Annotated in this window: 51 protein-coding genes and 1 pseudogene (2 of these 52 cut by a window edge); 19 read left to right on the top strand and 33 right to left on the bottom strand. The window is 70.2% G+C overall.

Annotated elements, in window-relative coordinates:
- From ACIOC0_RS31805 to ACIOC0_RS31780, 6 genes are all read right to left on the bottom strand, one after another.
- Positions 1-839, bottom strand: partial view of an ABC transporter ATP-binding protein gene (locus tag ACIOC0_RS31805; RefSeq protein WP_402159203.1) — the 5' portion only. The gene continues 898 nt to the left of window position 1, outside the view; the window shows 839 of its 1,737 coding nt (coding positions 1-839); it begins with the start codon at positions 837-839; the stop codon falls past the left edge of the window.
- A gap of 796 nt (positions 840-1,635) precedes the next feature.
- Positions 1,636-1,851 carry a hypothetical protein gene (locus tag ACIOC0_RS31800; RefSeq protein ID WP_402159202.1) on the bottom strand — a complete coding sequence of 72 codons (216 nt, stop codon included), beginning with the start codon at positions 1,849-1,851 and terminating at the stop codon, positions 1,636-1,638.
- A gap of 618 nt (positions 1,852-2,469) precedes the next feature.
- Positions 2,470-3,297, bottom strand: coding sequence for an ABC transporter ATP-binding protein (locus ACIOC0_RS31795; protein WP_402159201.1), 828 nt, complete (start codon positions 3,295-3,297; stop codon positions 2,470-2,472).
- A 14-nt stretch (positions 3,298-3,311) separates the two neighbouring features.
- Complete coding sequence (locus tag ACIOC0_RS31790; protein ID WP_402159200.1) at positions 3,312-4,277, bottom strand: FecCD family ABC transporter permease; 966 nt, start codon at positions 4,275-4,277, stop codon at positions 3,312-3,314.
- Positions 4,278-4,333: 56 nt separating this feature from the next.
- A complete protein-coding gene (locus ACIOC0_RS31785; RefSeq protein WP_402159199.1) occupies positions 4,334-5,371 on the bottom strand; it encodes an ABC transporter substrate-binding protein in 1,038 nt (345 codons plus the stop codon).
- Positions 5,372-5,621: 250 nt separating this feature from the next.
- Positions 5,622-6,224, bottom strand: coding sequence for a DJ-1/PfpI family protein (locus ACIOC0_RS31780; RefSeq protein WP_402159198.1), 603 nt, complete (start codon positions 6,222-6,224; stop codon positions 5,622-5,624).
- Between the two features lie 175 nt (positions 6,225-6,399).
- Here ACIOC0_RS31780 and ACIOC0_RS31775 point away from each other — a divergent pair, with 175 nt between their 5' ends.
- From ACIOC0_RS31775 to thpD, 5 genes are all read left to right on the top strand, one after another.
- Positions 6,400-7,317 carry a GlxA family transcriptional regulator gene (locus ACIOC0_RS31775; protein WP_402159197.1) on the top strand — a complete coding sequence of 306 codons (918 nt, stop codon included), beginning with the start codon at positions 6,400-6,402 and terminating at the stop codon, positions 7,315-7,317.
- 1,081 nt (positions 7,318-8,398) lie between these two features.
- Positions 8,399-8,941: a diaminobutyrate acetyltransferase gene (ectA, locus tag ACIOC0_RS31770; RefSeq protein ID WP_402159196.1), complete on the top strand. Its 543-nt coding sequence runs from the start codon at positions 8,399-8,401 to the stop codon at positions 8,939-8,941.
- Positions 8,938-10,227, top strand: coding sequence for a diaminobutyrate--2-oxoglutarate transaminase (gene ectB / locus ACIOC0_RS31765; protein WP_402159195.1), 1,290 nt, complete (start codon positions 8,938-8,940; stop codon positions 10,225-10,227). The genes ectA and ectB overlap by 4 nt, the downstream gene beginning before the upstream one ends.
- A complete protein-coding gene (locus tag ACIOC0_RS31760) occupies positions 10,224-10,622 on the top strand; it encodes an ectoine synthase (protein ID WP_402159194.1) in 399 nt (132 codons plus the stop codon). Before ectB ends, ACIOC0_RS31760 begins: the two co-directional genes overlap by 4 nt.
- Before the next feature lies 1 nt (position 10,623).
- Positions 10,624-11,481: an ectoine hydroxylase gene (gene thpD / locus ACIOC0_RS31755; RefSeq protein ID WP_402159193.1), complete on the top strand. Its 858-nt coding sequence runs from the start codon at positions 10,624-10,626 to the stop codon at positions 11,479-11,481.
- Positions 11,482-12,028: 547 nt separating this feature from the next.
- Here the strand turns inward: thpD and ACIOC0_RS31750 are convergent.
- Both ACIOC0_RS31750 and ACIOC0_RS31745 read right to left on the bottom strand, forming a co-directional pair.
- Positions 12,029-12,274 carry a hypothetical protein gene (locus tag ACIOC0_RS31750; RefSeq protein ID WP_402159192.1) on the bottom strand — a complete coding sequence of 82 codons (246 nt, stop codon included), beginning with the start codon at positions 12,272-12,274 and terminating at the stop codon, positions 12,029-12,031.
- Positions 12,275-12,445: 171 nt separating this feature from the next.
- Entirely contained in the window at positions 12,446-14,239 is a 1,794-nt protein-coding gene (locus ACIOC0_RS31745) for a chloride channel protein (RefSeq protein ID WP_402159191.1), read from the bottom strand.
- 976 nt (positions 14,240-15,215) lie between these two features.
- On the opposite strand from ACIOC0_RS31745, the gene ACIOC0_RS31740 reads away from it, so the two are divergent.
- The 4 genes from ACIOC0_RS31740 to ACIOC0_RS31725 all read left to right on the top strand — a co-directional run bounded on the left by ACIOC0_RS31740 (position 15,216) and on the right by ACIOC0_RS31725 (position 19,851).
- The gene (locus ACIOC0_RS31740; protein ID WP_402159190.1) at positions 15,216-15,932 is read left to right on the top strand and encodes a DUF1775 domain-containing protein; all 717 of its coding nucleotides are present in this window, start codon (positions 15,216-15,218) and stop codon (positions 15,930-15,932) included.
- Between the two features lie 95 nt (positions 15,933-16,027).
- The gene (locus ACIOC0_RS31735; protein WP_402159189.1) at positions 16,028-17,797 is read left to right on the top strand and encodes a copper resistance CopC/CopD family protein; all 1,770 of its coding nucleotides are present in this window, start codon (positions 16,028-16,030) and stop codon (positions 17,795-17,797) included.
- 530 nt (positions 17,798-18,327) lie between these two features.
- Positions 18,328-18,876, top strand: a complete 549-nt coding sequence (locus ACIOC0_RS31730; protein ID WP_402159188.1) for an STAS domain-containing protein — start codon at positions 18,328-18,330, stop codon at positions 18,874-18,876.
- 234 nt (positions 18,877-19,110) lie between these two features.
- Positions 19,111-19,851 carry a DUF4142 domain-containing protein gene (locus ACIOC0_RS31725; RefSeq protein WP_402159187.1) on the top strand — a complete coding sequence of 247 codons (741 nt, stop codon included), beginning with the start codon at positions 19,111-19,113 and terminating at the stop codon, positions 19,849-19,851.
- 866 nt (positions 19,852-20,717) lie between these two features.
- On the opposite strand, the gene ACIOC0_RS31720 is transcribed toward ACIOC0_RS31725, so the two are convergent.
- A complete protein-coding gene (locus ACIOC0_RS31720) occupies positions 20,718-21,254 on the bottom strand; it encodes a MarR family winged helix-turn-helix transcriptional regulator (RefSeq protein WP_402159186.1) in 537 nt (178 codons plus the stop codon).
- Between the two features lie 34 nt (positions 21,255-21,288).
- Positions 21,289-22,377 carry a PP2C family protein-serine/threonine phosphatase gene (locus ACIOC0_RS31715; RefSeq protein ID WP_402159185.1) on the bottom strand — a complete coding sequence of 363 codons (1,089 nt, stop codon included), beginning with the start codon at positions 22,375-22,377 and terminating at the stop codon, positions 21,289-21,291.
- A 170-nt stretch (positions 22,378-22,547) separates the two neighbouring features.
- On the opposite strand from ACIOC0_RS31715, the gene ACIOC0_RS31710 reads away from it, so the two are divergent.
- The 4 genes from ACIOC0_RS31710 (at position 22,548) to ACIOC0_RS31695 (ending at position 24,637) form a co-directional block, all read left to right on the top strand.
- Positions 22,548-23,069: a nitroreductase family deazaflavin-dependent oxidoreductase gene (locus ACIOC0_RS31710; RefSeq protein ID WP_402159184.1), complete on the top strand. Its 522-nt coding sequence runs from the start codon at positions 22,548-22,550 to the stop codon at positions 23,067-23,069.
- Positions 23,070-23,409: 340 nt separating this feature from the next.
- A complete protein-coding gene (locus ACIOC0_RS31705; protein WP_402159183.1) occupies positions 23,410-23,823 on the top strand; it encodes a hypothetical protein in 414 nt (137 codons plus the stop codon).
- Between the two features lie 35 nt (positions 23,824-23,858).
- Positions 23,859-24,506, top strand: a complete 648-nt coding sequence (locus ACIOC0_RS31700; protein WP_402159342.1) for an SLC13 family permease — start codon at positions 23,859-23,861, stop codon at positions 24,504-24,506.
- Positions 24,503-24,637 (top strand): hypothetical protein, encoded by a 135-nt coding sequence (locus tag ACIOC0_RS31695; protein ID WP_402159182.1) that lies wholly within the window; start codon positions 24,503-24,505, stop codon positions 24,635-24,637. The genes ACIOC0_RS31700 and ACIOC0_RS31695 overlap by 4 nt, the downstream gene beginning before the upstream one ends.
- Positions 24,638-24,752: 115 nt before the next feature.
- On the opposite strand, the gene ACIOC0_RS31690 is transcribed toward ACIOC0_RS31695, so the two are convergent.
- The 3 genes from ACIOC0_RS31690 to ACIOC0_RS31680 all read right to left on the bottom strand — a co-directional run bounded on the left by ACIOC0_RS31690 (position 24,753) and on the right by ACIOC0_RS31680 (position 26,910).
- A complete protein-coding gene (locus ACIOC0_RS31690) occupies positions 24,753-25,289 on the bottom strand; it encodes a copper resistance protein CopC (RefSeq protein WP_402159181.1) in 537 nt (178 codons plus the stop codon).
- Between the two features lie 32 nt (positions 25,290-25,321).
- Positions 25,322-25,960 (bottom strand): superoxide dismutase family protein, encoded by a 639-nt coding sequence (locus ACIOC0_RS31685; protein ID WP_402159180.1) that lies wholly within the window; start codon positions 25,958-25,960, stop codon positions 25,322-25,324.
- A gap of 176 nt (positions 25,961-26,136) precedes the next feature.
- Entirely contained in the window at positions 26,137-26,910 is a 774-nt protein-coding gene (locus ACIOC0_RS31680; RefSeq protein ID WP_402159179.1) for a hypothetical protein, read from the bottom strand.
- 93 nt (positions 26,911-27,003) lie between these two features.
- Between ACIOC0_RS31680 and ACIOC0_RS31675 the strand changes: the two are divergent.
- The 3 genes and pseudogenes from ACIOC0_RS31675 to ACIOC0_RS31665 form a co-directional block, all read left to right on the top strand.
- Positions 27,004-27,481: pseudogene (locus ACIOC0_RS31675) on the top strand (hypothetical protein); the annotation flags it as partial.
- 704 nt (positions 27,482-28,185) lie between these two features.
- Positions 28,186-29,412 (top strand): lactonase family protein, encoded by a 1,227-nt coding sequence (locus ACIOC0_RS31670; protein ID WP_402159178.1) that lies wholly within the window; start codon positions 28,186-28,188, stop codon positions 29,410-29,412.
- 650 nt (positions 29,413-30,062) lie between these two features.
- On the top strand, positions 30,063-31,505 hold the full coding sequence (locus ACIOC0_RS31665; protein WP_402159177.1) for a DUF1996 domain-containing protein: 1,443 nt from the start codon (positions 30,063-30,065) through the stop codon (positions 31,503-31,505).
- 528 nt (positions 31,506-32,033) lie between these two features.
- Here ACIOC0_RS31665 and ACIOC0_RS31660 read toward each other — a convergent pair.
- The 13 genes from ACIOC0_RS31660 to ACIOC0_RS31600 all read right to left on the bottom strand — a co-directional run bounded on the left by ACIOC0_RS31660 (position 32,034) and on the right by ACIOC0_RS31600 (position 44,282).
- Positions 32,034-32,426: a DUF2267 domain-containing protein gene (locus ACIOC0_RS31660; RefSeq protein ID WP_402159176.1), complete on the bottom strand. Its 393-nt coding sequence runs from the start codon at positions 32,424-32,426 to the stop codon at positions 32,034-32,036.
- A 266-nt stretch (positions 32,427-32,692) separates the two neighbouring features.
- Complete coding sequence (locus ACIOC0_RS31655) at positions 32,693-33,193, bottom strand: Hsp20/alpha crystallin family protein (protein ID WP_402159341.1); 501 nt, start codon at positions 33,191-33,193, stop codon at positions 32,693-32,695.
- A 48-nt stretch (positions 33,194-33,241) separates the two neighbouring features.
- The gene (locus ACIOC0_RS31650) at positions 33,242-35,056 is read right to left on the bottom strand and encodes an FAD-dependent oxidoreductase (protein ID WP_402159175.1); all 1,815 of its coding nucleotides are present in this window, start codon (positions 35,054-35,056) and stop codon (positions 33,242-33,244) included.
- On the bottom strand, positions 35,056-35,319 hold the full coding sequence (locus tag ACIOC0_RS31645) for a UBP-type zinc finger domain-containing protein (protein ID WP_402159174.1): 264 nt from the start codon (positions 35,317-35,319) through the stop codon (positions 35,056-35,058). The genes ACIOC0_RS31650 and ACIOC0_RS31645 overlap by 1 nt, the downstream gene beginning before the upstream one ends.
- Before the next feature lie 5 nt (positions 35,320-35,324).
- Positions 35,325-35,771 (bottom strand): thioredoxin, encoded by a 447-nt coding sequence (gene trxA / locus ACIOC0_RS31640; RefSeq protein ID WP_402159173.1) that lies wholly within the window; start codon positions 35,769-35,771, stop codon positions 35,325-35,327.
- Entirely contained in the window at positions 35,768-38,407 is a 2,640-nt protein-coding gene (gene clpB, locus ACIOC0_RS31635; RefSeq protein ID WP_402159172.1) for an ATP-dependent chaperone ClpB, read from the bottom strand. Before clpB ends, trxA begins: the two co-directional genes overlap by 4 nt.
- Positions 38,398-38,772, bottom strand: coding sequence for a chaperone modulator CbpM (locus ACIOC0_RS31630; protein WP_402159171.1), 375 nt, complete (start codon positions 38,770-38,772; stop codon positions 38,398-38,400). Before ACIOC0_RS31630 ends, clpB begins: the two co-directional genes overlap by 10 nt.
- Entirely contained in the window at positions 38,769-39,707 is a 939-nt protein-coding gene (locus ACIOC0_RS31625) for a DnaJ C-terminal domain-containing protein (protein WP_402159170.1), read from the bottom strand. The genes ACIOC0_RS31630 and ACIOC0_RS31625 overlap by 4 nt, the downstream gene beginning before the upstream one ends.
- Positions 39,708-39,713: 6 nt before the next feature.
- Positions 39,714-40,298: a nucleotide exchange factor GrpE gene (locus ACIOC0_RS31620; RefSeq protein WP_402159169.1), complete on the bottom strand. Its 585-nt coding sequence runs from the start codon at positions 40,296-40,298 to the stop codon at positions 39,714-39,716.
- Between the two features lie 10 nt (positions 40,299-40,308).
- Positions 40,309-42,213 carry a molecular chaperone DnaK gene (gene dnaK / locus ACIOC0_RS31615; RefSeq protein WP_402159168.1) on the bottom strand — a complete coding sequence of 635 codons (1,905 nt, stop codon included), beginning with the start codon at positions 42,211-42,213 and terminating at the stop codon, positions 40,309-40,311.
- Positions 42,214-42,294: 81 nt separating this feature from the next.
- Positions 42,295-42,822 (bottom strand): general stress protein, encoded by a 528-nt coding sequence (locus tag ACIOC0_RS31610; RefSeq protein ID WP_402159167.1) that lies wholly within the window; start codon positions 42,820-42,822, stop codon positions 42,295-42,297.
- A gap of 226 nt (positions 42,823-43,048) precedes the next feature.
- Positions 43,049-43,615, bottom strand: a complete 567-nt coding sequence (locus tag ACIOC0_RS31605) for a type 1 glutamine amidotransferase domain-containing protein (protein WP_402159166.1) — start codon at positions 43,613-43,615, stop codon at positions 43,049-43,051.
- Positions 43,616-43,832: 217 nt separating this feature from the next.
- Entirely contained in the window at positions 43,833-44,282 is a 450-nt protein-coding gene (locus ACIOC0_RS31600; protein ID WP_402159165.1) for a DUF1931 family protein, read from the bottom strand.
- Positions 44,283-44,946: 664 nt separating this feature from the next.
- Here ACIOC0_RS31600 and ACIOC0_RS31595 point away from each other — a divergent pair.
- Positions 44,947-45,999 (top strand): LLM class oxidoreductase, encoded by a 1,053-nt coding sequence (locus ACIOC0_RS31595; protein ID WP_402159164.1) that lies wholly within the window; start codon positions 44,947-44,949, stop codon positions 45,997-45,999.
- 41 nt (positions 46,000-46,040) lie between these two features.
- Here ACIOC0_RS31595 and ACIOC0_RS31590 read toward each other — a convergent pair whose 3' ends face one another.
- The 3 genes from ACIOC0_RS31590 to ACIOC0_RS31580 all read right to left on the bottom strand — a co-directional run bounded on the left by ACIOC0_RS31590 (position 46,041) and on the right by ACIOC0_RS31580 (position 48,205).
- Positions 46,041-46,649 (bottom strand): NADPH-dependent FMN reductase, encoded by a 609-nt coding sequence (locus tag ACIOC0_RS31590; protein ID WP_402159163.1) that lies wholly within the window; start codon positions 46,647-46,649, stop codon positions 46,041-46,043.
- Positions 46,650-46,662: 13 nt separating this feature from the next.
- A complete protein-coding gene (locus ACIOC0_RS31585; protein WP_402159162.1) occupies positions 46,663-47,508 on the bottom strand; it encodes an aldo/keto reductase in 846 nt (281 codons plus the stop codon).
- 316 nt (positions 47,509-47,824) lie between these two features.
- Positions 47,825-48,205 carry a DUF2267 domain-containing protein gene (locus ACIOC0_RS31580; RefSeq protein ID WP_402159161.1) on the bottom strand — a complete coding sequence of 127 codons (381 nt, stop codon included), beginning with the start codon at positions 48,203-48,205 and terminating at the stop codon, positions 47,825-47,827.
- A 261-nt stretch (positions 48,206-48,466) separates the two neighbouring features.
- Between ACIOC0_RS31580 and ACIOC0_RS31575 the strand changes: the two genes are divergently transcribed.
- Positions 48,467-49,891 (top strand): NAD-dependent succinate-semialdehyde dehydrogenase, encoded by a 1,425-nt coding sequence (locus tag ACIOC0_RS31575; RefSeq protein ID WP_402159340.1) that lies wholly within the window; start codon positions 48,467-48,469, stop codon positions 49,889-49,891.
- A 175-nt stretch (positions 49,892-50,066) separates the two neighbouring features.
- Here ACIOC0_RS31575 and ACIOC0_RS31570 read toward each other — a convergent pair whose 3' ends face one another.
- The 4 genes from ACIOC0_RS31570 to uvrA all read right to left on the bottom strand — a co-directional run bounded on the left by ACIOC0_RS31570 (position 50,067) and on the right by uvrA (position 55,750).
- On the bottom strand, positions 50,067-51,851 hold the full coding sequence (locus tag ACIOC0_RS31570) for a PucR family transcriptional regulator (RefSeq protein WP_402159160.1): 1,785 nt from the start codon (positions 51,849-51,851) through the stop codon (positions 50,067-50,069).
- A 188-nt stretch (positions 51,852-52,039) separates the two neighbouring features.
- Positions 52,040-52,204: a hypothetical protein gene (locus ACIOC0_RS31565; RefSeq protein ID WP_358933873.1), complete on the bottom strand. Its 165-nt coding sequence runs from the start codon at positions 52,202-52,204 to the stop codon at positions 52,040-52,042.
- A 242-nt stretch (positions 52,205-52,446) separates the two neighbouring features.
- Entirely contained in the window at positions 52,447-53,109 is a 663-nt protein-coding gene (locus tag ACIOC0_RS31560) for an SDR family oxidoreductase (protein WP_402159159.1), read from the bottom strand.
- A 175-nt stretch (positions 53,110-53,284) separates the two neighbouring features.
- Positions 53,285-55,750 (bottom strand): excinuclease ABC subunit UvrA, encoded by a 2,466-nt coding sequence (uvrA, locus tag ACIOC0_RS31555; protein ID WP_402159158.1) that lies wholly within the window; start codon positions 55,748-55,750, stop codon positions 53,285-53,287.
- Positions 55,751-55,924: 174 nt separating this feature from the next.
- Between uvrA and ACIOC0_RS31550 the strand changes: the two genes are divergently transcribed.
- On the top strand, positions 55,925-56,766 hold the 5' portion of the coding sequence (locus ACIOC0_RS31550; protein ID WP_402159339.1) for a hypothetical protein. It continues 280 nt past the right edge of the window; only the first 842 of its 1,122 coding nucleotides appear in the window; the start codon lies at positions 55,925-55,927; its stop codon lies off the right edge, out of view.

Raw genomic sequence — 56,766 nt, 5'->3', positions numbered from 1 at the left:
AGGATGACGAAGAGCCCGGCCACGCTGATCGAACCCCGGGCCGCGTGCCAGGCGCCGAGCGCGACCGCCGCGGTGGTACCGATCGGCACCAGCAGCTGCGCGACGCTGGAGGAGGCGGCCCAGGACCACATGAGCCGGATCGAGTCCACGCAGAACGCCTCGGCCCGGTCGGCCAGTTCCCGTCCGCGGCGCCCGCTGGCGTTGAACGCCTTGAGCGTCGCCATGCCCTGCACGGCGTCGAGGTTCTCGGCGTACAGGCCGCGGTAGGACTGCATCCATCGATCACCGCGATCCTTGATCCACCGCGCGCCGAGCAGCTGGGACAGCGGCGCCAGCAGGGCGCACACCAGCACGATGACACCGACCGGCGGATCGATCACGATGATGCATGCCGATGCCGCGCCGGCTCCGAGCATGGACGCGTACACCGACGGCACGAAACGGCCGATCAGGGGATCGAGCAGCTCCACCGAGTCGACGACGGTGGACTGCAGGTCCCCGGTGCGCAGTTGCTGAGCCTGCCCCGGCCCGATCTCGATCAGCTTCGCCGTGAGCCGCTGTCGCACCGTCTCCTTCACCCGGCCGGAAACGCGGGGCGCCCAGCTGTCGCGGAGCACGATCACGGCGATCCGAGCGAGCTGCAGCGCCACGATCCCGACCACCGGCCCCGCCAGCTCGCCCATCGCGGCGCCGTCGAGCACGTTCGCCAGCAGTCTCGCGATCAGCAGCCCTTGACCGATGTAGGTCGCGGTGACGAGCAGGAGCAGGACGACCAGCCCGGCGACCTCGATCCGGGCGCGCCGTGAGAAGGACAGGAAGAGGCCGACAGCCGATCGCACGAAGGATCCTCTCCGCCCGGGCGGGCTGGCATCGTGGGACGCTCAGCCCCGGACGGAGGCTTATTGCAACCTCTTGGCAATAAATAGTCCAGCGCGCGTGGCACCGTCAAGACTTCGGGATATAAAGTTAAATGGTTGTCATTTTCAAATCAAGTGTCCGGCAGTCCGGTGACCGGCGACAGCGCGACGTGCGCTCCGGGCCCACGTCGCGGGCCGGTGGCACGCTTGCCTTTGCGCGCGGGTGGGCCGTCACCTCGCAGGCCCGTCGGCCCCGACTCCCGTGCCGGGTACGGGAGTCCGGGCATCGGTCACTCGCCGGCGCCCCCTTCCGGTGCTCCGCGGCGCCGCAGGGCGCGGGCGGCGAGGAATCCGCCCCCGGGCTGCGGCCGTGGCACCGATCGCGGCCACGGCGGCGCGTTCACGACCGGTGAGCCACCAACCGGCCGAAGCAGTCCCCGAGAACGCCACGCTCAGCGCCCACCATGGCAGCGAATCGCCGGACGTGAGCGCGTGCCCCAGCGCAGTCGTCACCACGCATACGGCCGCGAAGACACCGGCCGACAGCGCACGCGGGCTGCCGACGCGCTCTTGGGCCGACGTCAGCGGCTCGCCCGACGCGTTACGCCGAGCCGGCTCCGGGACACCAGTCAACTCCTCGTACCGATGGGCTCATCGCCTCTTGCGGACGGGAGTGCTGATTCATTCAGCTGCGCGGCGCCTCGCCGTGAAGTGCCGGCAGGCAGGCGGAGCGACCGCAGTGGGCAGCGGGCAGCTCCCCCCAGTCGGGCGGGCGGCCTCAGGCGCCGGCTATGCCGTCCAGCTTTCCGGCCTTCGCCTCCTCCACCAGAGAGGCGAACTGGTCGGCGCTCATCTGGACACGCTGTCCGAAGTCGTCGGTGAGCAGGACGCGGCGCTCGGCCGGGGCGCCGGGGTCGACGAACAGCTGCGGGCAGCCGCAGTTGCAGTTTCCGCAGAAGGTGGCCAGGGGCTCCAGACCGGTGATCTCGTTCATCGTGCACTGCCTTTCAACGGGAAGTAGGGCCGCCAGGTCCACGCCGTCACCTGGCGTCCCGTAGTGGCCGAGACATACCCCCGGTCGCGCGGCGCCACGCGCCCGCGCGCGCAGCGACTGAGGCACGGTCAAGTGCGCCTGTGCGCCGTTTCGCACCCGGTGCTCCATGTGCCCCTCAACCTGCGGGAACCAGACCGAACGACTCATCGACTACCTGGGGAGGGATTGTTCCGGCCTCGCCTGGCGCGACGGCATCCGTGCGCGTCCTGGCCGTCGGCCCGCGTGCGGGAGTGGTGCGGCTTTTCAAGAGCCTCCGCATGGTCACCAGCACGCGGCGCGGCAGCGCCGGACGGGCCAGGGACCTGGGGCTCCCGGAGTGGCTGCGCACCCTGCACGCCCGCGGCATGGTGTGGCGAGCGTGTGCACCGGTTCGCTCGTGTTCGCCGCTGCCGTATGCCGATGACGGGACCGTCGTGACCAGTGCCGGGGTGTCGGCTGATATCGACGCCATGGCCATGCGCCTGGGCCCGCTGCGGCGGAGCCGCGTCCACCTGGTTCCAGTACGAGGTCCAGAACCCGTGCGGGTCTCAGGGTTGCTGACGCGCGCTCACCGCCGTCTCACCGGTCGGCGGTTTCGGCAGGGTGGGCGGCGGCGTCCTCGCGGCTCCCACTGGTCGCCAGGGGGCGGGCGGCGTAGGTGATGCGGATGACGCCGTCGGGGTGCCGTTCGGTGCGCGCGTCGACGCCGAAGACGTCGGCGAGAAGATCCGGGGTGAGTACCTCCAGGACCGGTCCCGCCGCCGCGACGCGTCCGTCGCTCAGGACGACGAGGTGGTCGCAGAGGCGGGCGGCGAGGTCGAGGTCGTGGAGGACGGCGAGGGTGGTGATGCCGGTGGTCCGGATCAGGTCCAGGAGTTCGAAGCGGGCGCGGATGTCGAGGTGGTTGGTGAGCTCGTCGAGGACGAGGAGCCTGGGGTTCTGGGCCAGAGCGCGGGCCAGCAGGACGCGCTGGCGTTCGCCACCGGACAGGGACGCGTAGTCGCGGTCCGCGAAGGGCTGCACGCCGCAGCGGTCGATGGCGTCGGAGACCGCGTGGTGGTCCTCGGGTCCGTCCCGGCCGAGCAGGCCGTGGTGGGGGGCGCGGCCGAGGGCCACGATCTCGGTGACCGTCAGGCCGGTGGTGTTGCCGCCGGCGTCCTGGAGTACGGCCGCGGTACGGCGGGCCGCGGCGCGGGGGGACAGTTCCCACACGTCGTCCTCACCCACGCGGATCGCCCCGTCCGCCGGGCGCAGTGAGCGGTAGACGGTGCGCAGCAGGGTGGACTTGCCGCTGCCGTTGGGGCCGACGAGGCCGACGATGTCGCCCTTGCGGGCATCGAGGCTCACGTCCCTGAGGATCGGGTTGCGGTCCAGGGTGACGTGGAGCCGGTCCACGGTGAGTTTCATGTTGGCAGTCCAAGTCAGTCCAAGCCCTTGTTGCGGCGCAGCAGCCACAGGAAGAAGGGGGCGCCGAGCAGGGCGGTGAGGATGCCCAGCGGCAGTTCGTTGGGGCGGTCGAGGGTGCGGGAGAGCAGGTCGACGAGGACCAGGTAGACGGCGCCCAGGAGCGCCGTCAGGGGCAGCAGCCGCCGGTGGTCGGCTCCGATGGTGAGGCGTACCAGGTGCGGGATCATCAGGCCGACGAAGCCGATGCTGCCCGCGACCGCGATGACCGTACCGGTCAGCAGCGCGCTGAGGACCAGCAGCACGGCACGGAGCCGGTTGACGTCGACGCCGAGGGCGGTGGCGGACTCGTCGCCGGCCAGCAGCACGTTGAGGCGGCGGCCGAACAGGGTCATCAGCGTGGTGGTGACGAGGACGACCGCGGTGACCGTGGGGAGCTGGTCCCACTGGGCGCCCGAGACGCTGCCGAGCATCCAGAACATCACCGTCCGCAGCTCGGTGGGCGTCGCCTGGAGCTGGACGTAGCTGGTCGCGGAGAGGAAGACGTAGCCGACGGCGACGCCCGCGAGGACCAGCCTGGTCGGGGCCATCCGCCCCCGGCGCTGTCCGAGGGCGAAGACCAGCGCGCCTGCGGCGACCGCGCCGAGGAAGGCGGCGGCCGACACCCCGAGGCCCGCGAGCGCGGCGCCGCCGCCCAGGGTGATGACGAGGACCGCGCCGAGCGTGGCGCCGTAGGAGAAGCCCAGCACGATGGGGTCGGCCAGCGGGTTGGACACCACGGTCTGCAGTACCGCGCCGGACACGGCCAGGCCGGCGCCGACCACGGCCGCCAGGACCACGCGCGGGGTGCGGAAGTTCCAGACGATCTGGTCGAGCGCGGGGTCGGAGGGCGCCGTCCCCACGCCGGTGACGTGGTGGAGGACGATTCCCCACACGTCACCGACAGGGACGTTGACGGCGCCGATGCTGATCGCCACGATCATGGTGGCGGCCAGCGCGACGGGCAGGAGCGTGAACGCCAGCGGGACCTTGACACGGCTCAGAGCGCGTCGGGGTGCAGCATCTTCGCGACCTTCTCCACGGCCAGGTCGTTGCTCGGGCCGAGGTACATCGAGTCGGACAGCGTCACGTACGTGTTGTTCTTGGCGGCCGGCCACTGGGGGAACTCCTTGAGCAATTTCTTGGCGTAGGCCGCCGGGTTCGGGTCGTTGTAGGCGATGACGACGAGGGCGTCGACGTCGGTGGCGGCGACCTTCTCCTTGCTGAGGTCGGCGAAGGTGGTCTTGGCGGCGTCCTCGAAGGCGTTGGAGCCGCCGGCCCTGGCGAGGATGTCGTTGATGATGCCCCTGCTGACGACCGAGCTGAAGTCGTTGCCGCCCATGGACATGTTGGAGAAGAGCACCATGACCTTCGGCTTCTTCTCCCCCTTGACCTTTTCGGAGACCGCCGCAATGTTCTTCTCGGAGGCGGCGATCAGCTTCTCGGCCCTGTCGCCGACGTTGAAGATCTTTCCCATGTCGCGCAGCAGCCGGTAGCTGTCGGCGACGGTCATCTTGGAGGGGTCGTCGTCGCAGCCCTGCGGAGAGATGTAGCTGCCCGCGCCGACCTGCTTCAGCTGCTCGCGGGTGGCGAAGCCGTTCTTCTGGTCGAAGCCGTACCTGGTGACGGACAGGACGAGATCGGGGCGCAGGCCGAGCATGGCCTCACGGGGGATGTCGTACGCCTCGTTGAGCTTGACGTCGCCGGTGGGCAGCTTCTTGATGGCGGCTGCGCGGCCCGGGACCTCGGACATGCCGTAGCCCTGCTGGTTGGCGACGATCTTGTCCTGGAGGCCGAGGGCGAGGAGCGTGGAGACCTCGGCCACGGAGGCGCCGTTCATGACGACGACCCGGCTGGGGGCCTTGTCGAAGGTCTGCTTCTGGCCGCAGTTGTCGAGGGTCACCGGGTAGCCGGCTTTCGAGGCGGCCGCCTCGGTCGTCTCGTCGCCCGCCTTGTCGACGGGCGAGGAGCCGCATGCCGCCGTGAGGAGACACAGGGTTGCGGCCAGGGCGGTGGCGGCCGGCCGTTTCATCGACATGCGGGCTCCTTGCGTGCTTGACGCACTTGTGGGCTCAAGGGTTCTGTTGCAGTAGTCGGAGTGAAGCAGCCCTGGGTTCCCGGCAGTTGCGGCGTCTGTCGCGGTGCCCCGGGTCCCTTGCTCACGATGGCGCACCGGACGACGCGAAGAGCGGGTCATCCGCGTCGGCTGGTCAGGTGAGCTGGGTGCGGCCGCGCAGAACGCGGCCTTCTCCGGACCCGGGTCCTCCTCTGAACCAGCGAGTACGCGGTCAGGGGGTCTCCGGCGGCCACGGATACTCCATCACGTGAGCCACCCGCCGGGCCATCTCCGCCCCTTCGAGGCGCTCGACGAGGTGAAGGGACATGTCGATGCCGGCGGACACGCCCGCGCTGGTCACGACGTGTCCGGCATCGACCCATCGCCGCCCGGAGCGCACATCGACGTCCGGATACCGCGACGCGAGGTCGTCGAGAACGCTCCAGTGAGACGTCGCGCTCAGCCCCGCGAGGAGTCCCGCCGCCGCGAGGACCAGGGCGCCGTTGCAGACGGACGCCATGAGCGTGCCTTGGTCCGCGAGGGCCCGCAGGCGTGACAGGTGCTTCCGGTCGGTCTGGAGGAGATCTGTTCCGGCACCGCCGGGGTGAACGAGGAGGTCCGGCCTCGGCTCGTCGTCGACGGTGCCGTCGGGCGTGACCGTCAGCCCCAGGCCGCACCGCACCGGTCGGCCGTCGATGCTCGCGCTGCGGACGACCACGTCCCGTTCGGTCAACTCCTGCCAGAGCCGGAAGACCTCCCACGGGCCGACGGCGTCCAACGGCTCGACGTCCTCGAAGAACAGCACGGTGACTCGATAGGGCAGTACGTCAGTCATGGTGTGGGGCATCTCCTGGAGAGCGAGCGGGACGGTTCGACACGAGGTCGGACCACTCGATCGTTCCGGCCCTCGATCACGGCCCACAAGTGGCAGAAGACGCGACTACCGATAGATTTCTGCCGTGGCCGTTCCGATCACCTCGCCTCGCGCTGTCCGGCGGCATCGTGTCGCCGTGCTCGCACTTGACGGAGCGCTGCCGATGGAGGTCGGCATGCCGTTCCACATCCTCGGTCTGCCGGAACTGTCCTACGAGCTGCTGCTCTGCGGTCGCGTCCCGGGCCCCGTCGAAACGGCCAGTGGATGGCCTTTGATCGCCACGCACGGCCTCGACGCGGTCCGCACCGCGGACACCGTGATCGTGCCCGCCTTCCGCGGACATCTCGACGGCGCACGGGACGAGGCGGTGGCCGCACTGCGCCAGGCACACCGAGGCGGCGCCCGCACCGCCTCCATCTGCACAGGAGCCTTCGCGCTCGCTTCCGCGGGGTTGCTCGACGGGAGGCGTGCGACGACCCACTGGCGCTACGCAGGCGAACTCGCCCGCCTCCACCCGAAGGTCGAGGTCGACCCCGACGCGCTCTACGTCGACGCCGGGGGCGTCCTCACCTCCGCGGGCGTGGCCAGCGGCATCGACCTGTGCCTGCACCTCGTGCGCCGCGACCACGGAACGGCCGTCGCGAACGCGGTGGCACGCGAGATCGTCGCCGCACCCCATCGGGAGGGCGGACAGGCGCAGTTCATCAGAAGGCCGCCCGCGCCGCCGAACAGGACGGGTATCGGCCCGACGCTGGAATGGGCGCTGACCCGCCTCGACAAGCCACTCACGGTCGCCGATCTGGCCGCACACGCCCGGCAGTCCACCCGGACCTTCGTGCGCGGCTTCGCGGCCGAGACGGGCACCACCCCGATCAAGTGGCTCAACACCGCGCGCGTCGACCGAGCACGCGAACTCCTCGAAACCACCGATGCCACCATCGGGCACATCAGTGAGGTCTGCGGCCTCGGCACCCCGGCGAACCTCCGGCAGCACTTCCGTCGCGCCACCGGGACCACACCGAGCGAGTACCGCCGGGCTTTCGCCGTGGTCTGACCCCTCACCACCGACTCCAGTTCGGCCAGGCGGCAGGACGCCGGCCAGTGCCGGACCGCTGTGCAGGTGCCTGGGACGGACCGGGTCGCCCCTTGGCGCCGGCTGCGATCCGCCGGACCGGTCGGCGGACGCCGTCGGGTCCGCGATCAGGAATTCCCTCCCAGAGCAAGGTGGGTGGTCGGACCGGCTCGGGCCGCGGCGACGCGGAGCTGCGCGTCGGCTCCGGTGAAATCGTCTGCGAGGCCGGCGAGCCGGTGAGGATCTGGAACTCGCGATGAAGCCGCAGAACCCGGGAACGCCGAGGCCCTCGAACGCAGTTCCGCGAAGACGCCCGCCGGGACGGCGCCCACACAGGCCGTGGCTTCGGCCTCGGTTCGATAACAGTGAAGGACGGACAATGGTTCTACAGAGCAAAGATTGCATAGGCTCAAGATCAGAGCGTTCCAGCGGTCTCAGCCCGAGCCACCGAGGGGGCCTCCCGTGCGGATGGCCGTCCGGGAGCGGTCCACCTCTCGGCATACCGGCAGCACATCCGGCGGCACGCTCGGATCAGCGTCGCGAAAAGGCTGCCGACAGCCACAAGGACGGCGAAGGCACCCTCGGCGAGGCGTCGACACGCCCACCGGACGCGGTTGGAGCGGGAACGCCGCGACGAGTTCACAACGCCAGAGGCGGTCGCAGCAACGAGCCGAGCCCATCGGAGGAGTTTTTCAGGAATTCGGAACAGGATAGCAAGCTAGGCAATCCAGGGCGGTCCCACAAGAAGTCGAAGAAAGCACCGACATTCACACCTTCACGGCTCCCGCGAGCTCCGACGCCGGAGCCGTGAAGGTATGCGCTCATTTTAATCGGAACTGAAATTCTGAATCTCAGACCTCCCCTTCCCCCGTAACGCGACTGTCAAACCAAGGGATTTCCGGATTGTTATCCCGGCGTGACTCGGTGCCGTAATGCCCGGAACGCCCTCTCCCCATGCCATAATTTCATCCGATTTACTCCGGATCGGAGTCGTCGCGCACAGGCCTCTTGCGAGAAGTTCGTGCGCTGCAAAATTCAACTTCTCCATCTAGGTTTGTCACCCATGAAATCCAGCATGGAGACGGATTCACCCTCGGTACCGAGTATCGACCTCCCCGATATCGCGGACGGCGCAGCTGTGTGGCGCATCGCCCGTGACACCGGGGTCCTCGATCTCAATTCGACCTACTACCTTTTGTGGTGCCGTGACTTCTCCCGCACCTCCGTCGTCGCGCATGACGTCCTCGGCCACCCCATCGGATTCATCACCGGATACATGCGGCCCGGTCACACGCAGACCTTGGTCATCTGGCAGGTGGCAGTGGACCGCGCGCATCGAGGTCGCGGGCTGGCCGGCCGGATGCTCGACGACCTCGCGGTACGCAGCGTGGGCGCCGGGGCTCGCCGCGTCGAGACGACGATCACACCCGGCAATGAACCCTCGCACCGGCTGTTCGCCTCGTTCGCCCAACGGCGTGGGGCGTGCATCGAGCGCGAAGTCCTCTTCGGCGAGGGCCTGTTCCCGACGGCGCACGGGCACGAGCCCGAGATCCTCCACCGCATCAGCCCGCTGACACGAACCGCACCCAAGGACCTGCCTCAGTGACTGTCACTCCGCCTTCCTCCTCCATCTTCGAGACTCTGGAATCCGAGGTCCGCAGCTACTGCCGCAGTTGGCCTGTCGTGTTCGACCGCGCCCGAGGCAGCCGCGTCCATGATGAGGACGGGCGGACCTATCTCGACTTCTTCTCCGGTGCAGGAGCGCTCAACTACGGGCACAACAACCCGGTCCTCAAGCGCGCCCTGCTGGACTACCTGGAACACGACGGCGTCACGCACAGCCTGGACATGAGCACGACCGCGAAGCGGACCTTCCTGGAGCGCTTCCAGGAGGTCGTGCTGCGCCCGCGCGGCCTGGCTCACAAGGTGATGTTCCCCGGCCCCACCGGCACCAACGCCGTGGAAGCAGCGTTGAAGCTGGCCCGCAAGGTCAAGGGCCGGGAGGCGATCGTCTCGTTCACCAATGCGTTCCACGGCATGTCTCTGGGCTCGCTGGCCGTGACGGGCAATTCCATGAAGCGGGCCGGTGCGGGGATTCCGCTCGTGCACGGCACCCCCATGCCGTTCGACAACTACTTCGACGGACGCGTCGCCGACTTCCTCTGGTTCGAACGTCTGCTGGAGGACCAGGGTTCCGGACTCAATCAGCCCGCCGCTGTGATCGTCGAGACGGTTCAGGGCGAGGGCGGGGTCAACGTGGCCCGGCCGGAGTGGCTTCGCGGTCTGGCCGATCTGTGCGAGCGGCGCGACATGCTGCTGATCGTCGACGACGTTCAGATGGGCTGCGGGCGGACGGGCTCGTTCTTCTCCTTCGAGGAGGCCGGCATCGTCCCCGACATCATCACCCTCTCCAAGTCCATCGGCGGCTACGGCCTCCCCATGGCCCTGACCCTCTTCAAACCCGAACTAGACGTCTGGGAGCCCGGGGAGCACAACGGCACCTTCCGCGGCCACAACCCCGCCTTCGTCACGGCGACGGCAGCCCTGGACACGTACTGGGCGGACAGCGACAGCATGACGAAGCAGACCATCGCCCGTGGCGAGCAGACCGAGGCCGTCCTGCGCGAGATCGTCGCCGAGCACCCCGGCACCGGCGCCCGCCACCGCGGGCGGGGGCTCGTGTGGGGCCTGGAGTTCGACGACAAGGGATGGGCGTCGCGGGCAAGTGCCCGCGCCTTCGAACTGGGCCTGCTCATCGAGACTTCGGGTCCCCAGGACGAGGTCCTCAAACTTCTGCCCGCATTGACCATCACCGCCGACGAGCTCGACGAGGGGCTGCGCACTCTCGCCCGGGCAGTACGCCAGACCGCACAGGGAGAGACGAACACATGATCGTTCGATCACTGACCGACATCGAGGGCACGGACCGTGATGTGACCGCCGAAACCGGAGCCTGGCGCAGCAGGCGTCTCGTCCTCGCCGGGGACGGCGTGGGCTTCTCGGTCCACGAGACCGTGATGTACGCGGGCACCACGACTTCCATGTGCTATGCGAACCACGTCGAGACTGTCCTGTGCGGCGAGGGCGAGGGCGAGCTCACCGACGACGAAACCGGCGAGACATACCGGGTCTCCCCCGGCACGCTCCACCTTCTCGACGGGCACGAGCGGCACACCACGCGCCCCCGCACCGATCTGCGTTTGGTCTGCGTCTTCAATCCGCCGGTCACCGGCCACGAAGTGCACGACGAGAACGGCGTCTACCCCCTGCTCACGGAAGGAGCCTGAGATGACCGACCTGTATCCGACACGCGGTGCGGCCGAAGTGACGACGCCCCGCCGGGACCCGGTGCTCTGGGGCGAACCGTCCGCGGAACTGCGCGACTTCGAACGTGACGGCTTCCTCACCGTGGACGAACTGCTCACCCGGAGGCAGGTCCTGACCTACCGGGCCGAACTGAAGCGGTTGATCGCCGATCCGGCGGTACGCAACGACGAGCGTGCCGTCATCGAATCCTCCTCCCAGGAGATCCGCTCGATCTTCGAAGTCCATCGCATCAGTGAGGTATTCGCCCGACTCGTCCGGGACCCGAGGGTTGTGGACACCGCTCGTCGGATCCTCGGTTCCGACGTCTACGTCCACCAGAGCCGCGTCAACGTCAAACCGGGCTTCGGGGCCGGCGGGTTCTACTGGCACTCCGACTTCGAGACCTGGCACGCCGAGGACGGCCTGCCCCGGATGCGCACCGTCTCGGTGTCGATCGCTCTCACCGAGAACCGTGACACCAACGGCGGCTTGATGATCATGCCGGGCTCACACCGCACCTTTCTCGGCTGCACGGGAGCCACGCCCAGGGACAATTACAAGAGATCTCTGCGGATGCAGGAGGCCGGCACCCCCTCGGCGTCGGCGCTGACCGAGATGGCACTGGAGCACGGCATCAAGCTCTTCACCGGCCCCGCGGGCTCGGCGACCTGGTTCGACTGCAACTGCATGCACGGTTCCGGGGACAACATCACGCCCTACCCGCGCAGCAACGTGTTCATCGTGTTCAACAGCGTGGAGAACCAGCCGGTGGAGCCCTTCGCCGCCCCGGTGCGCCGACCGGAGTTCATCGCGGCCCGCGACTTCCTGCCGGTGGGATAGGTTTCCGCGGTCCGGCCGAAGCGGAGGCGCACGGCCGGGCCGCGTGGACAGCCTCGAACGCCCGCAGGTACCGCCCGACCACCGCCCGCACCTCGGGATCGTCCGGCTCGCACCCCGCTTCGAGGTCGCGCGTACCCGCCGAGGGAGGCACGGGCACGTTGCGTGCTGTTGACCGCCGCGACCGTGGTCCCCAGCTGCTCGGCGACCTCGGCCGCGGTGAACTCCAGCGCCTCCCGCAGCATCACGCTGTCTCGCCGGAACGCTCTGCACCGCCGCCACCCGCGCCGGGCGCAGGTCGAACCGCACGCCGGGAAACGGCTCCATCCAGAGGACGCCGGTTGCCGGCGCCGGCAACGCCTCAGGATCGTCGCTCGGCGCGCCCGGCCCGGACGGCGGCGGATGCCCGCAGCGCCCGTCCACCGCGGTCAGGCAGGCGTTGGCGGCGATCCGGTAGGGCCACGTCCGTAGCGACGCACGCGCCGGGTCGTACCGTTCCCCAGCCTTGCAGGCGGGCAGCAACGTCGACGCGAGCCCGCCGCCGCGCCGGTCACGTCTCGTGCAGATGCGCCGAAGCCACACGCCCCGGCCGCATGATGCGTATCTTGTGCCTCTCGCAGGAAGGGCACTGCGGTGACTGCAGCGGGGACGGCACGCGTTCGCCGTCGAGTTGGTAGTCCGCGGTGATCCGGGCGTGCTCGTCCACGGTCACGTCAATGTCGTATGTGCCCTCCCAGCCGTGTCCACAGTCGAGGCAGACGAACGAGTACGCACGTCGGACGTGGTTCGTGGGCATGGGCGCCTCCTGGTAGCGGTGGGTCGGTCTACGTCGCCACCACCCAGTTTTGCACAGTGCAATATATAGGTGCCGCGCAGTCTTCGTCCGAGATGACGGAGCGGCGGTGTGGCGGCAGGAACTTGTCCGGCACCCCCTGCGCAGAGGCTGCGTGCGGGAGGAGGCCGCGTCTTATGCGGCCGCTGTGTGCACCGCGCGCAGGGCGCTTTGGTGACTGAGCCAGCCGACTGGCTCGCCGTGCGGGTGGTCAAGGACCGGGACCCCGGTTCCCCCCGCTGCGAGCAGGGCGTGCAGCGCCTGCGCGAGGGGCTGGTCCGCGGTGACGGACGCGGGTGGTTCGGCGAGTTGACCGACCCGGGCGGGCGCGGCTTCCGGCTGTTCGGCGAGAGCCTCGGCGACCGCCTGGGCGGTGACCACCCCGGCGTACGCGCCTGCCTCGTCCACTACCGGCAGCGCACCGTGGCCGGAAATGCTCAGCAGGTCGGCGGCGTCGGAGAGCGGTGTCGACCACGACAGGGGCGAGGGCAGGGGCTCCATGACGGCGTCGACCCGTTGCGTGCCGATCTGTGCGCCCCGTGTGGCGCCTTCGATGTCGATGCCGCGGCGGCGCAGCTTGAGCGTGTAGACGGTGTCGCGGGACAGCAGGCGGCTGGTGGCGGTGGCGAGCACGATCGCCAGCATCAGCGGCAGGATGATCGAGTACTCGCCGGTGAGTTCGAAGAGGATCACCACGGCCGTGATCGGCGCGCGGGAGGCGCCCGCGAAGACGGCGCCCATCCCGACCAGGGCGTACGCGCCCACCGCGCCGGCCGTGCCGGGCAGCAGGTCCTGCGCGACGATGCCGTACGCCGCGCCCAGCATCGCCCCGATGAACAGGCTGGGCGCGAAGACGCCGCCCGAGCCGCCGATGCCGATGGTGAGGCTGGTCGCCAGCATCTTGCCCACAAGCAGCAACAGCAGGAAGCCGGTTGCGTAGCCGCCCTCGGTCGCCTTCTGCAGCACCGGGTAGCCGACGCCGTACATCGCGGGCAGGGCGAGCAGTACCAGGCCGAGCGCGAGGCCGCCGACCGCGGGGCGCAGCCACTCGGGGCCGCGCCACAGCCAGTCGCAGGCGTCCTCGACCAGGTACAGGAACCGCGAGAAGCCCACGCCGACCAGGGCGGCCACGACACCCAGCGCGGCGAACAGGCCGTATTGCGCGAGATGGTCGACGTGGAAGTCCGGCAGGCTCAGGAAGGCCATGTCACCGAAGGCCGCCCGGCCGATGACGCTCGCCGTCACGCTGGCCAGTACGGCCGCGCCGAACGCCTCGGTGCTGAACGTGCCCAGGATCAGCTCCATGGCGAAGAAGACGCCGGCGAGGGGGGCGTTGAAGGTGGCGGCGATGCCGCCTGCCGCGCCGCAGGCGACGAGGAGCTTCATCCGTCCCTCGGTCACCTTCGCCAGACGGCCGAGTGTTGAGCCGAGTGCCGAGCCGATCTGCACGATTGGCCCCTCCCGGCCCACCGAGCCGCCCGAGCCGATGGTCAGCGCGGAGGCCAGCGTCTTCACGACGGCCACCTTGGGGCTGATCCGCCCACCGCGCTGGGCGACGGCCACCATCACCTCGGGCACCCCGTGCCCGCGGGCCTCCCTGGCGAACCGGAACACCAGCGGCCCGTAGAGCAGGCCGCCGAGGACGGGAGCGAACAGCACGAAGTACGGGCCCAGCCATGGCACGTGCGGATTGCCGGAGCCCGGGGACGCGGCGTAGTCGCCGTGGCCGGAGAAAAGGTGTGTGAAGGTGGTGATGCACCAGCGGAAGACGATCGAGCCGGCTCCCGCCCCGGCGCCGACCACCACGGCCAGTACCGGCAGCCCCCAGGGCGCGGAGCGCAGATCGGTGACTCTCCGCGAGAGTGGGAGACCGTTCGGCGCCTTCTGCGCCGCGGCCGGCCTGTTCTTGACCGTTTGGACGGCACTCATCACTGCCCCTTCCCGTACTTTTGCATTATGCAAAGTATCTCAGGTGGGGCGATGCGAGCATGTGCGCTGGTGACGGCCTCCGGTGAGGACGACGTGGGCGGCACTGCGGGGGCCAGGAGAGTGAACGCTGGGGGATCCGCCGCCGTACCCGCACCATGACGGGGCGTGCCGACGCACCGGATCCGGTCGGGCCTGGGAGGAGACGTGCGAAAGGGGGCCTGCGTGTCCCTCTCGGAGAGGGGAGAGAAAGAGCGGGTGAACACGTCGGGCGCCTGTGCCCGGGCGGGTGTCCTCGCCCTGGCGGGCAGCGTCCTCGCCGCCCTCGGCCACCACGCGGCCGGCGGCGCGGCAGAGCCGTGGCGCCTTGTGGGCACCCTTGTGCTGCTGCAGTTCGCGGGTGTCTGGCCCGCCGCCCGCCGTCGCTTCTCTCCGCTGGCCACGGTCGGATGCACGCTGGCGGTGCAGGGCGCGCTCCATCTGGCTCTCGCCTGGGCGGCCAACGGGCACTGGAGCACGGCGGCCCGCGCCGGTCCCGCCGTACATGGGATGAACGGCGGCTCGGTGACGGCCTCCGGCGACGGCCACTCCTGGCACCAGGCGTCCGACGCTATGACCGCTGTCCACATGGGCGCGGCGCTCGCCGTGGCATGGCTGCTGCACCAGGCCGACGCGGCCGTCGCGGCCGCCTTGGTCGACGCCCGCACGGCACGACGTGTGATCGTGGCCGCGCGTGGGCGGCTGAGACGGTTGTGGCTCAAGCTGCTGATTCGCCCGGTGCGCCGGGCACTGCCGGTCTTGCGGCGAGTGGCGTGCCGAGGGACTTGCCTGCCGATGGGATTCGGAGCGCCGGAACGTGCGCTGCCGCGCCGGGGGCCACCGGAACATCTCGCTGGTCCGGTCCCTTCGCCATCATCCCGGCCGGGTCGAAGCCCGCCCGGTCTCCCGCTTCCGGAGTTCGTTCGTGCCCCTGTGTTCCGTGCAATCCCTGCATCCCTCTGCTCGCGAGTTCGGCCGCTTCGCCGTGTCCGGCGCCCTCGCTCTGACATCCGCTTTCGTCCTGGCCCGCCCCGCATCCGCCCACGCGGGGGTCGAGGCCGACGCTCCGAGGGCTCTGGCCCGCAACGTCACCCTCACCTTCACCTCCGAGGCCGAGTCCGACACGGCCGGCTTCACCCGGGTGCGCGTCGTCCTGCCGAAAGGCATCGAGCCGGGCGAGGTGACGCTCGCGCACGCCCCGAAGGGCTGGACTCTGAAGATCACCTCGGACGGCTACACCATCGGCGGCCCTGCCCTGGCAACGGGTGAGGACGCCGAACACGCGATCACTGTGCGCCGGTTGCCTGACGTCCAAGAGCTCGTATTCAAGACCATCGACACCTACGGCGACGGCAGGATCTCGCGATGGCTCGAACTGCCCACACAGGAAGCCAAGTCGGACCAGCCCGCTCCGGTGCTCAGGCTGAAGCCCGCGACCGCCGACGCGCAGCCCCTCGACCCGCCTTCCGCGAGGGTGTCCCGCACACTGTCCGAAGGTCCCTCCGACGGCGGTGACGCCCATGCCTCGGCACGCACGGAGGCCGAGAAACCGGCCGGAGGGCTGATCGCCGCCGGGACAGCCGCCGCCCTGCTCGGGCTCGGCGCATTCGCCTGGCGGCTGAACCGGCGCCGCGCCGGGCGGGGCGGTGCGCGGTGAACCGAGCGTCCACCTTCGGCGTCCGGGTAACGCCCTCTCGCCCCGTACGTCGGCCGACGCCCGGCGCCCGCCGGACGTACCGGGCCCTGCTCATCGTGGCTGTGGCGTTCGCCCTCTCTCTCCTCGCCGGCGCGACCCCGGCCTCCGCACACGCCGTGTTCAGGAGCAGCGACCCCCGCGAGGGCGTCGTCCTGAAGACCGCGCCACGACAGATCACGGTGACCTTCGACGAAGCCGTCACCCTCGTCGAGAACTCCGTCCGCGTCCTCGACCCCGACAACCGCCCTGCGACCGCGGGTGATCCGGAGCACGCCCACGGACAGGGCAACACTGCCCGCGTCCGCCTCGCCGGAGGGCTTGGCCAGGGCACTTACACCGTCTCCTGGCGGGTGGTGTCGGCGGACGGCCACGCCGTGACCGGGGCCTTCACCTTCTCCGTCGGCAAACGATCGCCCGCCAGGCCCGCCGCCACCGCGCAGCCGGCCGTACCCAGGGCCACGAGCGCCCTGAACGAAGTGGCCCGCTACATCGCCTACGCCGGACTGGCCCTGCTCATCGGCATCGCCGTGTTCGTCCTGGCCTGCTGGCCGACGGACACCGCCCGGCAAGCCGTACGCAGACTGTTCGTGACCGGCTGGTGGGCGCTGACGCTGTCCACCCTGGCCTTGGCGCTGCTCCGCGGACCCTACGACAGCGGCGAAGGACTGGGCGCAGTCTTCGACGCGCGGTCGCTGCGCGGCACGATGGAGACACGATCAGGAGTCGCCCTGCTGGTGCGGCTGGTGCTGCTGCTCGTCTTGGCCGTGCTCGTCCGAAACCGGAGGGTCCGGGAAGGGGCCGGCGGGCTCGGGAAGGTGGCAGGTGTCCTGTTCGCCCTGGCCCTGACAGCGACCTGGGTCGTGGCCGAGCATGCCGCGGTCGGTGTCCAGGTCCCCGTGGCGGTCGTCTCCACTGCACTTCACCTGCTCGCGATGGCGGTGTGGCTGGGCGGGCTGGCCGCCCTGCTCACCATCCTGTACCGGGCGCCGGAGGACGATCCGCTCCCTCCCGCCGCGGTCTCCCGTTTCTCCCGGCTGGCGTTCGTCTCGGTGGCGGTTCTCGCCGCCACCGGCGTCTACCAGTCCTGGCGCGGGCTGGGGTCCTGGGACGCGCTGCTGTACACCGGGTACGGCCGGACGCTGTCGCTCAAGGTGTGGACCGTGCTGGTCGTACTGGCTGTGGCCGCGCAGTCACGGCGCTGGACCGGACGGCTGCTCACGGAGCCCGAGCCGGAGCGGGCGCCGATCGCGGTGGCCGGCCCGGAGGTGGACGAGCCATCCGGCACCGTCCCGTCCAGGGCCGGAGCTGCGACGGAGCGATCAGCGCAGCGGCGCGGGCTGCGCCGGTGCGTCCTGGCCGAGGTGGCGGTCGGCATGGTGGTCCTGATGCTCACCACGATGCTGACCGGGACCCAGACCGGACGGGCGGCCGAGGAGTCGGCGGCCCTGGCGGTTCTCGTGCCCGGTCAGCCCACTCAGTCCTTGTCGATGGTCCCCTTCGACACCGGCAGTCAGACCATGGGCCCCCTGGGGAGCGGCACAGTGCAGATCGTCCTGGAACCCGGGCGGGTCGGCCGCAACGCAGTCCAGGCGGTCGTCTACGGCGCAGACGGCGGGCTCGCACCTGTGCCCGAACTGCGTCTTGCCTTCACCCTGGCCTCGCAGGGCGTGGGCCCCCTGGATGCGGCACTCGTGGACGAGCGCGGCTACTGGGGAAGTGACAGTCTCACCCTGCCCACGGAAGGGACGTGGACGATGCGGGTCACTGTACGAGTGTCGGAGGTCGACCAGGTCACCGTGGAGCACCAGGTGGACATCGGACCCTGACAACCCCTCGTCCCGTCTTCTTCCCTTGCGCAGAAGGTGCGCGGAGTGTCCGGGTCCTCCCGGGCGGGAGCAGGTGGCGAGGCCCCCGCGGTCGTCCATGGGTGCCTGACTCAGGGGCTCGTCCGGTGTGGGCCATAGCCAGGCAGGTGCCTTGACACGCAGCGTGGCGTTCTGGCCGGCGTCTTCCGGTTTCGTGGAGGACCCCGGCTCTCGGCGACGGGTGACCGTATGGGCGACGTGGCGCTGGTCGAAGTCGGTTGTTCGGATGGCGGACCGGGCGCTGCGCATGCAGGAATCGCTCGAATCTGCGACGTGGGGGCCGTCGGGGAAGAGAGCTGACACCTGGCGGGATCGCGTCGCCGGAGCGGTGCGCGCCTCGGGGTGACGACTCGATCGAGCGCAAGGGGTCTGGCCGACCGTTTCCACCCGCTCTCTGCGGGCAGCCGGACGCCCCCTGCCGGGGCGGTGACATCTGCTGGCCTGAAGAGGACGATCACGCCGACAGGACGACAGCCTTCGCAGGGTGGTTGATGCCGATCTTTACCCTGTGCAAAGATGAGGGCGTGGAAGCGCTACTGGCGCTTCCTGGTGCGCCGGGAAGTCTGGTCGGCAACTGTCGCCGAGCCGATCCGGAAAAGCCGATGCCACCATCTCAGCCCGACCCCCAGGATGACGAGGCAGTCGATGCCGCGCCGGTGGGCGGCCATGAGTCGAACCTGCCGCACGAGCCCCATGGAGCGGCTTCATCGTCGAGGCTGTCCGTCCGCCGGGAGAGCGGAGGACGCCTTCCGCCGCGACTGGAGTTGCACCTCGCGGGAGAGCTCGATGCCGACACCGCGCATGCCCTCCGAGAACATCTGGCCATACTCGCCGCCCACTCCACTGGCGGCTTGCTGGTGCTGAACCTGTCGGGCATCACATTCTGCGACCACCCGGGCCTCTACACCCTGCTGGGCATTCGCCGGACACTCCCCCTGGCCGGTATCGACGTTCAGTTCACCCGGGCCAGCGGAGCGCTCAGGGCCGCCGCGGAGCGGGCGGGTCTGACCGCCCAGCTCGCTTTGGGAGGCACGTCCTGAGCGTGCGGTCCAGATCACGCCTCCCCCTCACCGGCCCGGGAAGCCCGTCACCCCCCTCACTCCGCCCGAGGGAGTGCCGACCGAGACCCATGCCCCCCGGCCGACTGGCACTCCGGGGCGAGGATTGTGACGCACGCCACACCGCCTCATGCAAAATTTGCCTGCTGCAATGATCCGGGATCTCCGCACATCCGTATCTCTTGTCGTCCGCACTCCTCTCGCCCGGAGGCACCCATGCCCACATCGCGCAGCAAGATCGGAACGGTCTTCGTGGTCGGCGCTCTCGGCCTGACCCTCAGCGCTCTCGCCTACCCGGCCATGCTCGGCATCCAGACCACATCGAGCGACACTTCCCGCATCATCGCCAACACCCAGTTCGGCCCTCTGACGGAGGCCGACCGCGACTTCGTCGTCAAGGTCCGCGCGGCGGGCCTATGGGAGTACCCCCTGGGAGAAATGGCCATGGAGAAGGGCTCGACGCCGGAGATGAAGGAAGCCGGCAAACACCTGATCGTCGGGCACGCCGGTCTGGACGCGATGTGCCTCAAGATCGCGCCCATGCTGAACGTCACGCTGCCCAATCAGGCCAGTCCGCAACAGCAGCAGTTCGTGGCGACGTCGGCGGCGGAGTCAGGCAGGCAGTTCGACAGCACCGCCGCCAACATCATGCGCGTCACCCACGGCCAGATCTTCCCGGTCATCGCGAAGATCCGTGCGACCACCAGGAACACCCTGGTCCGTCAGCTCGCCGACCTCGCCAACGACACCGTCCTGGACCACAGCACCGTCCTGGAGAACACCGGCGTGATCAACAGCGAACTGGTCAACTTCCAGCAGTCCACCCCGCCCAAGCTCCCGAAGGACCAGCTCACCCCGCCCCCACCCCAGCCCGGCGCCCCCATCATCGTCCTCGCCGCCCGACCCGACCTCAACATCAACACTTCGTCCCCGACGCCCAGTCCGTCAGCCGGATGACCATTCGGCGCCGGCGCCGTTCCGTCGACCAGCAGACGGGACGGTCATCCGGTACGAGCGCACGACCGCCACGACCGTCGACGCGGCGAGAACGGCCGCCCACCCGGTCAGGCCGAGCAACGCACGCAACTTCCCTGCCCCCGCTCCGACACCGCGCTGCGGCACCCGCCCCCGCGGGTCCTGGACGACGGCAAGGACGTCCCCGGGGCGGGTGGCCTGCCCACAGCCACCCCAGACTCGCCCTGCAGCGGCACCCCACCCCCGTCGGCCATGGAGCAGAGACAGCGGCCACGGCCGCCCCGCACCGCCCCCTCGTGCCGCACCGACGTCACAACCACGGACTGCACCCGCCCCTGCTCAGCCAGTACGACGCCGGCGGCGGTCGGCGGCGCCTGCGCCCCGAGGCAAGCCGCGAGGCAAGCCGCGAGCACGGCGACGGCGCCCACCAGCGCCCGGCCCGCCCGCACCACGATCAGACGGACAATGAGCGCGAGCGCACACACCAGGCCGACCGCACCGTCGGCCAGCCCCGGGCACCCCGTCCAGGCCCCGAAGACGGACGTGCCGACGATGCTCCCGACGGCCAGCGCCGCCGCGAGAACGCCCTCCCCGACCAGCCACCACGGGGGGGGGGGGGAGGCCATGAACTCGGCATGCCCCCGGACCGTGCCACGCAGATACCCCGTCGGTCGGGGCTCCACATCGCGGGGCGATCGACGCCACCAGCGCATGCGCCACTCACCCTGTTCCGGTGCGGCGAACCGCGCTCGCACTTTCTTTGCACTCTCTTTGCGTTATGCAATAGATTGAGGAGACCGTGAAGGGCGGGCCAGTCCGTCATTCGGCCGGAGCAGCGCCATGGGGGGTCACGCCTCTCGGACCGCTGCCCCGTCCGCCCCCCAGCCGAGCGGATGCGATTCCGGTCCGTCCGCGTCGGGCGCGGGCGGCTCCCCTCCGGCCTCGTTGAAGGCTCCGAGGGCCTCGACGAGCGCCAGCCGCTGCGTCGGCCTGAGCCGCGCGACGATCGCGGCGATCTCCTCACGCCGCCGGGCGGTGACCTCCTCGACGGTGCGTCTTCCCTCATCGGTGAGCTGCAGCAGGGTCTCGCGGCGGTTGCCCGGGTTGGTCTGGCGGTCGGCGAGCCCTGCGACGATGAGCCGGTCCACCATGCGCATGGCCGTCGACGGTGCCACCTGAAGCAGTTCGGCGAGTACGACGAGCTTGGTCGCCCCGCGGCTGGAGAGCACGACGAGCATCCGGAACTGCGCGAGGGTCACTCTCTCCTCGACCGCGGCGAGCGAGCGGGCGGAGACGGCCACCAGCAACCGGGACGCGGTCAGCACCGCTCGGGTGACCTCGTCGACATCGTCCATGGCCCCCACGGGGCTCTCGTGCTGCGGCATACATCCTTTCTATCGCGCCGAAGCACCTGCTCACTCACGCGTCGCGAACAGATTTTCCCTTCCCATGACCATGGAAGCGCAGCAGGAGCATGGCCGCGTCGTCGTGCGGAGGGCCTGCCGCATGCCCCATCAGATCCTCCCGCAGGGCTTCGAGGGCCAGCTGCGCGTCGGGGTCCTTGAGCAGGTGCGCACGGTCGGCGAGCGGGTAGAAGGCCCCCTGTTCGTCCCGGGCCTCGCTGACGCCGTCGGTGTACAGCAGGAGTTGGGCTCCGGGCTGGAAGTCCACCCGGTACGGCTCGGGCCCTGCGGCCCCGTGGACACCCAGACCGAGCGGCAGCGCGTAGACGGGCGGCTGCGGGAAGCCCACTGTGCCGTCGTGCCGTATGACCATGGGAGGCGGATGACCATAGTTCAGGAAGACTGCCCCGCCGGCCGAGCCGATCTCGGCGAGGACGGCGGTGACGAACTTCTCACCCTCCAGCTCACGGGCCACGCTGCGCTCCAGCCGCTCCCCCAGCCCCACCAGGTCGCTCTCGTCGTGGGCCGCCTCCCGGAAGGCGCCGAGCACCACGGCAGCCGTCTCCACCGCGGCCAGCCCCTTGCCCTGGACATCACCCACGATGACCCGGACACCGTGCGGAGAGGCGACCACCTCGTACAGATCCCCGCCGATGCGCGCCTCCGCAACGGCGGAGGTGTAGGAGACCGCCGCCTGCAGCGGGCCGGCCGTCCTTGGCACCGGGCGCAGCAGCACCCGCTGGGCCACCTCCGCGATCGACCGCACGCTGGCCAGTTCTGCCTCGCGCCGCGAGCGCATCACGGCGGCCGCGACGCCCGCGCCCGTGACGCCGGCCACCGAGATCAGGGCGGTGAACCCGCGGCGTCCGTCGAAAAGTCCGTCGTATAGCCCGAGAGCCAGGCAGAGCACCAGCGCCAGCCCGCCGATCAGTGCAGTTCGCCGCCAGCCTCCGACCAGCCCGGCGAAGGCGGGCCCGAGCGAGACCAACGGCAGGAACCCCACCCCGGATCCCGCCACCACGTCCGCCGCGGCCACCACGCCCATCGCGATCACAGGCAACCAGGACAGGAGCCGGGATCCGGACGCCGGCCGGGTCATGATCATGGACGTCCTTCCGAGTGGTCGTGGTGCGCGAAAGCGGCCTTCTCCCTCCGCAGGCGCGCTTCTCGTATTTAGACTATGCAATGGTTGTTCTGCTGAAGCGGCGCCCACACCGGCCCTTTACACAATCGAGGCCGAAGCACTGGCACTCCGACGACACCCGGAAGGCGACGATGCCCCACAGAGGAACCCATGGCACCCGCCCTCAGCTCCCTACCGGCTGGCGACGCCTGGTCGCGCGCGCACCTCTCCTCCTCTTCCGCGCCGGACTCGGGCCGGTTCTCGGCAAGCGGTTCCTTCTCCTGCACCACGTCGGCCGCACGACGGGCCTTGACCGCCACGTCGTCCTCGAAGTCGTGGCGCACGAGAGCCTGCACCCCGGCTGGACCGTCGCCTCCGGCTTCGGCAATGGCTCGGACTGGTACCGCAACCTGCGCGCTCATCCGAAGACGGTCATCCAGGTCGGCAACCGCTACCACGCCGTCACCGCCCGCTTCCTCTCCCCCGACGACGGCGCCCAGATCATGGCGGACTACGCCCGCAGGCATCCCCGTACCGCCCGCCGCCTCTGCGCGTTCCTGGGCCTGCCCACCGACGGCACCGAGACGTCGTTCCGCGACGCGGGCCGGGACATACCGTTCGTCCGCCTCGAAGCCGCCGACGGACACCACCCGCACAGCCGCAGACGTGGGTGACGCCCTGGCCGCAGACTTGCAAGGAGCCGTATCCGGCCACGCCTTACTCTCGCGAGGCGGCGACGATCCCCCCGAACCGGGCGACGCGTTCCCCACTTCGCGCACACGACGCTGTCGGTCCACTGCGCCTCGAGCACCGGTGAGGCCGCACGACAAAGCCGCACACGGACTGGCGCACTTGTTTTGCATTGTGCAATGATTGCAGGGGGGAGCCGAGCCGACGACCGGCCGCCGCTTCGGCGCTCGGGAGTGAAGCTGCCACGGTTGATGCGGCACGGAGCGGGGCGCTGGTCGTCGGCAGGCCCCCCGGATTACGCCAGCAGGGAGACGGACGAGCACTGTGACTGCCCGAGAGCCCACAGGCCCCACCGATCCCGAGAGCATCTGGCTGAAGTTCCTCAACGACAGCGAAGAAGCCATCCGGCGCTCCGCACCGCGGGAACCCTCCACACAGGAACGGCTGTTCCTGCGCGGCAGCGCCCCTGTCCGCCAAGCCGACTCCGTCGGTGACGTCCGGCAACCGGACCACGACTGGCCCGGACCGGCATGGCAGGACCTGAGTACCCGGGAAAGGGTCCGCAGGGGGCTCCGCGCCCTCGGCGCGGTCGCCGCCGTCGTCGCGCTGCTGGGAATCTTCTCCTGGCTGCCCCGGGGCGCGCCAGGCCTCTCCGAGGAAGAGAACACCCCCACCGCAGGGCAGTCGGAGAACATCTTCGAGCCGCCGACGACCGAGGGCGCTTCCCTCCCGCGGTGAAACGGGCACGGGCCGGCCCCTTCCGCGTCGTGGTGATGCTCGTCGTCATCACCGCGCTCGCCTCGGCGCTGCTGGACAACGTCACCACGGTGCTGCTCATCGCTCCCCTGACGTGGTGTGCGACCGGCGAGGTGCTGACCGAGGTCGAGTGGCCCATCCTCGCCTTCTTCGCCGGACTGTTCATCATGATCGGCGGTCTGATCGGGACGGGCGTGAACGGCGAGATCTCCAAGTCCCTCGCCGAGGCCATCGGCGACAGCGAACTCGGCGGCTCCATGCTGCTGCTGGGCGCCTCGGCGGTGCTGTCCGGCAATGTCGACCACATCCCCCACGTCGCCACCGCGCCCCGATCACCGCAGACCTCGTGCACAACATGGGTGGTAACCCCGACCACGTCATGTGGTGGGCGCTGGCCATCGGCGCGGACCTCGGCGGCAACGCCACCGCCGTTGGCGCCGGCGTCGTCGTGCTCGGCATCGCCGAACGCAACCGCCGGCCCATCAGCTTCTGGCAGTTCACCAGGACGGCCTCGTCGTCACCGTCGTCACCGTGGCCCTCTCCGCCCTCTACGTGTGGCCTGCGCACTTCGCCCTCGCCTGACCGGAGGCGGCACACGCCATGCCCCTGCTCCCGCCACCCACCAGCACCATGACGAGGACCAGACACATGATCGTGGCCAGTGACGGCGCGCTCGCCCAACGGTCTGCTTGTGGTGCCGCTGTACGACGACGGCTTCGCCACCGCCGCCTCTACCGCCCCCTGCGCGCCGCCCATGTTCTGCGCCAAGCCGCCAAAACTGCTGAGCGCGGACTGACGGCCCACGGGCCGCTGATCCGGGGCCGGGGGGAGCATGCTCCCTCGCCTGTCGCGGGAGTCTGCTCGGGCCGCACCCGGCTGAGCGCGGCCCGAGAGATGAACGGGCTTTCAGGTCATTCGGCGGTTCCCCCTTCAGCCGGCAGTCCTGCTCGGCGTCGTCTGCGAACGGCGACGACTCCTCCGCCTGCGATCACGGCGACGGCCCCGGCGAGAACGGTGGTCGCGGTGGTGCGTCCGAGGCCCAGGATGGTGTCTGCCCCGCCGGTGTCCGGAGCCGGCAGGCTCAGATCGGCGCAGGCGGACGGGGGCTCGACGGGCTTGGCGCCGTCCACGACTTCGAACTGGAACGCGCTGGTCTGAGGGTCTCCGTCGCCTGCGATGACCGTGTAGGTGAGAGTGACGACACCCACGGGCAGCGGGGAGACCGCGGCGCACGCGGTGCCGCCGTCGGCGACGACCGGCGCTCCCACCGGGACAGTCGTGCCGCCGGCTGCGACCATTCCGATCTTCGGCGGGACGCCGGACTTCAGGTCTTTGAAGGTCAGCGCGACGACGTCGGTCCCGGCCGCGACCTTGGCGCCTGGTGCCGGTGTGGCGTTCTCGAGTGCGGTGTGGGCGTACGCGGGTGTGCCGCCGAGAAGCAACAGCACACCCGCGCACCCGAGCGGTCCTGCCGCCGCCCTCAGAAGTCGAAGTCCGCGCATGCGATCCGGTTGTCCTGTGCCTCGCTGGGGTGTACGACGATCGCGACCGCGTCCTCGCCGGTCTTGCGGGAGTTGTTCACCGTCGTCATGCCCATACCGGTCTTGTCGGCGGTGAACATCAGATGGACCTCGTTGGGGGGCGTCGTCGCACCGCCCTTCTCGAACTGGAAGTGCTCGCCGCCGTTCCCGGCGGAGCAGTGCTGGGCGTGCAGGTGCGCCATATAGGAGGCCCCGGGCTTCAGTCCGGTCAGGGACACGGTCACGGTGGTGCCCTTCGAACCCTGTGCGAGCCAGGCGGTGCCCTCGACCCCGTCCATGCCCGGCGGGCGGGTGTCCAGCAGCTTGAAGGCAGCCTTGACGACGGTGGCTCCGGCGACCTTGTCGGCGGGGGTGGCGGACGGGTCCCCCATGTCCGTCCTGGACATCCCCTCCATGTCCTCCATCCCCTTGGCCGAGGACGAGGCGGGAGCGGACGAACCGGTCTGTGCGGAGGCGCGATCGGCCGAGTCCCCGCCGCAGCCGGACAGCAGGACGGCCGCGGCGGCGAGGAGGGCGCCGAGTGCGGCGGGACGAAGCCGCCCGACGCGCGGCCGGTGTGTGCACATATCACTGGACATGGGTACGGGCGTGGGCAGGTGCTGATGCATGACGGAGCACTTCCGTTCGATGAGCGGACGGCGGCACACGCCGGACGTAGGGCGCGCTGGGGCCGCGGTGGACAGGCCGACGCACGTGTACGGGCACGTCGGACACGCGTCTGCCCCGGCCCTGCCGCTTGGTGCCGGAACGGGGTTCAGGACCGCACGACGGACATCGGGCCGAAGGACGGACGAACGAGTGTCTTACCGAACGGCGGCGGTCCTCGGCGCACAACGGCGTGTCTCAGCACCGCAGGAGTGGTCCGCGAGGTCTCCGGCCAGCCCGTGGCCGTCCTTGCTGACGTCGCAGCCCGGTCCAGGGCGGGGTGTGTGAGCAGGCGGCGGATCCGTCGCAGCGGCGCGAACAGCAGCACGGCGAGGGCACGGCCCAGTTGACGGGCCGCCAGTTCACCCCGCCACAGCCACAGTCCGCACACCACTGCGGCGAGCAGATGCGCCAGGAGCATCCCGGCGGTGCCCTGCCGCTCGATGGCGGACTCGAGCGGCAGGGCGGAGACCGCGCCCGCCGCCTCGGCCGATCCCCTGGCCATGACCGAACCCGAGTGGTGCATGTGCGTGGCCATGCCGGATGAGGAGAGCATCAACCCGTGGCCGTCAGTCGGGATGTGTCCGGCCGACGAGCCGGCCTCGGGCCCGCGGACGATCGCGTGGGCGAGGCCGAACAGAAGGTGCAGGAACCCCTGGGCGGCTGCTGTGGCGCCCACCACGGCAGCGGCGCCGCAGTCCCTGGAGGTCAGCCACCAGCCCTGCGTGGTCGTCGCGACGATCGCCAGGAACACGGCCCACCAGGGCAACACGTCTCCGGACATCACGGTATGCCCCAGGGTCGTGGTCACCACGCACACGGCCGCGAAGACCCCGGCCCGCGTCAGACGCGGGGCGACGGCACCGCAGCACCTGCGGGACATCCGAACAACAACTCCTCGAACCAGTGAACTTCCCACTCCATACGGACGAGGTGCCGCCCGCGTTCACTGACTGGGCGATGAGTGCACGGCCTGCACTCCATCGCACCGAAGACGCTGAAGCGGTTGCCGGCCGGGAGATCACCGTCATGGCAATCACTGTCGCGTGTGTGGTCGCCACCCACGACCTCGCCATCGGCGTGGTCGTCGGCTCGATCACCGCGGTGGTCGTCTTCGCCGAGCGGCTCGCCCACCTCGCCGAGGTCACCGCAGTCACCGACTGCCGCCACGCCACGGTCGTCCACCGGGTCACGGGCAAGGTGTTCTTCGCCTCCTCCACCGACCTCGTCGGCCAGTTCGCCTACACAGGCGACCCCGACACGGTCGTCATCGGCCTTGTCCGCCGCCCACATCTGGGACGCCTCCTCCGTCGCCGCCCTGGACGCCCAAGTACGCCCAGCGCGGCAAGAGCATCGAGATCATCCGTCCCACACGTCGACCGCCGCGATGCGAACCCTGTGGGCGCCTCGATATGGTCCCACCGACCGGGAGACCCGACTCGCAGACCAGCTGAGGCAGGCGCACGCCGAAGGCGAAGGCGAAGGCGAAGGATGCGTTGCCCCGGGGATGTGAGGACAAGCCGCCGGAAGGCCGCGGTGTGTGATCCCTCTCCGCGGCCGTCGATTTCTTTCCCGGTCCCCGCAGGTCATCAACTCCATCAGCGCCGGCGCCCCCTCGATCTCCCCTCCGGCACCTCCACCGGCGGTGTCAGCAGCTCGGCGGGATCGCGGATCTCGTCCGGCCAGCGCATCGCGTGCAACACGATCGCCTCCGCGCGCACCCGCAGCAGGCCGAGACTTCGCGGTCCGGCCAGGCGTACTCGGCGACCGCGACCTTCGACGAGCAGGTGCCCCAGGCAGTGCACAGCAGCGCGCGCCAGGGCAGCCGGGCGGCAAGGAGCGGCCCGTACGCAATCACGGCGAGGGCCACCACGACCGCGGCGGGGGTGCCGGGAACGTCATGCGGCACCCCATGCGCATACAGCTGCGGCCGGCTGACATGAAGGCTTCCGTAACGGCGGTTTTCCAGGACAGCGCCGATCACAGCCGCCGTCGTTTCCCCCCGCATCCCGGACCGCCGCCGAGTTCTCCGGGCGAACGGAAGTTCTTACGAGAAGCTGACGCAGGACCGAAACATCTTCGCCACACCCGCCCCACAGGCAACTCTGGCTCTGCACGTCACCGACCGGCGGTGGCGACGAGGTGCAAGGAGTCAGGCGTGAGCAGGCATACCAGGCGCAGGTCGAAGTCGCAGATCCGGATGACCGTCGCCGGGGCCGGCATCCTCGCGTCGGCGGCGGTCGCGACGACGGTGGCCATCGCCTCGGCGGGGGAAGTCCCCCGCGCGCACGACGGCGCGACGACGAAGAGCGCCAAAGCGGGAGCCGACCACGCCGTCTTCGTCCAGGGCAACGAACTCACCGGAAACACCATCCACGTCTTCCAGCGCGGCGACGACGGCAAGCTGACCCCCGCGGGCACCTACCCGACCGGCGGCAAGGGCGGCGACCAGGTCGACGCGCCCACCGACTCCCTCGCCTCCCAGGGCTCACTCGTCTACGACCGCGGCTCGCATCTGCTGCTGGCAGTCAACGCGGGCAGCGGCACCGTGACCTCGTTCCGGGTCAAGGGACAGAAACTGACGGACCGGCGGGTGGTGCGCTCGGGCGGGGACTTCCCTTCGTCCATCGCGGTGTCCGGCAACCTCGCCTACGTCATGAACGCGGGTGGCACGGGCAGCGTCCAGGGCTTCAAGATCACGGGCAACGGCCTCGAGCCGCTCGCCGGTTCACACCGCTCCCTGAAGCTGAAGAACGACAAGGTGCCGTTGTTCAGCAGCTCGCCCGGCCAGGTCGCGTTCACCCCGGGCGGCCGGGAGCTGGTCGTCACCACGAAGTCGACCAACACCATCGAGGTGTTCCCGATGCGGCGCGACGGACGCCCCGCGCACCAGGCGAAGGTCAACGACTCGGCCGGCGGCGTGCCGTTCGCGATCACCTTCGACAAGGCGGGCCGGATGCTGGTCGCCGAGGCCGAGAAATCAACGGTCAGTACGTACAAGGTTCTCGCCGACGGCAGCCTCAAGGTCGTCCAGAAGCCCCTGGCCAACGGTCAGAACACGCTGTGCTGGCTGGAGCGCGCCGGCGACTTCTTCTACGGCGGCAACACCGGCAACTCCACCGTCACCGGCTACCGCACCGACCGCCACGGCAGGCTCGCCCTCACCGACGAGATCGGCATAGCCACACCGCCGTCAGCCATGTCCCAGGGTGTCATCGACCTGGCCGTGACTTTGGACGAGAAGTTCCTGTACGTACAGAACGGCACCTCCGGCACGGTCGACGGCTTCCGCATCGGCAGGAACGGCTCCCTCACCAAGGTCACGACGGCCACCGGACTCCCCCCCTTCACCGAGTCCGGCATGGAGGGCATAGCCGCGGTGTGAAGAAGCGGCCACCGCGGTTCGGCGCCCCGGAGACTCCTCTCCGGGGCGCCGAACTCGTTCCGACGTAGCAAGGAGTCCTCGACGTCTGTCATTTGTCCCGCAGCCGAAACAAGCCATGCGGGCCGGACGCGCCCAGCCGGCTGGAACACGGCGGGACGCACAGTCACGACGGCGAGCGGAGTGCGCGTGGTCGTCAGACGCGGAGTCACCCGGTCCCAGAAGGGCACAGGTCGTCGAAGCGGACCACGCTGACATCGTCCGCAGGGCGCAGCCCGAGCGACGCCGCCGCCCGATCGATGTGCAGCCTCTGATGGTTGCTGCCGACGAGGACCGCCGGCGTGCGGTCGGCGGCGCCGGCAGCTCCAGAGCCTGCTGGTGCCCGAGGCAGTGGGTGAAGTCGTCATAGCGCGCAAGGCCCGGATCACACGGGATCCCGGCTTCTTCCAGCGCCACGCGGAGGATGCCGAGGCGGCGCAGCTCCTCGTGCCGGGCGGGGTCAGTCCGGACGCGGTTCAGTTCTTACGTGTCCATGACGCGCCACGAGAACAGCTGCCGAGCGCCGACCGCTCAGGTGAGGCTGGGGCATCCGGGCGGCGAGTGAAACGCGTCGCCGCCGGGCCAGGAACCACGTTGTCAGATCAGGAGTTCTCATGCGAGCAGATCACAGGCGCGGCCGAAGCCGCCGCAACGCCATCATGGCGGTCACGGCGCTCCTGGCAGGGGGCGGTGGGCTCGTAGCCGTGAACTACGCCGCCAACGCGTCCGACGTCACCGCCAGTGCTCCTACGACGCGGTCAGCCCAGACGATCAGCTGTCCGGACGTGAAGGGCAAGCTGCCGGCCGTCCCCCAGCAGGCACAGGCCGAGGTGGACCGGAACCTGCAGTTGCTGGACCGCCAGATCGCGGAGGCCGACCAGCGGCTGGTCGACACTCGTGGGCAAGGGGGTCCGAACTTCGTGCAGAACGCGATCCTCGGCCCTCTGACAGGCAAGAGGAAGGCGACCATCGACCGGATCGCCATCGCCATCGGGCGGTCGGCCGCCAGGCCCGCGGGGCTGGACGCTCTCGCCATCTGCAGCCTCGGTCTCGACGCACCCGGGACCCGGACACCCGGGGCCGGGCCCGCGAGCCAGAGCCCCGGCGGCTCCCAGGGCGCGGGGGGCAACACCGGACAGCAGGGAAACGGCTCCGGCGCCGCAGCACAGAGCGACGACGGGCCCACCGCGGCCGACTTCGTGGACATCACGAAGGTGGCCCCGAACGTGCGCAAGGTCCGCAGGCAGGCCGGGGCCTCGACCGGAGCCTTCACCTCCCGATGCGGAGTCAACAAGCAGGGACAGCACAACTCGGACAACGACATCGTGGCTCCCGGCGTCAGCAACGGCGCCCACCACGTCCACGACTACGTGGGCAACCGCAGGGTGGACTTCACCTCGACCAACGAGTCCCTGAGCGCCCAGGGCACTTCCTGCACCAACGGCGACCAGTCCGCGTACTACTGGCCCGTCCTGCGGGACACCACCCGTCAGGGTCCCGACGCCAACGCCCTCGGCGGCGGCGCCGAGGGCAACAAGGGAGCCATCCTGGTGCCCAGGACCGTCACGATCACCTACCAGGGCAGCCCCACCGGCAAGGTCGTGGCGATGCCCCGCTTCCTGCGGATCATCACCGGTGACGCCAAGGCGTTCACCAACGGGACCAAGAACGCCAACGCCCACTGGAGCTGTACCGGCTTCGAGAACCGGGTTCAGCTCACCGACAAGTACCCGATCTGTCCCCGAGGCAGCAAGGTGGTGCGCAGCTTCGCCTTCCAGAGCTGCTGGGACGGCAGGAACACCGACAGCGCCGACCACCGCAGCCATGTCGCCTTCGCCGACGCCGACGGCAAATGCGCACGCGGTTTCAAGGCCATCCCACAGCTGACGATGAGGCTCACCTACAAGACCCCTGCAGCACCGCACTTCGCCGTCGACGGTTTCCAGGGACAGCAGCACAACGCCATCACCGACCACAACGACTTCATCAACGTGATGACCGACCGACTCATGAAACAGGCGGTCTCCTGCATCAACTCAGGGCGTCGCTGCGGCTGACCCGGCCGACCGGCCGCCACTCCCCCGACCCGCCGGCCCCAAGCCGTCGGCTGGAGACGCCATCCGTCCACCTGGCTGGTGAAAGTCCTGCTCTGGCCTCGCCGCAAGATCGGCGAGGCCATCGGCGTGCGGACACGGTCACCGTCTGCGCAAGACCCTCGCCCACCGGAGCAAGCCGACGGGGTCCTCACGTGTCACCAGCAATCACGGGCATGTCACCACCCCGCGGACGCTGTCGCGCCCCAAGGCCCTGACCTGGACTTACGCACCCGCCATGAGCTCACTGTGCTGCCGAACCTGGCACTTGCGTGCTGAGAGGCCACCCATCCGCCTGATGCCTCATCAGGTAAGTCAGCACTGATCAGCCGGTTGCGGGCGGTGACCGCGTCGGTGGGCCGGACTCGCGAGGATGTCGCGGCGGTGTTCCAGGCGCCGCTCAAGGCGGTGGACAACTTGGTGGGCGAGGTGGCTGGCAGGCGGACGCGAGGCTACGTCACGCTCAGCAACCACCGCGCCTCACGGGCGGGCTCAGTCCGCGAGGTCGGGCTTGCCGAACAGGACCGCGTAACTGGAGGGGAGCTGGCTGATGATCTGATTCAGCTCTCCGCCGGTGACAGCGTCGGCGACGGTGGTCAGGACGGCGCCGGCGTCCCACTGCGCCGTACGAGGTCGGGCATGGGTACGCTCGGCGACCCGGCGGTAGAACTCCTCGATCCCGAAACTTCGCGCCTGCTGCGGCGTGGCATGGTCCAGGACTTGTCCCAGCGGGCCGGGCAGCTGGGATGCGAGGTCCTTGACCTCTCCCGGGCTGATCCGTTGGGCCAGCACTTCCAGCACGGCGTTGGTGACGTCCGCGGCTTCATCCTGGTCCTTGTATTCGCCTCGCTCGCGCACACGGGCGAGGAATCCGTCGTATTTCATGGCTTACTTCCTTCTGCCTCGGTCACCGTGCTGCGCAAGCGCCCTGAGCCCCAGGAACGGCCGCTCACCGCCTGCTCGATCGGTCGCCGCTCGTCGGGCCGGCTTCTTGTGCCGGCCGCCCACCGTCAGGCGGGCCTGGTTCGAGCCCGCGTACGCCACAGCAACGGTGGGGAGACGCGTAGCGCGTCTCCCCACCGTGAGGGGTGTGGCGCCCCGCCGACCCGGCCGCAGTGCCGGTGGGCGCCCGGAACCGCGGCGCTCGCGTCTCAGCCGCTGCTCTCGGTACTTTCACTCGAGTCGGTGATCTCGACGTGTCGCGGCTTCGCGACGTCGGCCTTGGGGACGGTGATGCTGAGCACTCCGTCCTTCATCTCCGCCTTGATCTTGTGAGTGTCCAGTTCTCCGGGCAGCCGCAAACGGTATTCGAAGGCTCCGACGCGGCGGGTGCTGCGGCGCAGGACCCCCTTGCGTTCCCGCTCCTTGATCTCTCCGGTGACCACGAGTTCCGGACCGTTGGCCTCTACGTCAATGTCCTTGCTCTTCACACCGGGGAGTTCGATCTCTATGTGGAACGCGTCCTCGGACTCCGACACGTCCGCGAGGGGCGTCCACGCAACCGCGGGCGCCGCACCCACCGTCGACTCCAGCAGGCCGCTCATCTGGCTGAGCAGTTCGTCGAACTCGACCAGGGGATTGACAGGGGTGGTTGCCCAGACGGGCCTTTCCTGCAGGCCGCCACCGCGGTGGCGCCGGACGGGCATGGCCATAGCCATCGCCTCCTTCGTCCTTCTCGTGTTCTCGTCGTCCGCCATTCGTCATGCGAGCCATGCGGACTCCTTGTGACGTATGCGTGGGGAGACGTCCGAGCGGCCCGCGACAGCTGACGTGCCCGTGGTGCCGGGTGCGGCCGAGTGCCCCAGGTGCCGGTGCACGAAGTGGATGGCCATCGCACCCTCACCGGCCGCGGAGGCCACCCGCTTCACCGAGCCGCTACGGACGTCTCCTACCGCGAAGACCCCGGGCAGGCTGGCCTCCAGGGTCATGCACGCGCGCCCGCGGCCGTGCCACACCTCGGGACGGGCGCAGGCTTCCTGGGCCTCCGGCCCGGTGAGGACGAAGCCGCGGGAGTCGAGGGCGATGGTGTCGGCGAGCCACTCGGTGTGAGGTTCGGCGCCGGTGAAGACGAACAGGCTCCGTACCGCGAGCCGGCGGTGCCCGCCCGTGCGGTTGTCGACCACGTCGAGCTCCTCCAGCACTTCCTGGCCGATGACCTCGGCGACCTCGGTGTGCAGCGCGACCTCCACCCGCGGATGGCGCTCGACCTGGTCGACCAGGTAGCGGGACATGTTGGCCTCGAGGCTTGCCCCTCGGACCAGCAGGTGCACCTTCGGCGCGTACCCGGCGAGGAACAGCACCGCCTGGCCCGCCGAGTTGCCTCCGCCGACGACGGCCACCGGGTCGGTGCGGCACTGCTGGGCCTCGTAGACGGTCGCCGAGTAGTGGACGCTCGTTCCCTCCAGGCGTTCGATGCCGGGCACCTGGAGCCGGCGGTAGCGGGCGCCCATGGCCAGGACGACGGCGCGGGCGGCGATCTCGCTGCCGTCGGCGAACGCCACCACGTAGTGGTCGTCGTCCTTGGGATGGAGACCGGTCGCCTCCAGCGGAAGGCTGATCCCGGCGCCGAACTTGTCGGCCTGCAGCACGGCGCGTTCGGTGAGTTCGGCACCGGAGATGCCGGAGGGGAAACCGAGCAGATTCTCGATCCGGGACGACGTGCCGGCCTGGCCGCCGGTGGCCATCGCCTCCACCACCGTGGTGCTCAGGCCCTCGGAGGCGGCGTACACCGCGGCAGCGAGGCCGGCGGGTCCGGAGCCCACGATGAGGACGTCGCCGTGGCGGTTTCCGGCGGGCAGGGACGGCAGGCCGATGAGCCGGGCCAGTTCCGCGTTGCTGGGGTTGCGCAGCAGGGTGGTGTCCCGCCAGATGACAAGTGGTGTCTCCGCCGGGTCGACGCCGAAGCGGCGCAGCAGTTCCTCGGCCTCCTCGTCGGTCTCCAGGTCGATCCAGCGGTGCGGCAGCCGGTTGCGGACGGCGAACTCGCGCAGCCGCCTGGTGTCGGGCGAGTAGCGCGAGCCGACGATGCGGAAGCCGGCGCCCTGTCCGACGAGCAGCGCGCGACGGCCGAGACAGGCGCGCAGCACGACGTCCCCGATGCTGGAGTCGTGGGACACCAGGCGGCGCAACTGGTCCAAGGAGACGACGAGGACTTCACCCGGCTCCCTGACGACAGCGGTGTAGAAGGCCACCTGTCCGTGCAGCAGCCCGAGTTCGCCGATGAAGCGACCGGGGCCGTGCACGCGCAGCAAGTGCTCCTCGGGAGTGCCGTAGTTCTCGACGACGGCGACGGAACCGCTGAGGACGACGAAGAACGTCTCGCAGCGCTCCCCCTCCCGGATCAGCACGTCGTTCGGAGCCGTGCTCCGGCGTTGCCCGTGCTCCGTCAGACGTGCTATCTGGTCCTCCGTGAGGCGCGGGTACGCCCCGTAGATGTCCGGGGTCTCCCAGAAGGCGGCCTCGTCCGTTTTCCCCTGCATGGGTTCTTCGCCCGGCAGCGACTGGTCGCCGGACATCAGACGAACGCCTCGTGAACGTAGCACCAGCGCCAGTCCTCGCCGGGCTGGAACGACTGCACGATCGGATGAGCGTCGGCAGCTGCGTGCCTGCGCGCGTGCTTGTTCGGCGAGGAGTCGCAGCAGCCGACGTGGCCGCAGGTCAGGCAGAGCCTCAGGTGGACCCACGGGGAGCCGAGCACCAGACACTCCTGACACCCTTCAGGGGTCAGCGGCTGGACCGGCCGGACAAGCGCGAGGTGGGGGTCTGCATGCAGGGTCATCCGGATCACCCTTTCCGGGCGGTGATCGACTGTTCCACCCACTGGCGCAGGGCGGGTGCGGGCGCCGCCCCCGCCTGCCGGGCGACCGTCTCGCCCCGGTCGAGGATCAGCAGGGTCGGTACGGCCTGGACCCCGAAACGCTGCGACAGTCGCGGGTTCTTGTCGACGTCGACCTTGACGAGTTTGATTCGGCCGGCGAGATCGGTGGCGACCTTCTCCAGTGCGGGGCTGACCATGCGGCAGGGGCCGCACCAGGTGGCCCACAGGTCGACCACGACGGGGACGTCGGCCCGCTCGGCGACCTCGGTGAAGTCGTCGTCGCCCGCGTCCACCATCCACGGCAGAGGCTGCTTGCAGTGGCCGCACTTGGGGCGGCCCTCCGCGGCCACGGGCACCCGGTTGGTGCGCCCGCAGTGGGGACATCTGACGGTCGTCGCCTGGATCGTGCTCATGCCGCCCGCGCTCCTTTCATGTCCTCGGGCTGGTCGAAGGTGACCACCAGCTCTCCATGTTCGGCGTCGATGCGGACCGTCGCGCCGTCCTGGACGTCACCGCGCAGCAGGGCGCGCCCGACCATCGTCTCGACCTCATGGGAGATGTAACGCCGCAGCGGCCGGGCCCCGTACACCGGGTCGTAGCCCTGGTGGGCGATCAACTCACGGGCCGCATCGGTGAGTTCGACCGTGATGCGGCGTTCGGCGAGGCGGCGGCGCAGTTCGTCGAACTGCAGCTCCACGATCCGCTCGATCTGCCGCTCGCCGAGCGGCTTGAACAGCACGATGTCGTCGACACGGTTGAGGAACTCCGGGCGGAAGTGCCCGCGCAGCTCGCCCATCACCAGGGCGCGGGCGTCCGGCTTGATCTCGCCCTCGGCGGTGACGCCGTCGAGGAGGTGCTCGGAGCCGATGTTGGACGTCATGATGATCACGGTGTTGCGGAAATCGACCGTTCGGCCCTGGGAGTCGGTGATGCGGCCGTCGTCGAGGACCTGCAGCAGGGTGTTGAAGACATCGGTGTGCGCCTTCTCGATCTCGTCGAACAGCACGACCGAGTACGGCTTGCGGCGTACGGCCTCGGTGAGCTGGCCGCCTTCCTCGTAGCCCACGTATCCGGGTGGCGCGCCCATGAGCCGGCTGACGGTGTGCCGCTCCTGGTACTCGCTCATGTCGAGGCGGACCATGTTGTCCTCGGAGTCGAACAGGGCTGCCGCGAGGGTCTTGGCCAGCTCGGTCTTCCCGACGCCGGTGGGGCCGAGGAAGATGAACGAGCCGATGGGGCGGCGTGGGTCACGGATGCCGGAGCGGGCGCGGATGATGGCGTCGGCGACGAGTTTGACGGCCTCGTCCTGGCCGATGACGCGCTCGCGCAGGATCTCGTCGAGGCGCAGCAGCTTCTCGCGTTCGCCCTCCTGGAGACGGGCGACGGGGATGCCGGTCCAGGCTGCGACGATCTCGGCGATCTCCTCCTCGGTGACGACCTCGCGCAGCAGCCGGTTCTGTCCTTGTTTGGCGGCCAGTTGCTCCTCCTCCGCGGCGAGCCGGCGCTCCAGGTCCTGGAGGCGGCCGTAGCGGAGTTCGGCGGCGCGGTTGAGGTCGTAGGCGCGTTCGGCCTCCTCCGCCTCGTGGCGGACCTGCTCCAGTTCCTGACGCAGCTCCTGGACGCGGCGGATGGCCTGTCGCTCGGCCTCCCACTGGGCGCGTTTGGCGTCGGCCTCGCCACGCAGGTCGGCCAGTTCCCTGCGCAGCTCCTCCAGGCGGGCCTTGCTGGCGGGGTCGGTCTCCTTGGACAGGGCGGCTTCCTCGATCTCCAGGCGGGTGACGCGGCGGGTGATCTCGTCGAGTTCGGCGGGCATCGAGTCGATCTCGGTACGCAGCCGGGCGCACGCCTCGTCGACGAGGTCGATGGCCTTGTCGGGCAGGAACCGGTCGGTGATGTAGCGGTGGCTGAGGGTGGCCGCGGAGACCAGTGCGGTGTCCTGGATCTTCACGCCGTGGAAGACCTCGAGGCGTTCGCGCAGTCCGCGCAGGATGGAGATGGTGTCCTCCACGCTCGGCTCGTCGACCAGCACCTGCTGGAAGCGGCGTTCGAGGGCGGCGTCCTTCTCGATGTGCTTGCGGTACTCGTCGAGGGTGGTGGCGCCGATCATGTGGAGTTCGCCGCGGGCGAGCATCGGCTTGAGCATGTTGCCCGCGTCCATGGCCCCTTCGGCGGCGCCCGCGCCGACGACGGTGTGGAGTTCGTCGACGAAGAGCAGGATGCGTCCCTGGGCGGCCTTCACCTCGGACAGCACGGCCTTGAGCCGTTCCTCGAACTCGCCGCGGTACTTGGCGCCGGCGACCAGGGAGCCCATGTCGAGAGCGAACACCGTCTTGTCGCGCAGGCCCTCGGGGACGTCGCCGCGGACGATGCGCTGGGCCAGGCCCTCGACGATGGCGGTCTTGCCGACGCCGGGATCGCCGATGAGGACGGGGTTGTTCTTGGTCTTGCGGCTGAGGATCTGGGTGACGCGGCGGATCTCCGCATCACGGCCGATGACCGGGTCCAGCCGCCCGGACCGAGCCTCCAGGACCAGGTCGCGGCCGTACTTCTCCAGAGCCTCATAGGCCACTTCGGGGTTGGCGGAGGTGACGCGCTGGTTGCCGCGGATCTGGGTGAGCGCGCTCAGGAACGAATCCCGGGTCACGCCGTGCTCCTTGAGCAGGCGTCCGGCGGCGGTCGCCGAGCCCTCCTCGGCCAGGGCGAGCAGGAGGTGCTCCACGGACACGTACTCGTCCTTGAGGCGTTTGGCCTCCCGCTCGGCGGCATCGAGCAGGCGGGACAGACGCTGAGTGACGAAGACCTGGCCGGGTGCCGCGCCGGGACCGGTGACCTTCGGGCGGCGGGAGAGTTCCCCGCGCACGGCCGCGCGCAGCGCATTCGGCTCGGCGCCGGCCTGTTGCAGCAACCGTGGGATCAGACCGTCCTCCTGATCGAGAAGCGCGAGCAGCAGGTGTTCCCCGTCGACCTCGGTCTGCCCCATGCCGACGGCCGCGCTCTGGGCCTCCTGGAGGGCTTCCTGGGACTTCTGGGTGAGACGGTTCATGTCCATGGGGGTGTTTCCCTCCTCGTGCCGGCGCGGCGCAGGGCGGCTTCGAGCATGCTGATGCGGTCCAGCAGGTCGAGCACCAGGCCGATGGATGTGTAGTTGAGGCACAGCCCGGTGCGCAGCCGCTGGACGCGGGCGAGGGCGGCCGGCGCCGTGGGTTCGAACACCAGCCCTCCGGAGGCGTCGCGCTCGGCCTCGACCAGGCCCAGAGCGACGAACCGGCGGATGAGGTCGGGATGGACGCCGGAGCGGCGGGCCACGGTCTGCAGAGAGAGCCTGGGCACCGGCACGAGCGCGTACCGGACGCGCGTCGGCGCGGGAGCTGTCGGCCGAGACGCCTGGCGCGCCCCGGCGCGTGGGTCACTCATCGTGTCCTCCTGGGGTCGAACGAGGAGACTGCGGCGAGCTCCTCGAAGAGTGCGCGCTCCCGGTCGCTGAGCCCGGACGGCACCATGATCCGGAGCTCGGCGTAGAGGTCGCCGTTCGTGCCGCGCGGGTTCGGCATGCCCTCACCGCGCAGCCGCAGCCGCCGGCCGCTGGACGAGCCCGCGGGCACGCTCACCTTCGCCGTCGCCCCGCTCGGCGTGGGCACCGGAACCGTGGCACCCAGCGCGGCCTCCCAGGGTGTGACCGGAAGCTCCACGTACACGTCCCGGCCGTCGAGGCGGAACTGGGGGTGCGGCTGGATCCGCACCCGCAGGTACAGGTCCCCCGCGGGGGCGTCACCGCTGCCCCGCCCGCCCTCGCCCGCCAGCCGGATACGCTGCCCGTCGGTGACACCCGGTGGCACGTCGACCTCGTACCGCCGCGGCTGCCCCGTGGGACCGGCGAGCGTGACGGTGCGACGGCCTCCCCGGTAGGCCTCCTCGACGGTGAGCGGCAGTTCGGCCTCCTGGTCGGCTCCGGGGACACGCATCCGTCCGGCGCCCCCGAAGAACGAGCCGAACAGGTCCTCGACGTCGACGCCCTCCGCGCCGAAGCCGCTGGTGGCGTACCGGACCCGGGGGCCGTCCCCGGTGGACCAGCGGAAGCCGCCGCCGGGTCCCGCGCCGGCACCGACCCGCTCCTCCCAGTCCTCGGGAACCTTCCGGAAGTCCTCGCCGAAGCGGTCGTATCGGGCCCGCTGGTCGGGCTCGGACAGGACACTGAAGGCCTCGTTGATCTCCTTGAACCGCTCCTCCGCCTCGGGGTCCTTGTTGACGTCCGGGTGGTACCTGCGGGCCAGCTTGCGGTACGCCCGCTGGATCTCGTCCTTGTCGGCGTCTCGCGGGACCCCGAGAACCTCGTAGAAGTCGCGTGCCATGGCCGCTCACTCCCGCTTGGCGACGGTCACGGCGGCCGGCCTCAGCTGCCGCTCGGCCTCGCCGTAGCCGGGGCGCAGCACCTGCGCCACGGTGTTCGGTTCGGCGTCGGGGTCCTGGACCACGCCGACGACCTCGTGCCGGGAGGGGTCGAACGGGACGCCGGTCTCGGCGTGACGCTCGTAGCCGAGGCGTTCAAGGATGGACACGGCCTGGTCGCGCACGGCGCGAACCCCCTCGACGATCGCCCCGGGGTCGGAGCCCGCGTGGTTCAGGGCCAGTTCGAGGTTGTCGACGACGGGAAGGAAGGCCGCCGCCGTGCGGGCGCGTTCGACCGCGCGCTCCCGGTCCAGTTCCCTGGCGTGTCGCTTGCGCAGGTTGTCCAGATCGGCGAGAGCGCGCCGCCAGCGGTCCTCGACCTCCTTCAGCGCGGCCGCGTACTCGTCCTCGCCCCCGGCCGGACCGGTGGCCGCGTCGGGCCCCGGTTCGGCCGCCGTGGTCGGCGGCGGGGGCTCGGGCAGGTGGCCCTGCGGCGGTTGCGCGGCGCCTTCGGGCGGTAGGTCGGACGATCGGTCCTGGGGAGGGATCGGCATGGCGGGCACCTCAGCCCTTGTCGAACTCGGCGTCGATCACGTCTTCGTCGGCGCCGGCACCGCCCTGCCCGGAGGCGTCCGGCCCGGTGGTGGCCGACGGACCACTCGCCGCCGCGGCTTCGGCCTGGTGGGCGGCGAGCCCGGCGTAGACCTGCTGGAGTTCGGAGATCAGGGGCCTGACCTTGTCCACTCCGGCCTCGTTCTTGACCGCGTCGCGGGCCTCGGCCACCAGCATCTCGGCTCGCGCCTTCTCGTGCGCGGGCGCGGAGTCGGCCAGTTCGTTCAGGCGCTTTTCGACCTGGTAGGCGATCGCGTCGAGTTCGTTGCGGGCGTCGACGGCCTCGCGGAGTGCCTGGTCCTGGCCCCGGTTGCTTTCGGCCTCCTGGACCATGCGTTCGACCTCGCTCCGGTCCAGGTTGGAGCTCTCGCTGATGGTGATGCTCTGTTCCTTGCCGGTGTCCTTGTCGCGCGCGCTGACGTTGAGGATGCCGTTGGCGTCGATGTCGAAGGTGACCTCGATCTGCGCTTCGCCCCGCGGCGCCGGCCGGATGTCGGTGAGCTGGAACCGGCCGAGGACCCGGTTGTCGGCGGCCAGCTCGCGCTCGCCCTGGAGGACGACGATGTCGACGGCCGGCTGGTTGTCCTCGGCGGTGGAGAAGGTCTCGCTGCGGCGCACCGGGATGGTGGTGTTCCGCTCGATGATCTTCGTCATCACTCCGCCGCGCGTCTCCACGCCCAGCGACAGGGGGGTGACGTCGAGCAGCAGGACGTCCTTGACCTCGCCCTTGAGCACCCCGGCCTGGATCGCGGCGCCCAGGGCCACGACCTCATCGGGGTTCACGCTCATGTTGGGTTCCTTGCCGCCGGTCAGCCGGCGCACCAGTGCCTGGACGGCGGGGATGCGGGTGGAACCGCCGACGAGGATGACCTCGTCGATGTCGCTCTCGCCGACCTTGGCGTCGGCCATGGCCTGCTTCACCGGACCGAGGCAGCGCTCGACCAGGTCGCCGGTGATCTGCTCGAACGTGGACCGCATGATCGAGTCGGTGAGATGCTTGGGCCCGGAGGCGTCGGCGGTGATGAACGGCAGGCTGACCTGGGTCTGGGTGACGGAGCTGAGCTCGGTCTTGGCCTTCTCCGCCGCCTCGAACAGGCGTTGCAGCGCCTGCGGGTCCTTGCGCAGGTCGATGCCGTTCTCCTTCTGGAAGTCGTCCGCGAGGTAGTCGACCAGACGCCGGTCGAAGTCGTCGCCGCCCAGATGGCTGTCACCCGCCGTGGAACGCACCTCGACCACGCCGTCGCCGACATCGAGGATGCTCACGTCGAAGGTGCCGCCGCCCAGGTCGAAGACGAGGACGGTCTCGTGCTCCTTCTTGTCCATGCCGTACGCGAGGGCGGCCGCCGTCGGCTCGTTGATGATCCGAAGCACTTCCAGTCCCGCGATCCGTCCGGCGTCACGGGTCGCGGTGCGCTGGGCGTCGTTGAAGTAGGCGGGCACGGTGATGACCGCCTCCGTGACCCGCTCCCCCAGCTGCTTGGAGGCGTCGTCGGCGAGTTTGCGCAGCACCTGCGCGCTGATCTCCTCAGGCGCGTACAGCTTGTCGCGCACCTTGAAGCGGGCCTCGCCGTTCTCTCCCGGGACGACGTCGTAGGCGACGGCCTTGGCCTCGTCGGGGATCTCGTCGAAGTGCCGGCCGATGAACCGCTTGGCCGAGTAGATGGTGCCCTTCGGGTTCAGGATCGCCTGGCGGCGGGCCAGCTGGCCCACCAGGCGCTCGCCGGTGTCGGTGAAGGCCACCACGGACGGTGTGGTGCGGTTGCCCTCGCTGTTGGGCACCACGGTCGGCTCGCCACCCTCCCACACTGCGATCACCGAGTTGGTGGTGCCCAGGTCGATGCCCACTGCCTTGGCCATGAGGAACTCCTTCCGCGGCGGTCGACGTCCGTCGGCGACCGTTCATCCTCCGGGCCGTGTCCGCCCGGCTTCGAAACTCGTTCAGCTGGGGGCGGGGTCGCTGCGCGGGCGCCGGCCCCTGGAGGAGGCGCTCTCCGTGTTCGCGCCGGCCTTGCTGTCCAGCTCGGCGACCAGCCGGACGGCCTCGTCGGCGACGTCCTCGTCCGCCACGACGTCGTACCGGCTGGGCACCATCGCGCGGACCGAGGCGAAGTCCCGGCGGCCGCCTTGGGCCGCGTGCACCAGCAGGGCGACCAGCGCACCGACGACCGCTCCGAAGATCAGCCCGTACAGGGCGAGGAGCAGACCGGAGACGACCGGATTCAGCCAGTTCAGCAGCCCGAAGATCCAGCCGACGAGTACGCCGGGCAGCGCTCCGTTGGCCGCACCGTGGAGGGCGGCCTGGCCGTACCCCATGCGACCGATCACCTGTTCGACCAGGCGCACGTCCTGACCGATGATCGCCACCTTCTGGACGGGAAAGCCCTGGTCGGCGAGGTGGTCGACGGCACGTTCGGCTTCCTGGTACGTCGCGTACGAAGCAACGGTCCTGCGGGCCTGCTCGGTCATGGTCGCTCCTTGCGCCTGAGGACCGCGGAGCGGTCCCGGCAATCCCCAGGGTGGCTTTTCATCCGGTCACCCCGCCTGCGCCCAGCGGGTCGAAAAGTGGCACCGTCGCTCGGTCCACGAGGGCAGGGAGCGGGACGAGGATTCCGCCAGGCGGCTCGTGACGGGCCCTCAGGGTCCGACCCGGCACGAGTTGCGGGGCCGATGGCTGCGGCGGTCAGGCTCTGGTTCAGCCGGGCATGGGATGGTGCGCCCGGGCGAACTGCTCCACGACGGCGGCGCAGAAGGCGGGCAGGTCGGCCGGGCCGCGGCTGGTGATCAGTTGCCCGTCGACGACCACCTCCTCGTCGGCGACGACCTCCGCACCGGCGTTGCGCAGGTCGGTGCGGATGCTGGGCCAGGACGTCAGGCGGCGGCCGCGCACGGCGTCGGCTTCCACCAGCGTCCACGGGCCGTGGCAGATCGATGCGACCGGTTTTCCGCTGGCCATGAAGTCCCTGACGAACTGCACCGCGTCGCGGTCCATGCGCAGTTGGTCGGGGTTCATGGTGCCGCCGGGCAGGAGCAGGGCGTGGTAGTCGTCGACGGAGGCGTCGGCGACCAGGCGGTCCACGGGGAACGTTCCCGCCGGGTTGAGGTCGAACTGGCGGGCCTGGATCTCGCCGTGATGGAGCGAAAGGATCTCGGTCTTGGCCCCTGCGCCCTGCAACGCACCGCGCGGCTGGTCGAGTTCCACGCGTTCGACGCCGTCGGCGGCCAGGATTGCCACGCGCATCCCCTGGAGTTCCTGTGTCACGGTACGGCTCCCTTCACGAGTCGCTGGTTGTACGAGGCGAGCGGCAGGGAAACCCGGCAGGTCCCGTCCGGGTCCCTCCTCCGGACCGGGGACCGCAAGGCCCGGCCGGAGGGTGCCCGGAGCGCGTACGGGCGCGCGACGAGCCGGAAATGCCGTCCCGGTGGACGACCTTGGTCCAGCCGTCGTCGTGATCGGCGGCAACACCGGGGCGCGACTGCTACAGCAGCCGGTCGAACACCTCGGTCACGCGCTCCCAGTGGCCGGTCTGCGGGTTCTTGTCATCCGGATAAATGATCTTGAACGTCTCGGCGAGGGCGACGCTGAGACCGCCGATGATCTCGGGGTAGCGCTCCTCGGTCTCCGGGGTGGGCGTCCTGTCGAGGGGAGGGTGCGCGGCGAGCTGTTCCAGGATCGTCTTCAGGTCGACCTCCTCGTCGAGCCGCCGGAACCGGTGGATGCTCTCCTGGAGGCCCTTGGTGATCGGCAGGTCCCACGGTTCGATGGTGTCCCGGCCGTTGGCCTTGGCCGACGCCTGGCCGACGACCAGGAGGTCGTAGAGCTTGGCGTCGACGAAGTCGCCGTACCGCTTCAGGTCGTTCTTGTCCACGTCGAGACCTGCGGCGGCGCGGAAGAACCTCTCGAGCTTCGACACACCCGTCACGGTCATGCCTTTCGCCTCCTCGCCAGTGAACCGGACGGCGTCGTTCGCTCACGCCCGCGCCGCCATCGGCTGTTACCCGGTCGAGATTCGCAGAGCCCTCTGCTGAGCGCCTCCGCACCCGAGGCCGAAAAAGAACGCTTCCTCCTACCCTGACAGAGCAGCATGCAATGGGCATGGCCTCGGCCGGCCGAGGCCATGCCCATCTCCTGGGTGCGGGTGAGAGCCGCGCCGGCCGACCGGGGCTTGCCGTGGTGAGGCCGTCCGCACTTGTGCTCGGAGGTGTACCGAGCCCACTGTTTTTCCGCCCGCAGGGAGCAGGCAGACTGCGGCCCGCATCTGGAGCATGGAGATGTCCGATGTCACTCGACCTCCGCTGAGGCGCACGCACGGCTCCGGAAAAAGGACCACTCAAGGACTACAACACCTTCCTCGACACCGTCACTCAGCGAGCCCCTGTCCCCCGGGAAAAGGCGGAGGCCCCTCACCCGCGCCACCCTTGAAACACTGGCCGAGCGGCGACGAGGCCACGAGGCCGGGGCCGGCCCCTCAAGGGCACCACGAGAGCGGCATGGGAACCCGCCGCCTCGGCGGGCGTCACGGGTCCCTGAACGACGCGCCCCAGCACGGCGCGGGCGCGGACCCGGACACGGCCTATTCGCCGGAGGATCGCATGACACAACCGACAGTTCCCTCACCCGACGCACCCGTGGACGTCGAAGGCGGCGCGCAGCCACCGTTCTCCGAACACGCGGCCATGGCCAGGGCGTATCCCGGCGGCAGGATGACCGTGGGCGCCATCACGCCCCTGGAGGGCTTCGACGGGCCCGTGCCGTCCCTGGCCGGGCACATCGAGCGGATCCAGCAGGCCGAGCGGGCCGGCTTCGCCTCGGTGTGGGTCCGTGACGTGCCGCTGCTGGACCCGAGCTTCGGGGACGCCGGGCAGGTCTTCGACCCCTGGGTGTACCTGGGGCTGCTCAGTGCCCGCACCACCTCGATCACACTGGGGACCGCCAGCACCGTCATGCCGCTGCGGCATCCGCTGCACACCGCCAAGGCGGCCGCCTCGGTGGACCAGCTGTCAGGCGGACGGCTCCTGCTCGGGGTGGCCACCGGTGACCGGCCCGTGGAGTTCCCGGCCTTCGGTCAGGACCCGGGCGGCCGGGCCGAGAGGTTTCGGCAGTCGCTGGAGTACTTCCGTGTCGTCCTCGAAAACCGTTTCCCGCACGTGGAGTCGCCGCTCGGCCGGATGCGCGGCACCGATCTGCTGCCCAAGCCGGTGTACCGGCGGATCCCCGTGCTGATGACGGGACGCGGCCGACAGGACGTCCGGTGGATCGCCGACAACACGGACGGCTGGCTGTACTACACCCCGCCGCTCCAGCAGCAGGCCGAGAACATCGAGCGGTGGCGGGAGCTGACCCGGGGGGATGGCGGCGGGTTCAAGCCGTACGCGCAGGCCACCTATCTGGATCTGACCGAGAACCCGCTGGCCCTGCCCCGGCGCATCCACCAGGGCTTCTCGGTGGGCCGGGTGTCGTTCCTGGCGATGATGCGGGCCTGGCAGGACATCGGCATCGACCAGCTGATGATCAACTTCAAACACAGCCGCCGTCCGGTCGCCGAAGTGATCGACGAACTGGCCGAACACGTGCTGCCGCACTTCCCGCCCGGGCGCTTCGCGGCGCGCGGCGAGCACCGGCCTGTGGAGCGGACCGGGCGCTGAGGAAGCACGACCCGGCGCCCCCTGCCTGACAGGGGCCGGGCTCAGCCCCGGACGGCCCCGGACGGCCGTTCCTGCGCGTAGTCGCACGTGCCCTCCGCCCGGAACTGCAGGGCCGCCCTGGTCACTTCCGCGCCGAGGCCGCGCAATTGGTCCGCGACCGCCTGGTCGGTGAGGCGTCCGTCGCCGTCGAAGACCCGGGAGGACCGCGGGACCGCGAACACCAGCGGCACGGCCCAGCCGCGCAGCGACCGTACGATGAACTCCATCGCGTTGATCGCCTGCAGGCCCTGCACCCCACCGGCGGTCGTCAGCATCCCCACGGGTTTGTTGCTGAGGTAGGGCGGGTCGTGGTCGGCCAGGAGGGCGAGCCAGTCCACCGCGTTCTTGAACGCGCCGCTGACCGACCCGTGGTATGTCGGGCTGCTCCACAGCAGGGCGTCGGCGGCCTGAACGGTGTCCGCAAAACGACGGGCGGACGCAGGGATCCCGTGCTCGGACGTGTAGAACGGAAGAGCGAGCCGCCTGAGGTCGATCACCAGGGTGCCGGCACCCGCATCGGCCGCCCCCTCGACCGCGACACACAGTGCGGTGAGGCTGGTCGACGGGGTGCGCAGGGAACCTCCCATTCCGACGACGAGCGGGCGCGTCATCCTTTCAACTCCTTCAGAGCATCTCCAGGGGCGTGGACCCACTGGGTGGCGGGAACGCCTCGTCGAGGGCGTCGAGCGCCCCGGTGGGAAGGTGGAGGTCCACCGCGCCGCGGTTCTCCCGAACGTGGTCGGGTGATCCGGAACGCGGGATCGCGGCCACCCCCTGTTCCAGCACCCAGGCGAGTGCCACCTGGGCCGGCGTCGCTCCGAGGGCCCGGGCCACGGCCCTCAGCGCCTCGGCGTCCAGGATCCGCCCCTGCTCGATCGGGGAGTAGGCCATGACCGTCACCTCGGCCTCGCGGCACCAGGGGAGAAGATCCCACTCGATGCCGCGCCGGGAGAGGTTGTACAGCACCTGGTCGACGGCCGCGGCGTCGCCGCCGGGGAGGGTGGTCAGCTCGGTCATGTCGGCCACGTCCAGATTGCTCACGCCCCAGTAACGGATCTTCCCCGCCTCCATCAGGTCGGTGAATCCCGCAAGGGTCTCCTCGAGCGGCCACCGTCCCCGCCAGTGCAGCAGGTACAGGTCCAGCCGTTCCGTACCGAGCCGCCGCAGGCTGCCCTCGCAGGCGGCGACGGTGCCCTTCCGGTCGGCGTGGCCGGGCAGCACCTTGCTGACGAGGAAGACCTCGTCCCGGCGTCCCCGGAGGGCCTCCCCGACGAGTTCCTCGGCTGCGCCGTCGCCGTACATCTCCGCCGTGTCGACGAGGGACATCCCCAGGTGCACGCCCAGCCGCAGCGCGGCGATCTCCTGTTCACGCCGGGCCGGGTCCTCGCCCAGGTACCAGGTGCCCTGCCCGAGCGCCGCGATCTCCTCATCGGAGGGGAGCGCGATGGTTCTGACCGATTCCGCAGACATCTCGGGCCTCCCGTCTGCCGCGGATCCATGTCACGCGCACCCGCACCGGGTGCCCAGGTCCACGCCTCCCAGACAGCCGTGTCGGGTGCGCTGCAAGGAGGTCAGGACGGGCGAGCGGACTTTCCCCGCCGCGCGAGCGGATGGGCGGAACTCACCCCCGAGGTGGCACTGGCGGACCTCGCCGGGGAGCCCTTCATGGACTTCCCGCCGGCTGCCGCGGGGCCTTGGGCACATCAGCTGACCCACCGCGCCGGCGCACACGCAGCTTCCAGGCCGCTGACTCCGTGACGCGGGCGCCGTGCCGAAGGCACCTGGGTCAGCCGGTGGATTCGAGGGCCTGGGAGAAGTCCGTTCCGAGCTGCGACATCAGGTCCTCGAACTCCTTCTCGCTGATCGCCTCCCGGAGTACGACCAGTACGGTCCGCACACCCCGGTCGGCTTCCTCCTCCTTGAGCATGGTGCGTTCGGCCACGCGCCGCACGCTGTCGGAGTGGCCGAAGCGCTCGATGCGGTCCGTGGTTCCCCGGCGCACCGCCTCCGCGAGGCCCTCGGGGAGCTCGGTGATCAGGTCCCTGGCCTCCCCCGGGCTCAGCCTGTGGGCCAGCGTCTCGAGCGTGGCCCAGGTCAAGTCCGCCGCCTCCTGCCGGCCCAGTCCGGTGCGCTCGGCGACGGTACGGACGAATTCCTGTTCATCCATGCGTCGTCCTCCTTCGCTGCTTTGTTGTGACGAACGGCGCGGGCCCCCTGCCAGCCTGCCACGCCGACCCGGCCTACGCCCGCGCACAGGTGCCACACCATGAGAGCGCCGACGTGGCCGAACTCGGGCGACGACTCTGCGTATTCGACCCGAACCACAGAGGACCCGTTTGCCGCAGTTTGGTGTGACATGGGACGAATCAGCACGTGTGAGCGGGTCCGGGCGTGGAAACCCGAGATGCCCCGACTCCAGGGAGGCGTCATGGACGCCCATGTCACTGCCCAGGCAAGCCCCATCGCCACGGTCAACCCGTACACCGGTGAAAGGGTTCGTGAGTTCCCGGCGATGAGCGCGGAGGACGTAGGGCGCGCGATCGACGCAGCCCACTCCAGCTTTCCGAACTGGCGTGCCCGGTCGACGGCCGACCGGGGGGCCCTCGTCCAACGCGCCGGCCGGCTCATGAGGGAGCGCAAGGAGGAACTGGCGCACCTCCTGACCCTTGAGGTCGGCAAGCTGATCGACTCGAGCCGTGCTGAGGTCGACCTCGCGTCCGACATCCTCACCTACTACGGCGAGCACGGCCCCGAGCTGCTGGAAGAACGACCCCTGCCGGTGCCCGAAGGCACAGCCGTGCTCGTGAACGAGCCGCTCGGCGTCCTTCTCGGTGTGATGCCGTGGAACTTCCCGCTGTACCAGGTCGTTCGATTCGCGGGTCCGAACCTCGTCCTCGGCAACACGATCCTGCTCAAGCACGCGAGTAGCTGCCCCCAGTCCGCCCTGGCACTCGAGCAGCTGTTCACGGATGCGGGTGTGCCGACCGGGGTCTACACCAATCTTTTCGTCCGGGGCAAAGACGTCGGGAAGATCATCGATGACTCGCGAGTGCAGGGGGCGTCACTGACGGGAAGCGAGCGGGCGGGCGTGAGCTTGGGCGAGATCGCCGGCCGCAATGTCAAGAAGTCCGTCCTCGAGCTGGGCGGCAGTGATCCCTTCGTCGTGCTGGACGATCACAACCTCGAGCGCACCGTGTACGCCGCGTTCCTCGGCCGGATGGGCAACACCGGGCAGTGCTGCGTGGCGGCCAAGCGCTTCATCGTCCTTGCCGACGTCTACGACGCCTTCGTCACCGGGCTGCGTGACCGGATGAGCGAGGTGCGACCGGGAGATCCGGTCGACCCCGCCACCACGCTCGGCCCGTTGTCCTCCGAGGCCGCGGCCGAGCTCCTGATGGAGCAGGTTCGTGACGCGGTGGACAAGGGAGCCACGGTGGTGCTGGGCGGCGGGCGGCCCGACCTGCCGGGCGCCTTCGTCGAGCCGACCCTTCTCACCGACGTCACACCCGACATGCGGGCCTACCGGGAAGAGCTCTTCGGGCCCGTCGCCACGGTCTACCGGGTCGCAGACGAGGACGAGGCCGTGGCACTGGCCAACACCTCCCCCTACGGCCTGGGAGGCGCGGTCTTCGCCGCCGACCCGGAACGCGCTCGCGGAGTCGCGGACCGGCTGGAGGCGGGCATGGTATGGATCAACCACCCGACCGCGTCCCGACCGGAGCTGCCCTTCGGCGGCGTCAAGCGCTCCGGCTACGGGCGCGAACTCGGCGACGTGGGCATCGTGGAATTCGCGAACCGCAAGCTCGTGCGCTACGTGGACGCCGACGACCCGATCGCAGAAGTGCTGGGCTGACCTACGAGCCGGTCAACAACTGGCGGATGCCGCCCTGGACCAAGCAATACGGCCCCCCGCGCACCGGCGAGGAAGTCGCCTGGGGACCGACCCGTCGGCCTCCTCCTGGACACGCCGCCCGGCCCACCCACTGCAGTGCTGCTGACACCACTCCCGCGTGAGTTCCAGCGAGGCTTCAGCCGGGCCCGCCCAGCACGATCTTCCAAACCCGGGTCGCCACCTGGAGGTTCAGCCGGTCCTCGACGTTCACGAGGTCGCTGCCGCTGATGTCGCGGATGCGCTGGAGCCGATAGCGCAGCGTACTGCGGTGGATCCCGAGGGATTCAGCGGTCTCGTCGTAGTTGCCGCCGCAGTCGAAGTACCGGGACAGGGTCTCCACCATGGTCGCGTGGTGCCGGGAGTCGTAGTCGATGAGCTGCCCGAGCCACTCCTGGACGAACGTCTCCAGTTCCCGGTGACCGCTGCCGGGCCCCAGGATGCGGTAGAGGCCGAGCTCGTCGAAGAACGACGTGCCGTAGCGCTCACGGGAGTGGCGGCGCACTTCCAGGGCGCGCTGCGCCTCCTGGTAGCGGTGGGGGATGTCGTCCACGGAGTCGCAGGGGGCGCTCACCCCGATCGTCCCGGACCGTATCCCGGTCTCCTGGACGAGCGCCTCGTACAACGCGCGGGCATGCGGCCTGTCGCCGGCGATGAGGACGACATGGCCGGAGCGGCGGGTCAGCAGCGAGCGCATGCCCACCGCAGAGGCCGCCCGACGCACGGTCTGCGCGAAGGAATCGTCGGCAGTCCGGTTCAACCACTGCACCACGACGACGTAGTGGCTGCCGTGCAGGTCGTGTCCGACTGCCTCGGACCGGGCGTAGGCGCTCGCCTCGTCCGTCCCCGCCAGGAGGTCGTCGGCCAGCTCGCGGTGCAGCCTCAGCTCCACTTGGGCCAGATTTCGCAGGTGCGCCAGCTCCAGGGCGAGCGAGGTGGCGGCGTGTCCGAGCGCGAGCACGGTGTGCTCGTCGGCCTCGTACCGGGTGTCGACCAGCGCGAGCACGCCCAGGATCTCGCCGTGCGGGCGGACGAGGGTGAGCAGCCGGTCCTTTATCCGCACCGGCCCGGCCTCTTTGGCGACGGTGTGCAACATTTCGTCCTGGCGGACGGGGTCCGGTTCGGGATAGGGGTCGGGGCGGCCGGGGCCGGTCCAGGACTTCAGCCGACCGAAGCGGTCCTCGACCAGTGCGGGCAGTCCAGTGAGCCTGTGCAGTGCGCGGGTGACAGCTTCCTCGCCGCCACCCGAGGCAGCGACGTCGGCCATGAGAGCGTGAACGGCTCGCTCGTAACTCAGCTCAGCCACCACAGAGACCAGCTGCCGCTGAAGGGCAGTGCGTTCCTCCCGCAGCCGGCGCAGCTCCAGCGCGTCCTCGCACCGGCGGCGGTTTGCGAAAGCGACCGACAGTGCGGCGGCGGTGTGCCGGACGAGCATGGCGAGCAGAGATCGCTCGGCCTTGGTGGGCCGGGAGCGGGACGTCACCACGAGGTAGCCGTGGAGTCCCCCAGGAGTTCCGCGTAGCCCCATGGCCCGGCCCCAGGGCCTGCCGGCTACGGTCACGGTGCCGTCCTGCCCGGCCAGCTCCCGCACCCTCCGGCTCACGACCGAGGCAGGCATCTGCCCGTCCCTTGGAGTGGGCACCAGGTCGCCGCCCACATTGAGGTATCCGGCCTCGGCGCTGTACGGCCCCGCGGAGGCTATGTGGTCCATGGCCAGGCGCAGGATCTCGACTTCGTCCGGAGTGCCGAACAGGGCGCGGGAGAGCGCGGCCAGTTCGTGGAGAGCGTGGTCGGCTGGGGTGCGAGCGGGCGGGCGGGGCCTTCCGCGCGCGGCCGCGGGGTGCCGCCCGGCGCGGCCCCGCGGAAGGCTGCCCTTCCGGCGGGAGTAGCGGTGGTACAGCCTGTGCGCCCGACTGCCGGCCATGCGACCACTCCCTCGAGAAGGCCTTGAGAGAACCGAGCGGCCTGTCGCGTACCCGCTCACGGGCCGGCTACCCGTGTGTGGGCCCTTTCTCTCGTACTCGTGGGGCGACCGGACCTGTGCATTCCTGACTCGCCAGGCAACGATTCCTGTCTGGAGTACTGGCTAGGCGTTCCTGTCTGGAGTACTGGCTAGGCGTCGTCGCCCCGCTCGCCCTCCGCCTGGGATGGCTCGCTCCGGGGGACGTCCGGGTGCTGTTCCGTTGCGGTACGCTCGCCCCTCTCGTCCCGCTCGCCCTCGGCCTGCGAGGGTGTGCGCGAGTACCAGGCGTCGTAATCAGGGGCTCCGGATTTCATGAGGGGCCTCCTTCGTCGCTCACGTCCATCCTCCCAGCTTGGCCCGGGCCTCCTCCACGTGCCCCTTCTCCGGCATCGCCTCGACGCACCCGAAGGCGTAGCCGACCGATGGTGCTCGAAGGGTGTACCGCTCGGCGCGGCGATGTCCCTCAGCTTGCGGAACACCCTGTCGACCTCGCAGCGCCTTTCGCAGCGCCCGGGTGTGAGTCCGTCCCGCACCCGGGCGAGGGCGGAGTGCGGCGTCAGCCGCCGGCCACGGCGCGCACCGCCTCCTCGACCGGAGTGGACCCGCTGATCAGCTCGAGGATGCGTCCGGCGGTCCTGGGCTCGTGGAGCAGGGCGGCCAGCACCGCAGCCACGTCATCGCGCGGCACCTGGCCGCGGTCGGTGTGCTCGGCGAGCGTGACGCGGCCGCTGCCGGGATCGTCGGTCAGCATCCCCGGGCGCAGGATCGTCCAGTCCAGTCCCGCACGGGAGGTGATCTCGGCGTCCGCCTCGCCCTTGGCCTTCAGGTAGGCCGCGAACACCGGGTCGGTGCCGGGCGGCGGCGGGCTGTCCACGCCCATCGAGGAGATCACCAGGAAGCGGCGCACCCCGGCGCGCTCGGCCGCGTCGGCGAGGAGGATGGCCGCGTTCCGGTCCACCGTCTGCTTGCGGGCCGCCCCGCTGCCCGGTCCGGCGCCCGCGGCGAACAGTGCCGCGTCGGCGCCGCGAAGGTGGCCGGCCACCTCGTCCACCGAGGCGTGCTCCAGATCGCACACCACCGGTTCCGCGCCGTCCGCGCGCAGGTCGTCGGCGTGGTCCGGGTTGCGGATCAGCCCTGTGACGTCGTCGCCGCGCGCCGAGAGCAGCCGGGTCAGCCGGCGCGCGATCTTTCCGTGTCCACCCGCGATCACGATGTGCATGGGGTCATTCTTGCCACACGCGACCGCTCACGCCGGGCTGCGGGACTGCCGCGGCAGGTCGGGTCCCGCGATTGCCGTAAAGCCGGCGTACTCGCGCACCGCGCTGGTGCGCGAGACCGACCGGCCACCGGTCGCGCCGCAGGTGCCCGGGGATTCCCCGATCGCGATTCTGTCGTCAGGAGCGCGCGAGCCGGGCCGCGAGATAGGGCGCGGTGGCGCTGCGGCGGGCCCTCGCCACCTTGGCCGGCGGACCTGTCGCGACCACCCGCCCGCCCGCGTCGCCGCCGCCCGGACCCAGGTCGATGACCCAGTCGGCGGTGGCGATCGTGTCCAGGTCGTGCTCGACGAGGACGACCGTGTTGCCGGCGTCGACGAGCCGGTGCAACTGTCGCAGCAGCAGCGCGATGTCCGAGGGGTGCAGCCCGGCCGTCGGCTCGTCGAGCAGGTAGAGCGCGTGCCCGCGGCGGGCTCGCTGCAGTTCGGTCGCCAGTTTGATGCGCTGCGCCTCACCGCCGCTGAGTTCCGTCGCCGGCTGGCCCAGCCGCAGGTACCCCAGTCCCACCTCGCGCAACGTCTCCAGACTGCGGGAGGCGGCCGGGACGGCGGACAGGAACTCGGCGGCGGCGTCGACGGACAGCGCCAGTACTTCCGCGATGTTCTTGCCGCGGTAGGTGACTTCCAGCGTTTCGGCGTTGTACCGGGCGCCTTTGCAGGTCGGGCACGGCGCGTAGGTGCCGGGCAGGAAAAGCAGTTCCACCGCGACGAACCCTTCGCCCTGGCAGGTCTCGCACCGCCCTTCGGGCACGTTGAAGGAGAACCGCCCGGCCGAGTAGCCGCGCGCCCTGGCTTCGTCCGTCGCCGCGTACAGCTTGCGCACCGCGTCGAACATTCCGGTGTACGTGGCCAGGTTGGACCGGGGAGTTCGGCCGATGGGCCGTTGGTCGACCCGGACCAGCCGGTCGAACGACTCGACCCCCGACGCGTCCTGGACGTCGACCTCCAGCTGCGCCTCGTCGGGTTCCTGCACGAGTCCGAGGTGGCCGCGGACGACCTCGGCGAGCACCTGCGTCACCAGCGTCGACTTTCCGGAACCGGACACGCCCGTCACCGCCGTCAGCACGCAGAGCGGTACGTCGACGGACACGTCGCGCAGATTGTGGCGGGAGACGCCGCTCAGGTGCAGCCAGCCGTGCGGTGTGCGCGGGCGGTGATCGAGCGGCTGGGCGCGCCCGAACAGGTACTGGCTCGTGGCCGACTCCCCGACCCGCTCGAGACCGGTGACCGGCCCGCTGTACAGCACGCGTCCGCCACCCTCGCCCGCGCCGGGGCCGATGTCGACCACCCAGTCCGCCCGCCGTACGACGTCCATGTCGTGCTCCACGACGAACAGCGAGTTGCCCGCAGCCTTGAGGCGGTCCAGCACGTCGAGCAGTGGTTCCGCGTCAGCAGGGTGCAGGCCCGCGGAGGGCTCGTCGAGGACGTAGACGACGCCGAACAGCCCCGAGCGCAGTTGGGTGGCGATCCGCAGGCGCTGTGCCTCGCCGGGCGACAGGGTCGTCGAGCGGCGCCCGAGGCTGAGATATCCGAGGCCCAGGTCGAGCAGTACGTCGATCCGCGTGACCAGGTCGCCGCAGATACGGACCGCGACCTCGGTCGTCTCCCCGGATCGGGCGGTCGACGTGGTGGCGTCGGCCTCGGACCGCCCCGCGACGGGCCGCAGCAGCGCCACGACCTCGGTGAGCGGCATCGCGTTGATCTCGGCGATGGAGCGTCCGGCGAAGGTCACGGCGAGCGCCTCGGGCCGCAGTCCGCTGCCGTGACACTCGGGGCAGGGCACACTCCTGACGAACCGGAGCGCCCGTTCGCGCATCTTCTCGCTCTTGGAGTCGGCGAGGACATGCATGACGTGCTTGCGGGCGCTCCAGAACTTGCCCTGGTAGCCGTAGTCGACGCGGTCCTCCTCCGGCTCGACGTATACCGAGGGCTGCTCGTCCGTGTACAGCAGCCAGTCCCGGTCCCTCTTCCTGAGCCGGCGCCACGGCCGGTCGATGTCGATCCCCAGGCCTTTCACGACACTGCGCAGGTTGGCGCCCTGCCAGGCGCCCGGCCAGGCGGCGATCGCCCCCTCACGGATGCTCAGCGAGGGGTCCGGGACGAGCAGGTCCTCGGCGACGTCGTGCACGACGCCCAGTCCGTGACACTCCGGGCAGGCGCCGGCCGCGGTGTTGGGTGAGAACGACTCGGCTTCCAGCCGTGCGGCGCCGGGCGGATAGGTGCCGGCGCGGGAGTACAGCATGCGCAGCAGATTGGACAGCGTGGTGAGGGTGCCGACCGTCGAACGCGAGCCGGGCGACCCGCGTCGCTGCTGCAGGGCCACGGCCGGTGGCAGTCCGGTGATCTCCCGCACGTGCGGTGCGCCGACCTGTTGCAACAGCCTTCGGGCGTACGGTGCCACGGACTCGAAGTAGCGCCGCTGGGCCTCCGCGTAGAGCGTGCCGAAGGCGAGCGAGGACTTGCCCGAACCGGAGACCCCGGTGAAGGCGACCATCGCGTCCCGCGGAATGTCGACATCGATGTTCCGCAGGTTGTTCTCACCGGCGCCCCGGACATGCACGAAGGGGTCGGTCGCGTCCTTGTTCACCGTTCCTGAGTACCCGATCGCGCCCGGACCCTTGCGGCAGGTGCCGTCACCGGGCCCCGCTCCCGGGTAAGACCCGATGGTCTTGGCAGGAGCCGGCGTGTCACGCAGCGTCGGTGTTACCCGGGGGCAGCTGTGGGCACTCGCGAGCGCGAGGGTAGCCGACGAGAGGGAGTCATGCGGGTGTCGTCTCAGGGCGTGACGGTCGTGGCTCTTCTGGCGGATCCGGATACGCCGACGGAGATCGCGCAGCGCATGGCCCGGATGCTTCCCGATCGGCTCGCCGACAGGTCAGGCCAGGGACGACGGTTCGACGTCAAGGTGGTCAGCGAGCCCTTCACAGCAGGTACCGAGGACCTGTCCACATTGACACGGCGGATCATGGACCGCGGAAGTGAGGCGAACTGGGACATCGTCGTGGCCCTCACCGACCTTCCGCTGCACTCGCACGGGCGCAAGCTCGTGGTGGATCTGAGTCACGAACACGGCTTGGCGCTGCTGTCTCTTCCCTCGCTGGGTGGCTTCCGGCTGCAGACCAGGGCCCGGCAGGCCGTGGAAGAAGCCGTGCTCAGCTTGGCGGGCCCGCAGGCCACCGGGCCTGGGGGGTCTCCGGGAAGTCAGCCGCTGCGAGGGCCCTTCATCGGTCGTCTCGCGCCCATCCGTCCGGGCCAGGTCGAGGAGGAGGAGATCGCCGATCTGCGGTACGTCCTCAGTGGGCCGCGCGGCTACCTGAAGGTGCTCGGCGGTATGGTCCGCGCCAACCAGCCGTGGCGCTTGGTGCTGGGCCTGTCGAAAGCACTGGCGACCGCACTCGCCACGGCAGCCATCGCCACCCTGGACTCCACCGTCTGGAGCCTGTCCGAGGCCCTGAGCACGCAGCGCCTCGTGATCGCCATGGTCGGGAGCGTCGGGCTCATGATCGGCTGGCTGATCGTGGACGGGGAGCTGTGGCATCGCTCAGCAAAGGTCTCGAGGGAGGCGAGGCAGAGGGCGAGGCTCTACAACGCCTCGACGGTCAT

This window comes from Streptomyces sp. NPDC088254 (genome assembly GCF_044740925.1).
In the GTDB taxonomy this organism is placed as follows: Bacteria; Actinomycetota; Actinomycetes; order Streptomycetales; family Streptomycetaceae; genus Streptomyces.
This window is presented reverse-complemented; position numbering and strand designations above follow the sequence as displayed.

Coding starts and splice junctions, on each gene's coding strand:
- ACIOC0_RS31800 (WP_402159202.1), bottom strand. CDS start 1,851: ATGAACGAGATCACCGGTCTGGAGCCCCTGGCCACCTTCTGCGGAAAC.
- ACIOC0_RS31795 (WP_402159201.1), bottom strand. CDS start 3,297: ATGAAACTCACCGTGGACCGGCTCCACGTCACCCTGGACCGCAACCCG.
- ACIOC0_RS31790 (WP_402159200.1), bottom strand. CDS start 4,277: ATGATCGTGGCGATCAGCATCGGCGCCGTCAACGTCCCTGTCGGTGAC.
- ACIOC0_RS31785 (WP_402159199.1), bottom strand. CDS start 5,371: ATGTCGATGAAACGGCCGGCCGCCACCGCCCTGGCCGCAACCCTGTGT.
- ACIOC0_RS31780 (WP_402159198.1), bottom strand. CDS start 6,224: ATGACTGACGTACTGCCCTATCGAGTCACCGTGCTGTTCTTCGAGGAC.
- ectA (WP_402159196.1), top strand. CDS start 8,399: ATGAAATCCAGCATGGAGACGGATTCACCCTCGGTACCGAGTATCGAC.
- ACIOC0_RS31760 (WP_402159194.1), top strand. CDS start 10,224: ATGATCGTTCGATCACTGACCGACATCGAGGGCACGGACCGTGATGTG.
- thpD (WP_402159193.1), top strand. CDS start 10,624: ATGACCGACCTGTATCCGACACGCGGTGCGGCCGAAGTGACGACGCCC.
- ACIOC0_RS31750 (WP_402159192.1), bottom strand. CDS start 12,274: ATGCCCACGAACCACGTCCGACGTGCGTACTCGTTCGTCTGCCTCGAC.
- ACIOC0_RS31745 (WP_402159191.1), bottom strand. CDS start 14,239: ATGAGTGCCGTCCAAACGGTCAAGAACAGGCCGGCCGCGGCGCAGAAG.
- ACIOC0_RS31730 (WP_402159188.1), top strand. CDS start 18,328: ATGCCGATCTTTACCCTGTGCAAAGATGAGGGCGTGGAAGCGCTACTG.
- ACIOC0_RS31725 (WP_402159187.1), top strand. CDS start 19,111: ATGCCCACATCGCGCAGCAAGATCGGAACGGTCTTCGTGGTCGGCGCT.
- ACIOC0_RS31720 (WP_402159186.1), bottom strand. CDS start 21,254: ATGCCGCAGCACGAGAGCCCCGTGGGGGCCATGGACGATGTCGACGAG.
- ACIOC0_RS31715 (WP_402159185.1), bottom strand. CDS start 22,377: ATGATCATGACCCGGCCGGCGTCCGGATCCCGGCTCCTGTCCTGGTTG.
- ACIOC0_RS31710 (WP_402159184.1), top strand. CDS start 22,548: ATGCCCCACAGAGGAACCCATGGCACCCGCCCTCAGCTCCCTACCGGC.
- ACIOC0_RS31700 (WP_402159342.1), top strand. CDS start 23,859: ATGCTCGTCGTCATCACCGCGCTCGCCTCGGCGCTGCTGGACAACGTC.
- ACIOC0_RS31685 (WP_402159180.1), bottom strand. CDS start 25,960: ATGTCCAGTGATATGTGCACACACCGGCCGCGCGTCGGGCGGCTTCGT.
- ACIOC0_RS31680 (WP_402159179.1), bottom strand. CDS start 26,910: ATGTCCCGCAGGTGCTGCGGTGCCGTCGCCCCGCGTCTGACGCGGGCC.
- ACIOC0_RS31665 (WP_402159177.1), top strand. CDS start 30,063: ATGCGAGCAGATCACAGGCGCGGCCGAAGCCGCCGCAACGCCATCATG.
- ACIOC0_RS31660 (WP_402159176.1), bottom strand. CDS start 32,426: ATGAAATACGACGGATTCCTCGCCCGTGTGCGCGAGCGAGGCGAATAC.
- ACIOC0_RS31655 (WP_402159341.1), bottom strand. CDS start 33,193: ATGGCCATGCCCGTCCGGCGCCACCGCGGTGGCGGCCTGCAGGAAAGG.
- ACIOC0_RS31650 (WP_402159175.1), bottom strand. CDS start 35,056: ATGTCCGGCGACCAGTCGCTGCCGGGCGAAGAACCCATGCAGGGGAAA.
- ACIOC0_RS31645 (WP_402159174.1), bottom strand. CDS start 35,319: ATGACCCTGCATGCAGACCCCCACCTCGCGCTTGTCCGGCCGGTCCAG.
- trxA (WP_402159173.1), bottom strand. CDS start 35,771: ATGAGCACGATCCAGGCGACGACCGTCAGATGTCCCCACTGCGGGCGC.
- clpB (WP_402159172.1), bottom strand. CDS start 38,407: ATGGACATGAACCGTCTCACCCAGAAGTCCCAGGAAGCCCTCCAGGAG.
- ACIOC0_RS31630 (WP_402159171.1), bottom strand. CDS start 38,772: ATGAGTGACCCACGCGCCGGGGCGCGCCAGGCGTCTCGGCCGACAGCT.
- ACIOC0_RS31625 (WP_402159170.1), bottom strand. CDS start 39,707: ATGGCACGCGACTTCTACGAGGTTCTCGGGGTCCCGCGAGACGCCGAC.
- ACIOC0_RS31620 (WP_402159169.1), bottom strand. CDS start 40,298: ATGCCGATCCCTCCCCAGGACCGATCGTCCGACCTACCGCCCGAAGGC.
- dnaK (WP_402159168.1), bottom strand. CDS start 42,213: ATGGCCAAGGCAGTGGGCATCGACCTGGGCACCACCAACTCGGTGATC.
- ACIOC0_RS31610 (WP_402159167.1), bottom strand. CDS start 42,822: ATGACCGAGCAGGCCCGCAGGACCGTTGCTTCGTACGCGACGTACCAG.
- ACIOC0_RS31600 (WP_402159165.1), bottom strand. CDS start 44,282: ATGACCGTGACGGGTGTGTCGAAGCTCGAGAGGTTCTTCCGCGCCGCC.
- ACIOC0_RS31595 (WP_402159164.1), top strand. CDS start 44,947: ATGACACAACCGACAGTTCCCTCACCCGACGCACCCGTGGACGTCGAA.
- ACIOC0_RS31590 (WP_402159163.1), bottom strand. CDS start 46,649: ATGACGCGCCCGCTCGTCGTCGGAATGGGAGGTTCCCTGCGCACCCCG.
- ACIOC0_RS31585 (WP_402159162.1), bottom strand. CDS start 47,508: ATGTCTGCGGAATCGGTCAGAACCATCGCGCTCCCCTCCGATGAGGAG.
- ACIOC0_RS31580 (WP_402159161.1), bottom strand. CDS start 48,205: ATGGATGAACAGGAATTCGTCCGTACCGTCGCCGAGCGCACCGGACTG.
- ACIOC0_RS31575 (WP_402159340.1), top strand. CDS start 48,467: ATGGACGCCCATGTCACTGCCCAGGCAAGCCCCATCGCCACGGTCAAC.
- ACIOC0_RS31570 (WP_402159160.1), bottom strand. CDS start 51,851: ATGGCCGGCAGTCGGGCGCACAGGCTGTACCACCGCTACTCCCGCCGG.
- ACIOC0_RS31565 (WP_358933873.1), bottom strand. CDS start 52,204: ATGAAATCCGGAGCCCCTGATTACGACGCCTGGTACTCGCGCACACCC.
- ACIOC0_RS31560 (WP_402159159.1), bottom strand. CDS start 53,109: ATGCACATCGTGATCGCGGGTGGACACGGAAAGATCGCGCGCCGGCTG.